Origin of the sequence: Lampropedia hyalina DSM 16112, from assembly GCF_900129055.1 — a bacterium.
Lineage (GTDB): Bacteria > Pseudomonadota > Gammaproteobacteria > Burkholderiales > Burkholderiaceae_C > Lampropedia > Lampropedia hyalina.
In genome coordinates, this window is sequence record NZ_FQUZ01000015.1 from 1 (window position 1) to 57,671 (window position 57,671).

Genomic DNA, 57,671 nt, shown 5'->3' on the forward strand with positions numbered 1-57,671 from the left:
TGTCGATACGGGCAAGGTGGGCAACGACGAGTGGCCTGCCGGGGCGCGCTGGCCCGAAGGGTTGGGCCCAAAAAAGCCGTGCGCGGCGTTGCAAAGCCTCGCAAGGCAATAAAGCCTTGCTGTGTTTTGCGCCTTGCTCACAGCCTTTTTGGACTCCAACGCGGGGGCGAATCTAATGAATGACACGCCCTAGGGGCATTTTTTGTTTCCGGCCTGTTTGTGCCTGCACCTTTCAACACACCACCATGACACACCCCTGCGGTGACGTATCCGCTCACCCTCACGCGCCCCGTTTCGCTTTCTATTCCCACGACACGATGGGGCTGGGGCATATCCGCCGCAATATGCTGCTGACGCAGGCGGTGTTTCAAGCGCGTCCGGATGCCGAGGTGCTGCTGATTTCCGGTGTGCGCGAGGCTGGCACGTTCGCCTTGCCCAGGGGGGCGGACAGCGTGACGCTGCCTACCTACTTCAAGACCTCCGATGGGCGTTATGTGCCGCGTTCGCTGGGGCAGGATGTGCAGCGGCTGGTGAATGTGCGCTCGCGCATCATCCATGCGTCACTGGAGGCGTTCGAGCCGGATGTGGTGGTGATCGACAATGTGCCACGCGGGGCCATGAACGAGCTGGACAGCATCCTGCCAGTGCTGGCGAAAAAGGGCATCCGCATCGTGCTGGGTCTGCGCGACATCATCGACGAGCCGGACGTGGTGCAGCGGCAGTGGGAGAAGCTGCGCAATTTCGAGGTGATCCGCGATTACTTCACGACCATCTGGGTGTATGGCGATCCACACCTGTACGACCTGACCGAGGAATATGGCTTTGATGCCGCCACGCGCGCCAAGACCTTTTTCATGGGCTATCTGGACCAGACTCAACGCCTGCGCCACAAGGGGCTGGACACTCTGCCGGATGTGAACCGGCCCTATGCCCTGTGTGTGGTGGGGGGCGGGCAGGATGGCTTTCGGCTGGCGCAGGCATTCGTCCATGCGCGTTTGCCTGAAGGGTACAGCGGTGTGCTGGTGACCGGGGCCATGATGCCGGTGGCCGAGCGCGAACGCCTGCGCCAGTGGGCGGCGCAGCGCAGCGACATGGTGGTGGTGGACTTCGTGGCCGAGCCGCTGGAGCTGATGCAGGGCGCGAGCTGCATTGTGTCGATGGGCGGCTACAACACGACCACCGAGATTCTGTCGTTCCACAAGAAGGCCCTGATCGTGCCGCGCGTCAGGCCCCGCCTGGAGCAGTGGATTCGTGCCAGCCGTCTCGACCAACTGGGGCTGGTGCGCTGCCTGCACCCCGATGCCCTCACGCCCCTGGCTCTGGAGGACTGGATGGCCGAGAGCCACGAGCCTCCCGATCCGCGCCAGCGGCTGCGCTTCGATGGACTGGACCGCGTGGCCGAACGGATTCGCACGGTGTTGAGCCTGAACCGGCAGATTCAGCCGGTGGCCAGCGCGCCGCCATATCCATGATGCCGCTGCGGTGGCTTTTTTTCCCCTTCACTGAAAATTTTCCGATGATTCCTCCCCTGGTCAGCCCAGCCCCGTCTGTGGCCTCTGCCTGCCCGTCTGCGCTGTATGTGGGCTATGTGCTCAAACGCTACCCGCGTTTTTCCGAGACTTTTGTGGTCAATGAGATTCTGGCGCACGAGCGCGAGGGCATGAAGATCGACATCTTCGCGCTGGGGCCGGTCAGCGAGGCGCATTTCCAGGATGGCATTTCGCAGGTGCGCGCGCCGGTGACGCGCTATTCCGACAAGCAGCGCAACCCGGAATCCTTCTGGCAGATCGTGCGCCAGGCCGAGCAGCAACTGCCGGGGCTGGCCCAGCATCTGCCTGAAGCCCTGCGGGGCAGCGTGCACGAATGTGCCCAGGCCCTGCTGCTGGCCATGGCGGTGCGCGAGCGCGGCATCCAGCATCTGCACGCACACTTTGGCACGCAGGCCACCACGGTGGCGCGGCTGGCGGCCTTGTTCAGCGGCGTGGGCTACACGTTCACGGCCCATGCCAAGGACATCTACTACCAGTACGAGGAATCCACCGCGCTGGACCAGAAAATGCGCGACGCGGCCAGCACCATCACGGTCTCCGACTACAACCTGGCCTATCTGCGCCAGCAGTACGGTGCGGATGCGGCGCGTGCCGTGCGCATCTACAACGGCATGGATTTGCGCAAGTTCCCTGCCAGTGATCCGGCGCAGGTGGCCCAACGCGCGCCGCATGTGCTGGCGGTGGGGCGGCTGGTTCCGAAGAAGGGCTTCGAGGTGCTGGTCGATGCCGTGCGGCTGCTCAAGGAGCGCGGCGTGGCCTTTCACTGCACGCTGGTGGGCGAGGGCGATCTGCGCGAGGCACTGGCTGCCCGCATGGCCGAGCAGGGCGTGCAGGACTGCATGACCCTCACCGGAGCCATGCCCCAGCCGGACATCATCCGGCTGCTGCGCCAGGCAGCGGTGATGGTGGCCCCCTGCGTCATCAGTGCCGATGGCGACCGCGACGGCCTGCCCACGGTGCTGCTGGAAGCCATGGCACTGGGCACGCCGGTGATTTCCACCCAGGTGGCGGGCATCCCGGAACTGGTGGTGGATGGCGAAACCGGGCTGTGCATTCCCCCGCAAGACCCGGCGTTGCTGGCGCAGGCCATCGAGAGCCTGCTGGCCGATGCCCAGCGGCGCAGTCGCTTCTCGCACCAGGCGCGTGCGTTGATCGAGCGCGATTACGACATCGACCGCAATGCCGCCGTGCAGCGGCAGGTGTTCCGCCGCGCCGTCGAATCCCACACGGCCCAGACTGCCGCAAGGAGCTGAACGATGCGCATGGCCTATGTCTGTGCCGACCCCGGCATTCCGGTATTTGGTTGCAAGGGTGCGTCCGTGCATGTGCAGGAGGTGCTGCGCGGCCTGCTGAAACAAGGGGTGGACGTGACGCTGATTGCGCAACGCTTCGATGGCGAGCCACCCGCCGGTCTGGAGGGGTTGAAGTGCCTCGCCTTGCCGCCCTTGCCACGCGGCAGCGCGTTGGAGCGGGCGCAGGGCGCATTGACGGCAGGCCATGCCGCGCTGCGCTCGGCCTTGCAAAGCCTTGCACCGCTGGACTGGGTGTACGAACGCTATTCACTCTGGAGCGACGCGGGCATGGCCTATGCGCGCGAACAGGGCATTCCCGGCCTGCTGGAGGTCAATGCCCCGCTGATCGAGGAGCAGCGCACCCACCGCGAACTGCCGCTGGAGCACGAGGCGCGGCGGGTGGCGCAGTCGGTCTTTGCCGATGCCACCGCCATGATCGCCGTCTCGCCCGGCGTGAAGCAGTACCTGCAAGCGCAGGGGGCCGAGCCGCAGCGCGTGCAGGTGGTGGCCAATGGCGTGGACCCGGCCCGCTTTGCCACTGCGGCCGCCGGTCGCGCTGGGCGCATGGCGCGTCGGGCGCATGATTCAGGGGCCGAACCTGCTGTGATCGGTTTTCTGGGCACGCTCAAGCCCTGGCACGGTCTGCCCACACTGGTGCAGGCATTCGAGCGGCTGCATCGCCAGTATCCGCACACGCGCCTGCTGGTGGTGGGCGACGGGCCGGAGCAGGCGGCCATTCGGGCCGATCTGGTGGCTCGCGGGCTGGAGGCGCACGTCCGGTTTGCCGGAGCGGTGGAGCCGGCACAGGTTCCCGGCTGGCTGGCGCAGATGGATGTGGCCGTCGCGCCTTATCCGCAACTGGCCGAATTTTATTTTTCGCCCCTGAAGATTTACGAATACATGGCGGCGGGCCTGCCGGTGGTGGCCACCCGCGTGGGGCATCTGGAATCGGTGGTGCTGCATGGCGAAACCGGCCTGCTGGTGCCACCACAGCAGCCCGAGCAGATGGCCGAGGCCATCGCCCAGTTGCTCAACGACCCCGCCCAGCAGGCACGCATGGGGCACAACGGGCGCAGACTGGCCGAGCAGGAGCGCAGTTGGGATGCCGTGGTGCAGCGGATTGTGCACACCATGCGCACCACGCCCTTGCAGCCACCGAGGCCGCTGGCATGAGCCGCAGCCCGCGTGCGAATGCGCAGCCCAGCCCCTGGCGGCTGATGGCGCGGCGGTTCGCGCCCTATATGCGCCCGCAGCGTGCCCTCATCGGTGGCTCGCTGCTGGCACTGGTGCTGTCCACCGCCATGCGCCTGCTGGAGCCGTGGCCGCTGGCCTTCGTCATCGATCATGTGCTCTCGGGCAGCGGACAGGCCAGCGGGCTGCTGGGCGATCTGGCCGCAGGGCGCGATACCGTGCACCTGCTCTGGCTCTGCGCCGGGGCGGTGGTGGCGATTGCCGCCCTCAAGGCGGTGATGAACTTCAGCAGCACCGTGGGGCTGGCCCTGGCGGGCAGCCGCGTGCTCAGTGCCGTGCGCCTGGACTTGTTCGCACACCTGCAACGGCTGTCACTGGCGTTTCATGGCCGCTCCCGCACGGGCGATCTGACCATGCGCCTCATCAACGACATCGGCATGTTGCGCGAGGCCACCGTGACGGCACTGATGCCGATGCTGGCGAACATCTTCATTCTGGGCGGCATGTTCGCCATCATGCTGGTGCTGAACTGGAAGCTCACGCTGGTGGCCCTGTTGCCCATGCCGCTGCTGCTGTGGAGCACCCGCCGCGCCAGCCGCCAGATTCACGAAGTCAGCCGCGCCCAGCGCAAGCGCGAAGGCTCGCTGGCGGCCAAGGCGGCGGAATTCATGGCCGCGATCCGCACCGTGCAATCGCTCTCGCTGGAGCGCGCCACCATGCGCAGTTTCGGCGGCGACGATGCGCAAAGCAGCCAGCAGAACGTCAAGTCCAAACGCCTCTCCGCCGGGTTGGAGCGCAAGGTCGATCTGATCGTCGCCCTGGCCACCGCACTGGTGCTGTTGCAGGGAGCCTATGCCGTCATTGGCGGCAGCATGTCGCCGGGCGATCTGCTCATCTTCATCTCCTACCTGAAAAGCGCGTTCCGGCCCGTGCGCGAGTACGCCAAGTACACCGGGCGGCTCTCCAAGGCACTGGCTGCGGGCGAGCGCGTGGTGGACTTGCTCGACGAGCAGCCGGACATTCAGGATCGCCCCGATGCCCAGCCCTTGCAGGTGCTGCGCGGTGACGTGCGCTTTGCCGATGTCGGCTTTGGCTATCGCAGTGACGATGGCAGCGTGCGCCCGCTGTTCGAGCATCTGGCCTTCACGATTGCCGCCGGGCAGGCGGTGGCCATCACCGGGCCGTCGGGTGCGGGCAAGTCCAGCATCACCAGCCTGTTGCTGCGCCTGTACGACCCCGATCAGGGGCAGGTGCTGATTGACGGACAGAACATCCGCGACTGCACCCTGCAAAGCCTGCGCCAGCAAATCAGCCTGGTGCCGCAGGAAAGCCTGCTGTTTGGCGTGAGCGTGCGCGAGAACATTGCACTGGCCGCGCTGGGCGATGTCACCGAGGCGCAGATCGTCGCCGCTGCACAACTGGCGAATGCGCACGAATTCATCCAGCAACTGCCACAGGGCTACGACACGGTGCTGGGCGAGCGCGGCAGCTCGCTCTCGGGCGGGCAACGCCAGCGCATGGCCATTGCCCGCGCCGCCATCCGCAACAGCCCGCTGCTGATTCTGGACGAACCCACCGTGGGGCTGGACAGCGAGAACGAACACCAGGTTACCCAGGCCCTGCTGCGCCTGATGCGCGGGCGCACCAGCATCCTCGTCACCCACGATCTGGCTTTTGCCGCGCAGGCCGACCGGATTGTGTTCATCGAAAACGGCCAGATTCGGGAGCAGGGCAGCCATGCCGAACTGCTGGGCCAGCAAGGCCGCTACGCCGAACTCTGGCGGTTGCAACACCCGGCCACATGATGATTCTTGCAAGGAAACCCCGCCATGCTTTCCCCCGATGATGCCCGCCTCGCCGCCGGGGATGCCGCCCTGCCGGGGCTGCACCTGCTGCTGGACGAGGCGGCCCTGCTGCACCGCTTGCGGCAGACCGACCGCTTCGCGCAGGCTTGCGCCGTGCAGGTTCAGTATCTGCGCTACAAACCCGGCAACAGTGCCACGGCAGGGCTGCGGGTGCAATGGGACGATGGCCGGGTCTGGCACGGTTGCGCCAAGGTGCTGACGGCCACGCGCTTCGCCCAGTCGTGGACGCATCCCCAACGCCAGAAACTGGTGCAGGCCGGGCATCCGCGTGCCCCGCTGGGGCTGGCCGATGCGGGCATGATGGTGTTCGACATGGCGCACGACCGCGCCATCCGCCACTGGCTCTGGCTGGACGATGGCGCGGCTGGCCGCCAGCGCGAAGCCCTGCTGCGCCAGTGGCTTGCCTTTGTGCCAGCCGACCAGCCCTTGCAGATGCAGGTGCTGCGCTACAAGCCCGAACGCCGCGTGGTGGTGCGCGTGGATGCAGCCGGGCAGCCGGTGGCCGTGCTGCGCTGTGCCAATGCCAGCGAGTTTGGCGAAATGCTCAACGGCGTTTCGATGGGCGCGGCATTGGGGCAACTGGTGTGGCTGGGCGTGTCGGCCGAGCACCGCCTGCTGGCCACGCGCTGGCAGCCGGGGCACAGCCTCTGCCCGGAAGAAGGCCAGGGCTTGTCGCTCGAACTCATGCCCGCACTGGGGCAGGCACTGGCGCGGGTGCACCGCACGGACGTGGTACACCCGCTGCGCCGCACCGCCCACGACGAGGTGCGGGCACTCTGGAGCGTGCACGACACCTTGCAGGCGATAGCCACACCCCAGGCGCAGCAGTTTCACGCTCTGGCCACCCGCGTGGCACAGGCCCTGCTGGCCGAGCAGGGCGACAGCACGTTGATTCACGGCGATTTTTCTGCCGATCAGGTCATCCGCCCGCTGGCCGCAGAGGGCTTGCAGATCATCGACTGGGATCGCGCCGCGCAGGGCCATCCCCTCACCGATCTGGCCTCCTTGCAGGCGCGCTTCGAGTTGCAGGTCATTGAAGGCGTGATGGCCCCCGCCCAGTGCGAACAGGCCATGCAGCAGGTGCTGGCGGGCTACCAGCAGCCAGTGCCCCGGTCGCGCCAGCCCCTGCCGGACGTGCAGCCGCTGCGCTGGCATGTGGCCACCGCGCTGTTGCGGCTGGCCACCGAGCCGTTTCGCAAACGTTCCGCACAGTGGCTGCGCGATACCGATGCCGTGTTGCAACGGGTGCAGCAACTGCTGGATGCTCCCGCCGCCACCATTGCCCCGGCCACCGCCGAGGCCGACACGCTGGCCACCCTCACCGACGTGGCGCAAATGGCTGCACCATTGCGCCAGGCTCTGGACTGGCCGCAAGGCACGCGGCTGCACGCGGCCCGACTGCTGCGCCACAAGCCGGGTCGGCGTGCGGTGGTGGAATACCGCCTGCAACGCCCCGATGCCCCCGAGCCGGACGTGATACTGGGCAAATACCGCCACAAGGGCGCAGATCGCACCTCGTTTTCCGTGCAGCAGGCTCTGTGGAACCAGGGTTTCGATGAACAGGCCGATGTTTCCGTGCCCGAGCCGCTGGGGATATGGCCCGAACACCGCCTGTGGCTGCAACGGCGTGTGGCGGGAGCCGATGTCATGCACCTGTTGCGCCGCGATACGCCACAGGCACAACTGTTGCTGTACGGTCAGCGCGTGGCCCAGGCTCTGCTGGCCTTGCATGGCAGTGGTGTGGCCGATGTGTCCACCCCGCCCCGACACTGGACGCTGGCCGATGAAATGGCGGTGTTGCGTCGTCGCCTGACCGAAGCAGCGGCATTGCGCCCGCAGTGGGCCGATGCCATGACCCAGGTGCTGGCGCAGTGTGAGCAGTTGCAGGCCCTCGTCGATGCCCCACAGCGCAAGCAGCCGCGCGCCAGCCTGCACCGCGATTTCTATCCCGACCAGGTGCTGCTGCGCGAAGGCCAGCCCGAGCGCGTGGTGTTGCTTGATCTCGATCTGGTCTGCTGGGGGCATCCTGCACTGGATGCCGGCAACTACCTTGCCCATGTGCAGGAACTGGGACTGCGCCTGCACGGCACGCCCGAGCACTACCGGCAGCATGCCCGCGCATTCGCACACACCTTCGTGACCGGCAGCGAGGGCGTGACCGCGCAGGACGTGGCCGCTTTCACCGTGCTGTCGTTGGCACGGCACATTTACCTCAGCACCCAGTTTGCCGACCGCCAGCACACCACGCCTGCCTTGATTGACCTTTGCATCCAACAGCTTGCCCTATGCCTTTCCTGAATTCCTTGCTTCGCCCGTCGCTGGCCTGTTTCTGCCTGTGGAGTGCCACTGTCGCCGCCGAGCCGCTGGTGGAGTGGAGCGGTCGCGCCATTGCCGAAGCCGAAGCCTTGCGCAACACCGAGCTGCGGCGCGGCAGCAAGCGCATCAATGAACTGGCCATCGAGCCGACGTTGCGCCTGAACGCCCACATCCGCCGCGATGCGGCCCTCTCCGGTTTCGTCGAGACCGAACTCAGCCGCGAGATCGAGCGCGAAACCGGCGAAACACCCCAGAAAGCCAACAAACTCAGCCTGAACCAGGCGTATGTCACGCTCAAGCCAGACACCGCATGGGCACAGACCCGCGTTCGGCTGGGCCGCTGGCAACTGCGCGACGAGCGCGAATGGCTGTTCGACGAAAACATCGACGGACTGTTGCTGGAGGCCACGCGAGGCCGCTGGAGCGTGCAGGCACTGGGCGGGCGCGTCAATCACTGGCAGCGGGACTTGCTGGACAGCAGCACCAAGGGCAACCCGGTCAATACCACCGCCGTGCTGGCGCGTTACCGGCTGGACAAGGACTGGCAACTTGGAACCTACGCCGTGGCCCAGCGCGATCTGAGTACCGACCGCGACCGTCTGCTGCACCTGGGTCTGCGCTCCCACGCCGACCCCGACAAACGCCTGCGCCACTGGCTGGAAGTGGCCACCGTGCGTGGCCGCGAAGAGGGCGAATCGCTGCGCGGCCATGCACTGGATGCCGGGGGAACCTATGTATTCCACAAAGCGGCGTTGCGCCCGCGCCTGACGCTGGGCTATGCCTGGGGCAGCGGCGACGGCAATGCCAGCGATGGCCGACGCAGGCATTACCGCCAGAGCGGGCTGCAATCCAACGAAGCCGACTTCGGTGGCCTGACCAAATACCAGGTCTATGGCGTGGCACTCAACCCCGAACTGCGCAATCTGCACATTCTCACGGCAGGCGTGGGGCTGAATCTGGCCCCCCAACTGACGCTGGACATGGTGTACCACCGCTACACCCAGCACCACCTCGCCACCCTGACCCGGCGCAGCACCGAACTCAATCCCGATACCGACATCCTCAGCACCCGCCGTCTGGGGTCCGGGCTGGATGTGGTGCTGGGCTGGCGGCCCCGCCGCGACATCAAGCTGGAAGCTGCCGTGGGCTGGTTCGACCCGTCGGCACGCTTTCGCAACGGCAGCAGCGCGCAGGCACAGCAATCCTCCAGTGCCTATGCCGCCTGGGTGGAACTGGGGCTGGGGTTCTGAAGACCTATAGATATTTTTCTTATTAGCTGATGGAAAACAATTCGTTCTGGATTGAACGGATTTTTCCTACAGTGCCTGCTTTTCGGACGGATTCAACACAGGGAAGGGCAGCGTATGACGGTCAAATCAGGTGCGCGGGAATGGTTCTGGCAAACGGGCACGCGGCATTTGCGCCGTCGGGCCGTGGCATGGCTGGCGGCCAGCAGTCTGTTCAGTGCCGCCATGCTGGCTCCTGTGGTGGCACAGGCCGAGGGCAGCATCCGCATTGCCCAGCAGTTTGGCATTGTCTATTTGCTGCTGAACGTGGCGCAGGATCAACAACTGATCGAGAAACACGGCAAGGCCGAAGGGCTGGACATCGACGTGAAGTTCGTGCGCCTGTCGGGGGGCGCGGCCATCAATGATGCCTTGTTGTCCAACTCGATTGACGTGGCCGGGGCCGGTGTAGGGCCGCTGTTCACCATCTGGGATCGCACCAAGGGGCGGCAGAACGTCAAGGCCGTGGCCTCGCTGGGCAACTTTCCCTACTATCTGGTGAGCACCAATCCCAAGGTCAAGACCATTGCCGATTTCGGCGATGCCGACCGCATTGCCCTGCCTGCCGTGACGGTGTCGGTGCAGTCGCGCATTCTGCAACTGGCTTCGGCCAAGGAGTGGGGCGATGCACAGTTCAACAAGCTGGATCGCTTGCAGGTGCAACTGCCGCACCCCGATGCCACGGCCGCGCTCATCAGCGGCGGCACAGAAGTGAATGCGCATTTTGGCAATCCGCCGTTTTCCGAGCAGATTCTGGCCAGCAACCCGAATGCGCACATTGTGCTCAATTCCTACGACGTACTGGGCGGCCCGGCTTCGGCCACCGTGCTGTATGCCACCGAGAAGTTCCGCCAGGACAATCCCAAGACCTATCGCGCCTTCGTGAACGCGCTCAACGAGGCCGCATCCTTCATCACCGACCACCCGGAGCAGGCCGCCGATATTTTTCTGCGCGTGACGCAGTCCAATACCAGCCGCGATCTGGTCTTGCAGGTGCTGCGCAACCCGCAAGTGCGCTTCACCACCACGCTGCACAATACCCTGCCGCTGGGGCAGTTCCTGCACCGCGTGGGAGCCATTCGCAACAAGCCCGAGTCGGTGCGCGATTATGTATTTGAGCAGCCCGGCATTGCCGACGGAAGCTGATGGCGATGGTGCCTGAACAGACGGCCACAGTGGCCCACCCGGCATCGGCATGGCCAGACGCGCTGTTGCGTGTGCAGGGCGTGACGCTGGAGTACCAGACCCCGCAGCATGTGGTGCGGGCCACGCACCAGGTCAGCTTCAGCGTCTGCGAGGCCGACCGCTATGTGGTGCTGGGGCCGTCGGGCTGTGGCAAATCCACGCTGCTCAAGGCGATTGCGGGTTTCATTGCACCCACCGAGGGCGAGATTCTGCTCGATGGCCAGTTGGTGCGCCAGCCGGGGGCCGACCGCATCGTGGTGTTTCAGGAATTCGACCAGCTCGCGCCGTGGAAAACCGTGTTGCAGAACGTGATGTTCTCGCTGCTGGCTTCGCGCACCCTGCCCAGGGCCGAGGCCACGGAGCGCGCCCTGTACTGTCTGGAGCGGGTGGGGTTGAGCCAGTTTGCCCATGCCTACCCGCACACTCTGTCGGGCGGCATGAAGCAGCGCGTGGCCATTGCCCGCGCGCTGGCCATGCAGCCGCGCATTCTGCTGATGGACGAGCCATTCGCGGCATTGGACGCATTGACGCGCCGCCGCATGCAGGAGGAGTTGCTGGCTCTGTGGCAGGAGGTGCGCTTCACGCTGGTGTTCATCACCCATTCGATTGAAGAAGCCCTGGTGCTGGGCAGCCGCATTCTGCTGCTCTCGCCCCATCCGGGCCGGGTGCGTGCCGAGATCAACAGCCACCAGTTCGACCTGCACAGCGCGGGCAGTGTGGCATTCCAGCGCACCGCCCGGCGCATCCACCGCCTGCTGTTCGAGGATGCCAGCAACCCCGACCTGGAAGCCGAAGGCCGCCAGGACGACAACATCTTCTGGCTGCGCCCCAACGAGGCGGGCTACTTCAATATTTCCGTATGAGTGCTGATTTTCGCTCCCATGCCACACTGACAGTCGCACCGGTGCGACCCGAGTACGAATGCACGCTGGAGCCATTCACCGCCGCACCTGTGGCACGCCAGCGCGGGCTGCGCAGTCGCCTGTGGCAGCAGGCATGGCTGCGCAAGGCGGTGATTCTGCTGTGGCTGATGCTGCTGTGGGAAGTCACCGGGCGGCTGGTGGACAACGATCTGCTCGTGCCCACTTTCACGCAGACTGCGGTGGCATTTTGGCAGGGGCTGGCCAGCGGCGAGTTGCTGCTGCGAGCTGCCGTCTCGGTCAAGGTGCTGTTGCAGGGCTACGCGCTGGGCGTGGTGGCCGCTTTTGGTTTGACTTCGCTGGCCGTCTCCACCCAGTTCGGGCGTGATCTGCTCTCCACGCTCACTTCCATGCTCAACCCCCTGCCTGCCATTGCATTGCTGCCGCTGGCACTGCTGTGGTTCGGGCTGGGAGACAACAGCCTGATTTTCGTGCTGGTGCATTCGGTGCTCTGGCCACTGGCATTGAGCACCTACAGCGGCTTTCTGGCCGTGCCCGAAACCCTGCGCATGGCCGGGCGCAACTACGGATTGCGGGGCGTGCGCTATATCTTCCAGATTCTGGTTCCGGCGGCACTGCCTTCCATCCTGTCGGGCCTGCGCCTGAGCTGGGCGTTTGCATGGCGCACCCTGATTGCCGCCGAACTGGTGTTCGGCACGACCTCCGGCCAGGGCGGGCTGGGCTGGTACATCTTCCAGAACCGCAACGAACTGTACACCGACCGGGTGTTCGCCGGGCTGGCCCTGGTCATCCTCCTGGGGCTGCTGGTGGAGAACCTGCTGTTCAACACACTGGAGCGCGTGACGGTGCGACGCTGGGGCATGCAGAAGTAGTGCCGTGGGCCATCCGGGCCTGCGATTCTGCCGGTTTTCGCCGACCATGCCTGCCGCATCGGCACCGATTTGGTGATAGTATGGCCTCCCTGCACCGGCAGGGGCGGCCATCGTCGGGAAGCTGAACTGCCATCCACCAGTCGCATCCGTTGGGGCGGCGTGACTGCATTTTCATTCGTTGATTTTTCTCCTTTCATCATGACCAAGACATCCCTGGACAAAAACAAGATCAAGATCCTGCTGCTGGAAGGCATTCACCCTTCCGCAGTCGAGGTGCTGAAGCAGGCGGGCTATACCAACGTCGAAACCGTCGCTGGCGCGTTGCCCGCAGAGGAACTGAAGGCGCGTGTCGCCGACGTGCACTTTCTGGGCATCCGCTCGCGCACCCAATTGACCGAAGAAGTTTTCGAGGCCGCCCACAAGCTGGTGGCCGTGGGCGCATTCTGCATCGGCACCAACCAGATCGACCTGAATGCGGCCCGCGCCCGTGCCGTGGCCGTGTTCAATGCACCGTACTCCAACACCCGCTCCGTGGCCGAACTGGTGCTGGCCGAAGCTATCCTGCTGCTGCGTGGCATTCCTGAAAAGAACATCGTGGCCCACCGGGGCGGCTGGCTCAAGTCGGCCAGCAACTCCTACGAGATTCGCGGCAAGACCCTGGGCATCGTTGGCTACGGCTCGATTGGCTCGCAGCTGTCGGTGCTGGCCGAGTCGTTGGGCATGCACGTCATTTTTTACGATGTCATCACCAAGCTGCCGCTGGGCAACGCCCACCAGGTGCACAGCCTGAACGAATTGCTGGCGCAAAGCGACATCGTCAGCCTGCATGTACCGGAACTCGCTTCCACCAAGTGGATGATCGGCGCGAAGGAAATCGCAGCCATGAAGGAAGGCTCCATCCTCATCAATGCCTCGCGTGGCACAGTGGTGGAGATTGAGCCGCTGGCCGAAGCCATCAAGTCCAAGAAGCTGCTGGGGGCTGCCATCGACGTGTTCCCCGTCGAGCCACGCACCAACAAGGATGAATTCATCTCGCCTTTGCGAGGCCTGGACAACGTCATCCTGACCCCGCACATTGGTGGCTCCACGATGGAGGCACAGGCCAACATTGGGCTGGAAGTGGCCGAAAAACTCGCCAAGTACAGCGACAACGGCACGACCACCACATCGGTAAACTTCCCCGAAGCGGCTCTGCCCGCCCACCCTGGCCGGGATCGCATCCTGCACATTCACCGCAATGTGCCGGGGGTCATGACCGCCATCAACCAGATTTTCTCCGAAGCGAAAATCAACATTGCCGCCCAGTACCTGCAAACCGACGACAGCATTGGCTATGTGGTGATAGACGTGGAAGCCGGCACGGCCGACAAGGTCAAGGACGCACTCAAGGAAGTGCCCGGTACCGTGCGCACCCGCGTATTGTTCTGAGAACGTGTTTACGATCCCGGCACGAAGCTGTATGGCTACGCCATACCCTGTGGGTTGCACCCCAAGAACTGCATCTGCGGCGTTGAAAATCCTCGCCGGGCCACCAGCCCGTCTGCGGTTTTCGCCTTGCAGCTACGGTTCTTGAGGCACAACAGCACTCGCGCCGAGATCGTAAACACGTTCTGACCGGAACGGGCCGCAATTGCCATTCGCCATTCGGTGTGTGGCAGCCTGAAGCGGTCTTCAGCGCAAGGAAAAGCCGCATTCCTTTCGTGGAGTGCGGCTTTTTCGTGGAGGCGGTGGGCTAAGTTGCTGGATCAGTCGATGTCCAGTGTCAGTTTCAGGTTCTGCACGGCCGCGCCACTGGCACCCTTGCCAAGGTTGTCCAGACGTGCCACCAGCACGGCATGGCGGTGGGCTTCGTTGCCAAAGACGCGCAGTTCCAGTTGATTGGTGTTGTTCAGGGCCAGTGCGTCCAGCTTGCCGCTGGCATCGGCGGGCAGCACCTGCACAAATTGCTCTGGTGTGTTGGTCAGGGCATAGTGGCTGTGCAGGGCATCGTGCAGGTCGGTGGCGGTGGGCTGGCCGGGCAGCAGATCCAAATGTAGCGGCAGTTGCACCAGCATCCCCTGTGCAAAATTGCCCACCGAAGGGGTGAACAACGGGCAGCGTTGCAGGCCCGTGTAGGCCATGATTTCGGGAATGTGCTTGTGCTGCAAGCCCAGCGCGTACAACTCGAACGCCGGGGCCTGTCCGGCCTCATAGGCTTCGATCATGGTGCGACCGCCCCCTGAGTAGCCGCTCACCGAGGGCAGGGCCACGGCAAAATCAGCCGGCAGCAGCCCGGCATCGATCAGCGGACGCAGCAGCGCAATCGCTCCGGTGGCATAGCAGCCCGGATTGGCGATGCGGCTGGCCTGGCGGATGGCATCGGCCTGACCCTGGGCCAGTTCCGGGAAGCCATAGACCCAACCGGGAGCGACGCGGTGTGCCGTGGACGCATCGATGATCTTGATGTCGCGCCCGATCTCTGCCTCGACCTCCTCCACCAGAGCCACCGTTTCGCGGGCGGCATCGTCGTGCAGGCACAGCACCACCAGATCGACATCGGCGATCAGGGCGCGCTTGGCGGCTGAGTCCTTGCGTTGCTCGGGGGCGATGCTGACGATTTCCACGGCATCGAGCAATTCCAGGCGATCGCGAATCTGCAAGCCAGTCGTGCCTGCTTCGCCGTCAATGAAAACTTTGGACATAGGGGTTGAGGCTGAAGAAAAGAAGAAAGAAACGCATGAAAGCGCGACCTGCCAGCGTGTGCCAGCATCTTGCCAAGCGCAACATCATGCCCGAAATGGGGCTGGGGAAAACCCTGGAATGGGCGGTTTCATAGGGAAAAGTTTTCGTGAAAAGCACCAATTCGATGCGAAATCACCCCATACCAAGACTGTGCCCATGATACATTACCTCGCTGTAATTACGGTGCTGTGGCCGTGGAGCGACCGGGCACGATTACAACGTCCTTTTAATTCCTCCTGAGAGACTCCTCATGAAGATTCACGAATACCAAGGCAAGGAAATCTTGCGCAAGTTCGGGGTGCCCGTGCCCCGTGGAATCCCCGCATTCACCGTTCAGGAAGCCGTGGAAGCCGCCCAGAAGCTCGGTGGTCCGGTCTGGGTGGTCAAGGCGCAAATCCATGCAGGTGGCCGCGGCAAGGGCGGTGGCGTGAAAGTGGCCAAGAGCATCGACGATGTCAAGGCACTGGCCGAACAGATTCTGGGCATGCAGCTCGTCACGCACCAGACCGGCCCGGAAGGACAGAAAGTGCGTCGCCTCTACATCGAGGACGGAGCCGACATCCAGAAGGAATACTATGTGTCCGTGGTGACCGACCGCGCCAGCCAGAAGGTGGCGTTCATCGCTTCCAGCGAAGGCGGCATGGACATCGAGGAAGTGGCGCACAGCCACCCCGAGAAAATCATCAAGGTGTTTGCCGATCCGCTGGTCGGTCTGACCGATGAGCAGGCCGGCGAACTGGCCGATGGCATCGGCATCCCTGCCGACTCCAAGGCACAGGCCGTGGACGTGTTCAAGAAGCTCTACGAGACCTATCAGGAAACCGATGCGTCGCTGGTGGAAATCAACCCGCTGAACCGCGACGGCAAGGGCAACATCATTGCACTGGACGCGAAGTTCAACTTCGACTCCAACGCCTTGTACCGTCACCCCGAAATCGTGGCACTGCGCGATCTGGACGAGGAAGACCCAGCCGAAGTGGAAGCCTCCAAGTTCGATCTGGCCTACATCAGCCTCGATGGCAACATCGGCTGTCTGGTCAATGGAGCTGGCCTGGCCATGTCCACGATGGACACCATCAAGCTGTTCGGCGGGGAGCCGGCCAACTTCCTGGACGTGGGCGGCGGTGCGACCCCCGAGAAGGTCACCGAAGCCTTCAAGATCATGCTGCAAAACCCCAAGGTCGAAGCCATTCTGGTGAACATCTTCGGCGGCATCATGAAGTGCGACACCATTGCCACTGGTGTGATTACCGCCAGCCGCGCCGTGAACCTGAAAGTGCCGCTGGTCGTGCGCATGAAGGGCACCAACGAGGAACTGGGCAAGAAGCTGCTGGCAGAATCCGGCCTGCCCATCATCAGTGCCGACACCATGGCCGAAGCCGCTGAAAAAGTGGTGGCTGCCGTCAAGAAGTAAGGAATTGCCATGTCTATCTACATCAACAAAGACACCAAAGTCATCACCCAGGGCATCACCGGCAAGACCGGCCAGTTCCACACCGAAAAGTGTCAGGAATACGCCAACGGCAAAGCAGCATTCGTGGCCGGTGTGAACCCGAAAAAAGCGGGTGAATCCATCTTCAACATCCCGATTTACGCATCGGTGAAAGAAGCTGCCACTCAAACCGGCGCGACTGTTTCCGTGATCTACGTTCCGCCTGCTGGCGCAGCCGCTGCCATCTGGGAGGCCGTCGAGGCCGATCTGGATCTGGCCATCTGCATCACTGAAGGCATTCCAGTCAAGGACATGCTGGAAGTGCGCAACAGGATGAAAGCCAAGGAAGCGGCTGGTGGCAAGCGCACCCTGCTGCTGGGCCCCAACTGCCCTGGTTTGATTACGCCCGATGAAATCAAGATCGGCATCATGCCCGGCCACATCCACAAGAAGGGCCGCGTCGGTGTCGTATCCCGTTCCGGTACGCTGACCTATGAAGCTGTGGCACAACTGACCGAACTGGGCATTGGCCAGTCGTCCGCCGTGGGCATTGGTGGCGACCCCATCAACGGTCTCAAGCACATCGATGTGATGAAGGCGTTCAATGACGACCCCGATACCGATGCCGTCATCATGATTGGTGAAATCGGTGGCCCGGACGAAGCCGAAGCCGCTCGCTGGTGCAAGGACAATTTCAAGAAGCCCGTGGTGGGCTTCATTGCGGGCGTGACTGCACCTGCTGGCAAGCGCATGGGCCATGCCGGCGCGTTGATCTCCGGTGGCGAAGACACTGCCGATGCCAAGCTGGCCATCCTGGAAGAGTGCGGTTTCACCGTGACACGCAACCCATCTGAAATGGGTCGCTTGCTCAAGGGTCTGCTGTAATATTGACTTGCTACAGTAGCATGCTTGGAAAAAACCCACATTCTGGCAATGTGGGTTTTTTCATGTCTGTGCCGAAACTGAGCGGCGCGGAATGATCGGCCTTGATGGGACCTTTTCTATTTTCCGGCAGACATGGGATAATTTCCAGGTCATGGGCAGGATGGTGGCGTACCCACCAATGGAGCAATCATGGGATACAAACTCACTGTCATCAAAGACGGGAATGTTCTGAAGGAGTATGTGCTGGACAGGCCGGAGACTCGCATTGGTCGGCGACTTTCCAATGATCTGGTGCTGGAAGATCTGACGGTGAGCGGGCATCATGCGCTGGTGCATTGGCATGAGGGTGTGGTGGAGATCGAGGATCTGGACAGTACCAATGGTACTTTTCTCGATGGCAAGCGCATTGTTCGTCATGCGTGGCTGCCCACACAACAGGTGATGCTGGGCTCTTGTGTGATTGCCTTGAGTCGTCCGGTCTCTCCCAAGCCACGATCCTCTTTTGCCACCGCTTTTGCGGATACCAATATTGCGCTCCCCGAGCAGATGGGCTCCAGCCGCCAAGCCTATCTGGAAGTGCGCACAGGGCCTGCTGCAGGTCGGCAATTGGTGTTGGACAAACCCGTGGTAACGCTCGGGACACCGGGGGTGGCGGTGGTTTCCGTGAATTGCCAGCGTACATTGAACCGTTATACCCTTCAACGACAGCCTGGTGGCACGGGCACTGTGCTCTGGAATGGGATTGCGCTGGGGAACGATCCAGTCCGCTTGACAGAGAATGATCGTATTCAGTTGGCCGATGTACAGATGGTTTTCGGTCTGAAGAATTGACGCATAGCCATGTTTGCTGAAAAAACCACTCAGGGGGAGGGTGTTTCCTGCGGTTTGGCAGAGATGGTCGCATCTTCCGGTGTCTCCGCAGGGCGGTCACTCAATGGCGCGGCGTCGGTGCCGTGACTGGAGTCTTGTACCGATTTCTGTGGGGCCACGATTTTCAGCATATTGACACTGGCAGGGACATCCTCGCCCCGCTGGCGTGAGCGGAACAGGGCTGCACGCATCAGGAAAATGGTGGTGACGGGGGTGGTGACGGAGATGAACAGCCCGATCAACAGGGTATTGATCGGCACTTTGCCATAGTAGGCGGTGAAAAAAATCAGCGTCGCCAGCAGAATGCACCAGATGCCCACGGTGGTGACCAGGGCTGGAGCATGAACGCGGGCGAAGAAGGAGTTCAGGCGCAATACGCCGCTGGCTGCCAGCAGGGCCACGAATGCCCCCGCCAGCACGAAGAAGGCCGTGATGGCTTCCACCCACAGGGGGATATTGGGATCAGTCATTATTCAATCACCTCCCCACGCAGCAGGAATTTGGCCATGGCGGTGGTGCTGGCAAAACCCAGCAGGGAAATCAGCAATGCCGCTTCAAAATAGGCATCGCTCTCATAGTAGATCGACAGCGTGAGCATGATGAACATGGCAATCGCATAGATGTTGTCCAGGGCCATGATGCGGTCTTGGGCCGAGGGGCCGACCAGCAGGCGCAGGGCGGCCATCAGCACGGCAAGGGCCAGCATGGCCAGGGCGACGGGCAGGGCGATGGCGAGGATTTGTCCGTTCATCATTGTTCAAAGATCTCCATGAGAGGACGCTCGTAGCGTTCCTTGACGGTCTCGATGACTTTTTCGGGAATGACCTTGCCATCGAGCACATGCAGCAGCAGGATGCTGCGGTCCATGGAGAGTTCCGCCCAGGCATTGCCTGGGGTGATGCAGGTGATGATGGCCAGTACGGCCAGGCCGTTGGGGTCGCGCATTTCCAGCGGTACGCGCACGAACTCCGAGGTGTCCTCATTGCCCACGGGGCGCAGCAGAATCTTGATGACCGCCCACGCCGACAGCCAGGCATCCATGGTCACGACAAAGAACAGCTTGAACACGATCCAGGGGCGGCGTACCTTGACATGCCGGGGTCGCAGGGTGGCACTGAAGATGGGAATGAAGAAGCCCAGCAGGGTGGCAAATACCAGCGTGCCGACAGCCACGCTCTGGGTCAGCATGACCCAGGTGCCGATCAGCATCAACGAGATCAGCGGGGCAGGGAAGATGCGGCGCAACCATTTCTTCATGGTGTTTCCTCTTCACTGGTTGCGGAAGGTGTGGAGGGCAGCAGGTCTTGCGCTTTCTGGCTGGGGTAGGGCTTGGAACGCGCGCCCAGAACGGTTTGAATGTAGTCGTCCGGGGCGTAAAGGGTGTTGGCCGTGCTTTGCATGTAGCGCATGACGTTGTCGGCTTTCACGGTCATCAGCACGCAACTGCCCAGCAGGATGGCCAGCGGAATGCCTTCCACCACGCGCAGCAGTGGAGCCTTGCGGCCATGTGAGGCCCAGAAATGGCGGATGCCTGCGCGGGAGAATGCCACCAGCGCGAACAAACCCGAGACGATCAGGATGCCGAGCAGTATCCAGCCGTCGGTTCCCAGGGTCTGCCCCGCCGAAGCCCCCATGCCCAGCGGATTGAGCAAGGCTGTGAGCATGGCGAATTTGCCGATGAAGCCTGACAAGGGGGGCAATCCTGCAATCAGCAATGTACAGGCCATGAAGGCCAGGCCCATCAGGGCCGCTGCGGCGGGCATGGCGCGCCCCACGATGGCCTCCTCGCGTTCGTCCAGGTTGAGTTCCTTCAGGTTGCTGCTCAGGTCGGGAGAGAGGAAAGGGGCGAGGTCTTCTTCTTCATAGGGGGCGTAGTCGGCACCATCGTTGCGCCAGCGATCCATCAGGTCGGCCAGCAGAAAGCAGGCGGCGACGGCCAGCGTGGAACTGACCATGTAGTACAGCAGCCCGGCGGTCAGCAGGTTCTGGCCGAAGCCCATGGTGGCCAGCAGCGTGCCGGACGAGACGATGGCACTGTAACCGGCCAGATTGCCGAGCTTCTGGCTGCTCATGACCCCCACGGTGCCGACGGCAATGGTGGCCATGCCCGCGTAGGTGATCCACTGACCGCCATACTGGCTGGACAGGCCCGCATCGTAGCCGAATACCAGTGTCCAGATGCGCAGGATGATGTAGATGCCGACCTTGGTCATGATGGCGAAAATCATCCCCACTGGCGCGGTGGCTGCACTGTATGCGGGCACGAGCCAGAAATTCAGTGGCCATACCGCAGCCTTGATGAGGATGGCCACACCCAGCACGCCTGCGGCCACATGCAGCAGGGCACGGTCGTCATCGGCCACATTGGGCACCAGTTGTGCCAGATCGGCTAGATTGAGGGTGCCGGTGATGCCATAGAACATCGAGATGCCGATGAGCAGCAGCGACGATGCCGCCAGATTGATGGCAATGTAGTGCAGGCCCGCCTGTACCCGGTGGCGGCCCGAGCCGTGCAGCAGCAGGCCGTAGGAAGCGGCCAGCAGAATCTCGATGAATACGAACAGGTTGAACAGGTCGCCAGTCAGGAATACGCCGTTGAGTCCCATGAGCTGCAACTGGAACAGGGCGTGGAAATTCACGCCTGCACGGTGCCAGTGCGCCGAGGAGTACAGGGCGGCCGCCACTCCCAGAATGGCGGTGAGTGTCAGCATCAGCCCGGAGAGTCGGTCCAGGGCCAGCACGATACCAAAAGGGGCGGGCCAGTTGCTGGTCAGGTACACGGTCATGGCCGTGGGCGAACTCTGCTGGTGCGACCATTGCATCAGGAATACCGCCACCACCAGTGCGATCACGGTGGCGCAGATGTTGATGAGCAGCTTGGCTCGCTGCTTTTCTTCCTTGAGCAGCAGCATGAGTGCGGCCGACACCATCGGCACCAGAATCGGTGCCAGAATCAGGTGGGGCATCCAGGATGACAGCAATTCCCTCATGAGGCCTCATTCTTTTCTGCGGCGAGACTGCCATCGACGTGGTCGGTTCCTGCCATGCCACGCAAGGCCAGCAATACCACGAGGAACAGTGCCGTGGTGGCAAAGCCAATGACGATGGCCGTGAGCACCAGTGCCTGTGGCAGGGGGTCGGCGTAGTTCAACAGATCCTGCGGAACGCCGGGGCGCAGCACGGGTTCCTTATCGATGGCCAGCCCGAGCCGTCCCATGGAAAAGATGAACAGATTGACGGCGTAGCCCAGCAGTGACAGGCCGATGATGACCTGAAAGGTGCGCGGCCGCAGCAGCAGCCAGACACCTGCGCCAGTCAGTACGCCAATCGCAACGGCCATGACTATTTCCATGGGTGTGCTCCCGGGCGGTGGTGGGGGTTGGTGTTGTACTGGGCCACCGCAGCAAAGGCGGCGCGTGCCCTAGCGTAGTGTGCCGCAGCGGCTTCCTTGGCTTCGGCTTCTTCTTCCAGCTTGCGGGCATGGTAGCGATGGCCGCGCACCGACTGGTGGGCGATGGCCGTAAGAATCAGCATGGTCGCACCGACCACCACGGTGAAGACCCCCAGATCGAAGAACAGCGCACTGGCGACATGAATGTCACCAATGTAGGGCAGGGTCAGATGCGCGGTGTGCGTGGTCATGAACGGGTAGCCCCAGTGCAGCGAACCCAGTCCAGTGGCTATGGCGCACAGCATGCCGAAGGCAATCCAGCGGCGTGGGTAGATGGACAGGTGCGACTCCACCCACTGGGTTCCCGAGACGATGAATTGCAGCAGCAGGCCCAACGAGAACACCAGGCCCGCCACAAAACCGCCACCGGGCTGGTTGTGGCCACGCATGAACAGGTACACGGCAATCAGCGTGGTAAAGGGCAGCAGCCAGCGCACCAGCACGGCGGGCACGGTCAGGTAGCCAATGGCGGTGTCCTTGGCCATGCGCGGGTTGAACAGGTCGGTAATCAGGTCGCCGGGCAGCACCCGTTGCTGCATGGGCAGATCCATGGTTTCCCCGGCAGGGCGGAAGCGTCGCAGCAGGGCATAAACGGTCAGTGCGACAATGCCCAGCACGACGATTTCGCCAAAGGTATCGAAGGCACGGAAGTCCACCAGCATCACGTTCACCACGTTGGTGCCGCCCCCCTCGGTATAGGCGCGCTCCAGGAAGAAGGTGGAGGTGCTTTCAGGAAATGGGCGCGTGAGCATGGCCAGCGTCAGCAATGCAATGCCACTGCCTGCAACCAGTGCGATGATGATGTCGCGTGCGCGCCGTGCCTGCGCCATGCCCTGATCGAGCGACCAGGAAGGCTGGCGCAGGTTCTTGTCGCGCTGGGGCAGCCAGCGCAGGCCCAGCAGCAGCAGGATGGTGGTGACGACTTCCACGGCCAGTTGCGTCAGGCCCAGATCGGGTGCGGAGAACCACAGGAAGGTGATGCAGACGCACAGCCCGGTGGCTCCCAGCATGACCATGGCGGCCAGCCGGTGGTACTTGGCTTGCCAGGCAGCGGCAATCGCGCAGATGCAGCCCATGACCCACAGGCCGACGAAGGCAGGGGAGGCCGGTTGTGTGGCACGACTGCCGATGTTCAGTCCGCCCAGCCACAGCGGCAGGGCCACGGCAGTGAATGTGACGGTGACGAGCCAGAACATTTGCCATTGCAGCCGCCGCGTGGTGAACGCCAGACGCAGAAAGCGGGATTGGCGACTGAAGAAGGTTAGCGTCCATTCAAAGATGCGCTGTCCGTTCAGCCCCCATACAAAGCTGTAGTCTTCCAGGTAGCCCTTGGTGCGCAGCGTTCGCGATACGACATACAACAGTGAACCCACTCCCAGTGCCACCATGCTCATGATGAGCGGTTCATTGATGCCATGCCAGATCGCCAGGCTGTATTGCGGCAGTACGCCCCCTACCACGGGCGTGGCGGCCAGAGCCAATGTAGGGCCGATGACCAGAGCGGGCAGAATGCCCACCGCAATGCAGACGATGACGAGCAGCCCCACTGGCACGATCATCCAGATGGGCGGATCGTGCGGGTTTTTCTTGGGTAGATCGATGGCCTTGGGGCCGAAGAACACGTCTGCGGTGAAGCGCAGCGAATACACCGCGCTGAACACCCCGAACACCGTGGCAAGAATCGGCAGACCGGCCTGAACGTAGCTGGGGGCGTGCACCAGCACGGTTTCCGAGAAGAACATCTCCTTGGAAAGGAAACCGTTCAGGAAGGGCACACCCGCCATGGCCGCTGCGGCCACCAGTGCCAAGGTGCCGGTAATCGGCATGAGCTTGAGCAGGCCGGAAAGGCGGCGGATGTCGCGCGTGCCGGTTTCATGATCGACAATGCCCACGGCCATGAACAGCGAAGCCTTGAACGTGGCATGGTTGATGATGTGGAACACGGCAGCCACGGCGGCCAGTTCGCGGTTCAGCCCCAGCAGCAGGGTAATCAGCCCCAGGTGCGAGATGGTGGAGTAGGCCAGCAGCCCCTTGAGATCCTTCTGGAACATGGCCGTGTAGGCCGCGAAAATCAGCGTGGTTGCTCCCACGGTGCTGACGATCCAGAACCACTCCTGTGTGCCGCTGAGTACCGGCCAAAAGCGTGCCAGCAGGAATACCCCGGCTTTCACCATCGTGGCTGAGTGCAGATAGGCGGATACCGGAGTGGGTGCCGCCATCGCATTCGGCAGCCAGAAGTGGAAGGGAAATTGTGCGCTCTTGGTGAATGCCCCCAGCAGAATCAGTACCAGTGCGGGCAGATACAGCGTGTGGTTGCGAATCTGTGAGCCTGCGGCCAGCACATTGTCGAGTTCATAACTGCCGACGATGTTGCCCAGAATCAGCACACCGGCCAGCAGGCACAGCCCGCCCGTGCCGGTGATGGTCAGGGCCATGCGCGCGCCCCGGCGTGCATCCTTGCGGTGGTGCCAGTAGCCGATCAGCAGGAAGGAGAATACGCTGGTCAGCTCCCAGAAAAACACCATCTGGATGATGTTGCCCGACAGCACGACACCCGCCATCGAACCCATGAAAGCCAGCAGAAAGGCGAAAAAGCGCGGTACCGGGTCTTGCGGGGACATGTAGTAGCGTGCGTACAACACCACCAGCGCACCGATGCCGAATACCAGCAGGGCAAACATCCAGGCAAAACCGTCCATGCGCAAGGACAGGTTCAGGCCATAGCTTTGCAGCCATACGAAACGCTCGTCGATCACATCGCCCGCCTGGATCTGCGGGAAGTACAGCACCACCTGAACCAGACAGAACAGGGCAATCAGACCGGCCAGCAAGGACTCCAGGTTGCGGGCATTCGACGGCAGGATGGCCGCAATGGCACTGCCGATGAATGGCAGCAGAATGATGAGACTGATTGCGGCAGGTTCCATAGGCCGGATATTCTACGGCACAAATCCGATTGATGATGTAAATCAACGCTTTAAGGGGGATTTTTTGCGTGTATTGCCGTTAATTGCTGCTAAGTTGCAGTCATGCTGCGGTCTGGTTTGTTGCATGATCGGCGCAATTTGCCAGCGTCTTGCCGGTTTCTGGGCGAAGATGAATGCAATATGCCGTAGCGTTTTCGTTGCCATTCGCCGGGGGAAATGCGTTCACAATGCCTGCATATGCTGTGCAAGAAGGAGTGCCTGATGGAATTGCTCACCCCCACCCAAATGTCCCGGGCCGATGCGCTGGCCGCTGTGGCAGGCGTGCCCGGTACGGTGCTGATGGAGCGTGCGGGTGCGGCGGTGGCATGGGCCATTCTGCGACGCTGGCAACCGTGCCGGGTGCTGGTGGTGTGCGGTGCGGGCAACAACGGCGGAGATGGTCTGGTGGCGGCAAGGCTGCTGCGCGAGCGTGGCTGGACGGTGCAGGTCGCCGCCTCGGTGGCCCCTGGTGCGTGGCGTGGTGATGCCGCACTGGCCTGTGATGCCTGGCTGCGCAGTGGTGGCACGGTGGTACAGGAGTGGGAGACGGTGGATTGGTCTGCCTGTGATCTGGTGGTCGATGCCTTGCTGGGTGCAGGGCTGGATCGCCCGCTGCAAGGTCGGCTGTTGGAGTGGGTGGAGACGATCCATCGCAAGGGTTTGCCTGTCTGTGCGGTGGACGTTCCCAGTGGAGTGGATGGCGTGACAGGGGCTGTGCGTGGTGCGGCGGTGCAGGCCGATCTGACCGTGACTTTTTTTCGCAAGAAGCCGGGGCATCTGCTCTATCCGGGGCGGGGGCTGTGCGGCACCTTGGAGTTGGTGGACATTGGCATTCCCGTGCATTGCCTCTCCGAGTTGGGCATCGATACCTGGGAGAACCTCCCCCAGGCGTGGGCGTTGCCGCACACAAACCAGCCTGCCGATGCGCAGGCGCACAAATACCACAAGGGGTTTGTGCTGGTCTGGGGCGGTGCGACCTTGCCGGGTGCGGCCATGCTGGCTGCGCAGGCAGCGCAGAAAGTGGGGGCGGGTCTGGTGACGATTGCCAGCCCGGTGCAGGCGCACACCATCTATGCCCATGCCATGCAGAGCATCATGGTGCGGCCGGTTGCCAGCGCGCAGGACTTTGCCTGCTTGCTGGGCGATGCAAAACGCCGTGTCTGTGTGATCGGGCCGGGTGCAGGGCTGGAGACTGCGACCCGCGAAGCGGTGCTGCTGGCATTGCAGGCGGCCCAATCGCTGGTGCTGGATGCCGATGCGCTGACGGTGTTTCAAGACGACCCGAACCTGCTTTTCAGTCACATCCACGCACACCAGGCGGCAGGTGCTGCGCCAGGAGTTGTTTTAACGCCACATGAAGGGGAGTTTGCACGGCTGTTCCCCCATCTGGATGGGGACAGGCTCAGTCGTGCCCGTGCCGCCGCCCGGCTGTCTGGTGCCGTGGTGTTGCTCAAAGGGGCCGACACGGTGGTGGTGGCTCCCGATGGCCGGGCCTTTGTCAATGCCTGTGCCCCTGCCAGCCTGGCCAGTGCCGGTACGGGGGATGTGCTCGCAGGGTTGGTGGCGGGTTTGCTGGCCCAGGGCATCGCTGCACTGGACGCGGCTGCCATGGCGGTGTGGTTGCACTCACAGGCGGCTCAGGTCGTGGGGGTGGGCCTGATTGCAGAAGACTTATTGCATGGTCTGCCTGTTGTTTTACAGCGGCTTGCTGCGGGCGGCGGCGGGTCTGGTCGGCAGTAAATAGGTTGCCATCAGGCACAAATACAGTACAATCCGCCTTCGATTTTCGTCCAGACCCCAGTGCATTTTTGTCCAAAGTGCGTGGTGCGGCTCTGGTAACCGTCGCAAGTGCCTTGGTTCATCATCAGGGACATGCGACGGCAGGCTTGAGAAGATGGCAGTGTCGTTTTCTCGCCGACCGGTTTGGTTTTGACAGGGTCTGGTGCCCTGAAACTTTCAACCCGAGGTGATCCGAAGCCTGCGGGTTTTTGTATTTTTGGTGTTGAATAATTTTTGAGACAGGCGAGTACACAGCGTGGCATTGCAGCAACTGATTGAGCAGACCGTACATGGACTTGGTTACGACCTGGTGGAGATTGAACGCTCTGGCGGTGGTCTGTTGCGCGTCACCATTGATGTGCCCTGGCAGCCGCAGGCGGTTGCGTCGGCCTCTGGCGACGGTGCCAGTGAACTGCCTTCGGAGATTTCGCCCGCTTTGGTGTCTGCCACGCCACAGAACATCACGGTGGAAGATTGCGAGAAGGTGACGCGCCAGCTTCAGTTCACGCTGGAAGTCGAGGGCGTGGATTACTCCCGTCTGGAGGTGTCCTCTCCCGGCATCGACCGGCTGCTGCGCAATGCCACGGATATGCAGCGTTTCACCGGTGAGCTGGTCGATGTGCTGCTGCTGGCCCCCATTGGCGCGGCAGCACAGGGGCAGGTCAGTGCCAACCGCAAACGGTTCCGGGGCATTCTGCATCCTGGTGAGGGGGAGGGCTGGCAGGTGGTGTGGCGCGACGAGCCAGAGCGCAAGCCGGGCCAGAAGGTGAGCAAGAAGCGTGCAGAGGCTCCCTTGCAGTCCCTGGGGTTCACCCTCGATGAAGTCAAGGAAGTGCGTCTGGCACCGGTCGTCAATTTCAAGGGGCGTTCCGTCTGAACGTGAGCGGTGTCTCGGGTCTGCGCTGCAAGGCGAAGTCAAGGGGTAGAAAACCGATTGTGATAGCTGATAGCAAATGAATTGCAGGAGTATCGTTGCATGAATCGCGAATTGTTGATGCTGGTGGATGCGATTTCGCTGGAAAAGAGTGTGGACCGCGACGTGGTGTTTGGTGCCATCGAATCGGCACTGGCGCAGGCCACCAAGAAGCTGTACGAAGAAGATGTGGATATTCGCGTCATCATTGATCGGGACAGTGGCGACTACGAAACCGTGCGCCGCTGGCTGGTCGTGCCCGACGATGCCGGATTGCAGAATCCCGATGCCGAAGAGTTGCTGATGGATGCGCAGGATCGTGTGACCGGAATTGAAGTGGGCGACTACATCGAGGAGCCGGTCGAGTCCATCCCGATTGGCCGCATCGGGGCCATGGCGGCCAAACAGGTGATCTTGCAGAAGATCCGCGAAGCCGAGCGCGAGATGCTGCTCAATGACTTCCTGTCGCGCGGCGACAAGATTTTCATGGGAACCATCAAGCGCATCGACAAGGGCGGTGATGCCATCGTCGAGAGTGGCCGGGTCGAAGGCCGTCTGCGCCGTTCCGAGATGATCCCCAAGGAAAACCTGCGCAATGGCGACCGCGTGCGTGCCGTCATCACCGAAGTCGATGCGACCCTGCGCGGCGCACCCATCCTGCTCTCGCGCACCGCGCCGGAATTCATGATCGAGCTGTTCCGCAACGAAGTGCCCGAGATCGAGCAGGGGCTGCTGGAGATCAAGTCCTGTGCCCGTTCGCCTGGCTCCCGCGCCAAGATTGCCGTCGTCTCGCACGACAAGCGCATCGACCCGATTGGAACCTGTGTCGGCGTGCGTGGCACGCGCGTCAATGCCGTCACCAATGAACTGGCCGGTGAGCGCGTGGACATCGTGCTGTGGTCGGAAGACCCGGCACAGTTCGTCATCGGCGCGCTGGCTCCTGCCAACGTCGAGTCCATCTTCGTCGATGAAGAAAAACATGCCATGGACGTGGTCGTGGACGAGGAAAACCTTGCCAAGGCGATTGGGGCAGGCGGGCAGAACGTGCGTCTGGCTTCCGATCTGACCGGCTGGCGCATTAACATCATGGATGCCAATGAGTCGGCCCAGAAGCAGGCCAGCGAAGACCAGCTCATCCGCACCCTGTTCGTGCAGCGGCTGGATGTGGACGAGGAAATTGCCGACATCCTGATTGCCGAAGGGTTCACCAGCCTCGAAGAGATCGCCTATGTGCCCTTGCAGGAAATGCTGGAAATCGAGAATCTGGACGAGGAAACCGTCAATGAATTGCGTGTGCGTGCCAAGGATGCCCTGCTGACCCAGGAAATCGCCCGCGAACAAACCGTCGGGCAGGTGGCCGATGACCTCAAGGATCTCGATGGCGTGACCCCGGAAATGCTGGTGCAATTGGCCGCCGGCTCCATCTTCACCCGCGACGATCTGGCGGATCTGTCCACCGACGAATTGGTGGGCATTACCGGCCAGACTGAGGAAGAGGCCAATGCCCTCATCCTCAAGGCTCGTGAACACTGGTTCGACAACCAGGCAGACAGTCAGGGAGAGCAGTAAACCGTTATGTCCAATAACACCGTTGCCGAGTTCGCCGCAGAACTCAAACAATCACCCCAAGCCGTTCTTCAGCAGCTCAAGTCTGCCGGGGTCGCCAAGAGTGCCGTGTCCGACACGCTGACCGAAGCCGACAAACAGCAGTTTCTGGTGCATTTGCAGAACGTGCATGGCAAGGCCGATGCGCAGGGTGAGCGGCGCAAGATCACCCTGACCAAGCGTTCGACCAGCGAAATCAAGCAGGCCGATGCCACCGGCAAGGCGCGCACCATCAATGTGGTCACGCGCAAGACCCGTACCTTCGTCAAGCGCGAAGACCCTGCCGAAAACGCGGCGGCACAGGCCAATCTGGCCGCTGCGGCCCAGCAGGAGCAGGAACTGGCACGGCGCGAGCAAGAAGCCCTGCGCCACGCACAGTCCATCCGCGAGCAGGAAGAAGTCTTGGCGCGGGAACGCCTTCAGCACGCCGAGCAGGAGCAGGAACGCCTGGAGCGCGAACGCAAGGAGCGCGAGGCCGAAGAGCGCGCGGCAGCCTATGCGGCCCAGGAGGCGGCCAAGGCCGCACGGGCACAGCAGCAGAAGAAGCAGGCCGTGGAAGAAATGAAGGCCGAAGCCGAGCAGCGTGCCAAGGCCCAGGATGAAGCCCGTCGCCGCCAGGAAGAAGTGGCCCAGGCACAGGCTCAGGAAGAAGCCCGTCGCGCATCCGATCTGGAAGAGCGTCGGCGCAAGGCCGAGGCCGAAGCTGCGGCCATTCGTTCCATGATGTCGGCCCCGCGCAAGGTACTGGTGGCCAAGAAGCCGGAAGTGGCCGAAAAGGCACCGGAAAAAATCGCTGAAGCAGCCAAGACCACGGCCGCCAAGACCGCCGCCGACAAGAAGAAGCCAGCCACTCCCGCCGCAGGTGCGGCCGCTGGTGCAGGGGCACGCAAATCCAAGGAACTGCGTTCCGCCGATCTGTCGTCCAGCTGGACGCCCGACGATGGCAAGCGCAAGGAAATCAAGACCCGTGGGGCCGATGCCGGTGCTGCGGCTGGTCGTGGCAACGGTTGGAAGTCTGCTGGAAAGAGCGGTGGCAAGCGTGGTCAGGACAAACGCCAGCAGCGTGGCGGCTTCGCACACGAAGCTGCGCCTGCCGAAGCCCGCGTGCTGGACGTGCATGTGCCTGAAACCATCACCGTGGCCGAGTTGGCGCACAAGATGGCCATCAAGGCATCCGAGGTCATCAAGGCACTGATGAAGATGGGCCAGATGGTCACCATCAACCAGCCGCTGGATCAGGACACCGCGATGATCATCGTGGAAGAAATGGGCCACAAGGCCATCCAGGCCACCCTGGACGACCCGGAAGCCTTCAGCGAAGAAGAGGCCACCAAGTACCAGGCCGAATTGCTGCCACGGGCACCGGTGGTCACGGTCATGGGTCACGTCGATCACGGCAAGACCTCGCTGCTGGACTACATTCGTCGCTCCAAGGTGGCGGTGGGAGAAGCCGGTGGCATCACCCAGCACATTGGTGCCTACCATGTGCAAACACCGCGCGGCATTGTCTCCTTCCTCGATACCCCCGGTCACGAAGCCTTCACGGCCATGCGCGCCCGTGGTGCGCAGGCCACCGACATCGTGATTCTGGTCGTCGCTGCCGATGATGGCGTGATGCCACAGACCCGCGAGGCCATCAAGCACGCCAAAGCGGCCAAGGTGCCCATCGTCGTGGCCATCACCAAGGCCGACAAGCCCGATGCCAACCCGGATCGCGTCAAGCAGGAACTGGTGGGCGAGGAAGTCGTGCCGGAAGAATACGGCGGAGATTCGCCTTTCATTGCCGTCTCTTCCAAGACCGGCATGGGCATCGATGAACTGCTGGAGAACGTGCTGCTGCAAGCCGAAGTGCTGGAACTGAAAGCACCGGTGGATGCCATGGCCAAGGGTTTGGTCATCGAGGCCCAGCTCGACAAGGGGCGCGGCCCGGTGGCTACCGTGCTGGTGCAATCCGGCACGCTCAAGGTGGGCGATGTCGTGCTGGCTGGCCAGACCTATGGCCGCGTGCGCGCCATGACCGACGAAAATGGCCAGCGCACCGATGCTGCCGGGCCATCCATTCCGGTGGAAATCCAGGGTCTGACCGAAGTGCCGCAGGCGGGCGATGAATTCATGGTCATGAGCGACGAACGCCGTGCCCGCGAAATCGCCACCTACCGCGCAGGCAAATTCCGTAACACCAAGCTGGCCAAGCAGCAGGCAGCCAAGCTGGAAAATATGTTCGCCGACATGACGGCGGGCGAGGTCAAGACCCTGCCCATCCTCATCAAGGCCGATGTGCAAGGTTCGCAGGAAGCCCTGGCGCAGTCGCTGCTCAAGCTCTCGACCGACGAGGTCAAGGTGCAGGTGGTGTACTCCGGCGTGGGCGGCATCAGCGAATCCGATGTGAACCTGGCCATTGCCTCCCACGGCATCATCATCGGCTTCAACGTCCGTGCCGATGCCGGGGCGCGCAAGCTGGCCGAGGCCAACGATGTGGATCTCCGCTACTACAGCATCATCTACGATGCCGTGGATGAGCTGAAAACCGCCATGTCCGGCATGCTGGCTCCCGAGCAGCGCGAGGAAATCACCGGCACGGCCGAAATCCGCACCGTGTTCGTGGCTTCCAAGATCGGTACAGTGGCTGGTTCTTACATCACGTCCGGTTTTGTCACCCGCAGTTCGCATTTCCGCCTGCTGCGCGACAACGTCGTCATCTACACGGGCGACGTGGAATCGCTGCGCCGCATGAAGGACGATGTCAAGGAAGTGCGCGAAGGCTACGAGTGCGGTATCAAGCTGCGCAACTACAGCGACATCCGGGAAGGCGATCAGCTCGAATTCTTCGACATCAAGGAAATCGCCCGTACCCTGTAAACGCTGCATCCAGAAGGCACGACAACGCACATGGCAACCCGACGCAAGAACCCCACCATCAACCGAGGCTACCGTGTGGCCGACCAGATCCAGCGCGATCTGAGCGAACTGATCGCACGGGAGCTGAAGGACCCACGCATTGGCATGGTCACCATCCAGAGCGTGGAAGTCACGCCCGACTACGCCCATGCCAAAGTCTGGTTCAGCGTGCTGGTGGGGGATGTGCAGGAAACCACCGACGCGCTCAACCAGGCCGCTGGCTTTCTGCGCAACGGCCTGTTCAAACGCCTGCACATTCATACCGTGCCGACCCTGCATTTCCTGTTCGACCGCACACCGGAACGTGCCGCCGACATGAACGCCCTGATCGCCAAGGCGGTGGATTCGCGCGGCAAGGAAGAACAGGAGTAAGCCCATGACTGCACCAACCCGTGCCAGGGTGCAGCGTCGCCCCGTGCATGGGGTGTTGCTGCTCGACAAACCGCTGGGCCTTTCCAGCAACCAGGCCTTGCAGAAAGCCAAATGGCTGCTGCGCGCCGAAAAGGCCGGACACACCGGAACCCTCGACCCCCTTGCCAGCGGCATCCTGCCGCTGTGCTTTGGTGCGGCCACCAAATTCAGCCAGTTGCAACTGGAAGCCGACAAAACCTATGAGACCATCGTGCGTCTGGGTGTACAGACCAGCACCGCCGATGCCGAAGGCGACGTGCTGCGCGAGCGGCCCGTGTGCTGCACACCAGGGCAGGTGGTGCAGGTGCTGGACAACTTCACCGGAGTCATCCAGCAGATTCCTCCCATGCACAGTGCCCTCAAGAAAGACGGCAAGGCACTGTATGAATACGCCCGTGAAGGCCACACCGTGGTGCGCGAGCCGCGCCAGGTCTGCATCCGCGACCTCGAACTGCTGGACATGCAACTGGATGGCGATGCCCCCTTCCTGCATCTGCGGGTGCAGTGCAGCAAGGGAACCTACATCCGCACTCTGGGCGAAGACATTGGTGAGGCCCTGGGCTGTGGCGGGCATCTGGTGCTGTTGCGCCGCGTGGAAACCGGCGGTTTGCAGCTTGGCCAGGCCATCACGCTGGAGCAACTGGAAGCCCTGGAGGACAATGCCCGGCTGGCGGCACTTCATCCGGTTGAAACCTTGTTGCCCCATCATCGATCCCTTGTGCTTTCACCCGAAGAGTCCGGAAAATTCCTCAGCGGCATGCGCAGGCGCGGCGATTGGCCCAATGCCGATGCAGTTGCTGTCTTCGGCAGCCAGCCCCATGCCTTGCTGGGCGTGGCACAGGTGCGCAGTGGCGAATTGATCCCGGAACGCCTGCTCAGCCCGGTGGAAATTCAGCAGATTCTGCTTCAGTCTGCCGCGTTGCCTGCTTTGGTACCTCTCTCCGACAATCCGATTTCCCCATCTTGAAACCCCTCCAGCGTTTTCAATCACATGACCAAACAAATCCGCAACATTGCCATCATCGCCCACGTGGACCACGGCAAGACCACCATGGTGGACCAGCTTCTGCGCCAGTCCGGCACCTTCGCCGAGCATGAAAAAGTCGTCGATACCGTCATGGACAACCATGCCATCGAACGCGAGCGCGGCATCACCATCCTGGCGAAGAACTGTGCCGTGAGCTGGAAGGGCACCCACATCAACATCCTCGACACCCCCGGCCACGCGGACTTTGGTGGTGAAGTGGAACGCGCGCTCTCGATGGTCGATGGCGTGGTGTTGTTGATCGACGCGCAGGAAGGCCCCATGCCCCAAACGCGCTTCGTCACCAAGAAAGCCCTGGCACTGGGCCTCAAGCCCATCGTCGTCGTGAACAAGGTGGACAAGCCCGGCGCGCGCCCTGACTACGTCATCAACGCAGCCTTTGACCTGTTCGACAAGCTGGGAGCCACCGACGAGCAACTGGACTTCCCCGTTGTCTATGCCTCTGGTATCAATGGCTGGTCGTCGCTGGAAGAAGGCGTGCCCGGCGAACAATGGGGAACCGACATGGCCCCGCTGTTCGACACCGTTCTCAGCCATGTGCCTTCCGTGCAAGGCGATGCTTCTGCCCCGCTGCAACTGCAAGTCTCCGCACTCGATTATTCGACCTTTGTGGGCCGTATTGGCGTGGGCCGCATCACATCAGGCACCCTCAAGCCTTCCACCGATGTGTTGGTGATGGCTGGCCCGGATGGAAAATCCTACAAGGGTCGCATCAACCAGGTGCTGACCTTCCAGGGACTGGAGCGCGTGCAGGTGGAAGAAGCTGGCCCCAGCGACATCGTGCTCATCAACGGCATCGAAAACATCAGCATTGGCGAAACCGTTACCGACCCGAGCAATCCGCTGCCGCTGCCCATGCTCAAGATCGATGAGCCGACACTGACCATGAACTTCTGCGTGAATACTTCGCCACTGGCCGGACGCGAGGGCAAGTTCGTCACCAGCCGCCAGATTTGGGATCGCCTGCAAAAGGAACTGCGCAGCAACGTGGCACTGCGCGTCAAGGAAACCGACGAAGACGGTATTTTTGAAGTCGCCGGACGTGGCGAACTGCACCTGACCATCCTGCTGGAAGAAATGCGCCGCGAAGGCTACGAGCTGGCTGTTTCCAAGCCACGCGTGGTGTTCCGCGAAATCGACGGCGAAACCTGCGAACCCATCGAACTGGTCACGGCAGACATCGAGGAAGGCCACCAGGGTGGTGTGATGCAGGCACTGGGTGAGCGCAAGGGCGAGCTGGTGAACATGGAGTCCGACGGTCGTGGCCGTGTCCGGCTGGAATACCGCATTCCCGCACGCGGACTCATTGGCTTCACCAATGAATTCCTGAACCTGACGCGCGGCACGGGCCTGATTTCCAATATCTTTGATGGCTACGAGCCACACAAGGGCGAAATCGGTGGCCGCAAGAACGGCGTGCTCATCAGCATGGACGATGGCGAAATCTTCACCTACGCGCTGGGCAAGCTGGACGACCGGGGACGCATGTTCGTCAAGGCGGGTGATCCGGTTTATGAAGGCATGCTCGTTGGTATCCACAGCCGCGACAACGATCTGGTTGTCAATGCCACCCGCACCAAGCAGCTCACCAACTTCCGCGTCAGCGGCAAGGAAGATGCCATCAAGATCACCCCCCCGATTGACCTGACACTGGAATATGCGGTGGAATTCATCGATGACGACGAACTGGTGGAAATCACCCCCACGTCCATCCGCTTGCGCAAGCGTTACCTGAAAGAGCACGAACGCAAACGCGCCAAGAACGCAGCCTTGGCTTAAGCGATTCCCCGATACACGGGGTTGTGGCGAGAAAGGGCAGCCTTGCTGGGGCTGCCCTTTTTCATATGTGTTGTGTGTGTGCTGGGCTTTCCTTCCACCAGATGATGGAGGATTAACACAGAAATTCCGTGGGACTTTTTCGGTGATGATTTATTGAGTTTACATCAAGGTAAAGGCCGCCGGAAAGGCGTGTATGGAGCCACCGAAATGTTGTGTTTAGGCCACATAAGAACATAGAGTGGGAAGCATTGAGAGATTCTTGACTTTCCATCAAGAAGCAAAAATTATTTTTAATCAATGGCTTGTGTGATATTGGTGGTGGCTGTTCCAATGGGGTTGCAAGCCCCCTGCAGAACAGTACAGAAGAATTGTTGCCAGTTGTCAGAAGCAATGGTGTCGTCTGGATTTATTGCAATAGAATTACTGCACATGCAGCGAGTGGCGGATGTCGGTGTTCGGTTTGCTTGCGCGCTGTTGTATTGGTATTTCTTACAAACGGGTGGACATATATGAACAAAGTTTATCGCATCATCTGGAGCCAGGCGCAGCAGACCTGGGTTGCAGTTTCTGAAATGACCCGCAGCCATACCGGTGGCCGCAAATCCAGCCGAACCGCTGCTGCTGCCTTGTTGGCGACCAGTTTGCTGGGCGCTGGCTCCGTGGTGGCACAGACATTGCCTGCTGCTGTAGACAATCGGAATATCACCCAGGCTTCTCAAGTTGTGACACTGCCCGGCGGTGAGCAACAGGTACAGATCGTTACAGCCATCAAGGACGATGTCACTTTCAATACCGTAGGCTTCACTGCCGATGGCGACCCTCTGGGTGATCTGATTACGACTGTTTCCAAATCTGGCTTGGTCATCAAGAATGATGATCCAAGCAAGCCCGATGTCAGCGTGAGTGGCGGTGGCATCAGTGCCGGCGACAACAAGGTTGTGAATGTGGCCGATGGCGAGATCAGCGATACCAGCACTGACGCCATCAATGGTTCGCAGCTCAATGCTACCAATGACAATATCGAAAATGTCGATAACCGCGTCACCAATGTCGATAACCGTGTGACCAATATTGCCGAAGGTCAGGATGGCATGTTCCAGGTCAGTGCTGACCGCAAGGATGACAAGCCTGAAGTGACCGGTGCCAATTCTGCTGCCGGTGGCGCAGGTGCCAAGGCAGGTGGCGACAACAGCCTGGCCGTGGGCAACGATGCAGATGCCGCAGCCGACAACAGCGTTGCCCTGGGCAATGGTTCTGTGGCCGATCGTGACAACACTGTTTCTGTGGGTGCAGATGGTGCAGAGCGTCAGATCACCAATGTGGCTGCCGGTACCGAAAATACCGACGCTGTCAATCTGGGTCAGTTGAAGGATGTGGAAACCATCGCGCAGAAGGGCTGGAACATCCAGGCCAACGGCGATGCTGCCTCCGCTGAAAATGTGGCTCCTGGCTCGAATGTGGACTTCTCCAGTGCGGACGACAACCTGACTGTGGCTGTGGAAAATGGCGGCCTGAAGCTGGAAGTCAATCAGAACCAGAATCTGACCAGCGTGACCACTGGCGACACCGTGCTGAATGACAATGGCCTGACCATCAACAATGGACCCAGCATCACCAAGGGTGGTATTGATGCCGGCGACAAGAAGATTGTCAATGTGGCCGATGGCACGATTGGTGCAGGCAGCAAGGATGCTGTGAACGGCTCCCAGTTGTTCGAGACCAATCAAAAGGTCGAGAACATTGATAACCGCGTCACCAAAGTTGAAGGTGATGTGCAGAATCTCGATAATCGCGTGACCAATGTGGAAGGCGATGTCACCAGCATCATCGAAGGTCAGAAAGGTATGTTCCAGGTTGGTGCGGATCGCAAGGACGACCAGCCTACTGTGGCCAATGGTGTGAACGCTGCTGCCGGTGGCGCAGGTGCACAGGCATCGGGCCAGAACAGCCTGGCACTGGGCAATGATGCTGCTGCGACTCATGAAGGCTCTGTGGCTCTGGGCCAAGGTGCTACTTCCAAGGCTGGCGAGCAGGTGAGCGATGGTGTCATCAAGCTGGCCGATGGTTCGGAGTTCAAGTATGAAGGCTTCGCTGGTGGTGACAAGGTCGCTGGTGCTGTGAGCGTGGGCAACGATAACCAGACTCGCCAGATCGTCAATGTGGCTGCAGGTGCCCTGACTGAGGACAGCACCGATGCCATCAATGGCAGCCAGCTCTACTCTGTGGCCAAGGGTATCAACGAGCGTATCGACGACAGTGGTTGGACTCTGACCACAGTGGATGCCAATGATCCTACGGGTGCCTCCAAGGACTTTGCCGTCAAGAACGGTGGCAAGGTGGCCATTGAGGCTGGCAAGAACGTGGACATCAAGAGTTCGTTGGATGCCAACGGCAACGTCGTGACCACCATCGCCACCAAGGATGATGTGAACTTCAACTCTGTGACCACCAATTCTGTCGTCACGAATGAGTTGAAGGCAGGCGACAAGGTTACCATCAACGACAATGGCGTGGATGTGGGTGGCACTCAGATCACCAATGTGGCTGCTGGTACCGAAAACCACCACGCAGTGAACCTTGAGCAGCTGAACAATGCGATCACCAATGTAGAGCCAGGCATGTTCCAGGTCAGCAATGACGTCAAGAATGCAGCCAAGCCCAAGGCAACAGGCACAAACTCTGTGGCAGGTGGTGCCAACTCGGTGGCCAGCGGCAACAACAGTCTGGCTGTGGGCAATGACTCCCAGGCTACCGCTGGCAACAGCGTGGCATTGGGTAATGGCTCCGTGGCTGACCGTGAAAACAGTGTGTCGGTGGGCTCTGCGGGCAATGAACGTCAGATCACCAATGTGGCCGCAGGTGTAGCAGATACCGATGCAGTCAATGTGAGCCAGTTGAAGGGTGTCAATAACAAGATTGACAATGTGGATGACAATTCTCGTGCCGGTATTGCCGGTGCGTTGGCTACCGCAGCCCTGCCGCAGTCCACCAACCCTGGCAAGAACCTGATTGCTGCCGGTGCTTCCAGCTACCGTGGTGAGTCTGCCATTGCGATTGGTCTGTCCCGTATGTCCGACAACGGCAAGACGGTGATCAAGCTCAATGGTACTGCGGACACCCAAGGCAATGGTGGTGTGGCAATCGGTGCTGGCTGGCACTGCTAATCAGCAGACCTCCTGACGTTTTTTGAAGATGTACTGGCAAAACCGATGGTTCTGCCAGTGCGGACACAAACCTTATGCGAAAGAATCAAATGAAACGTTTTTCCTTGACCGCCGTGGCCTTGAGTGCCGCTATTTTGAGTGCCTGCGCCACGCAGCCTACTGCCGCTACTGGCGAGCAGAGTGTCTCTTTCCCTGAGTTGAGCCGTACTTACCTGAAGACCGGTCACTTTGTCGAACCATCGGCACTGAAACAAATCAGCACAGGTCTGAACCGCGATCAGGTTCGCCTGCTGTTGGGTAACCCCCACTTCAATGAAGGCCTGGTTCCCAAGAGCGAGTGGAACTATGTGTTCAACCTGTACACAGGCAATGCCCGTGAATACATCACTTGCCAGTACCAGGTTCACTATGGTGTGCCTGAACAGTATCCCCAGCCTGTTTCCCACTCCGAAGCCGTTGCAACCGACAAGAGCGTAGTGCTGGCTACTTACTGGGATCGGCAAGAGTGCAAGGACTTGCTCAATCCGCCTCCCAAGGCTGAGCCGGTTCCTGTTCCTCCTCCCCCCCCACCTCCTCCCATCGTGATCCGTGACATCACATTGGATGCCGATGCCTTGTTCCCGTTTGCGCGCCATGGCCGCAACGACCTGTTCCCTGAAGGTCGCAGCAAGCTGGATGCCTTGGCCCAATCGCTGTTGAGCGAAGTCAAGGACATTCACAGTATCGAGGTGATCGGTCACACCGATCGCATCGGTTCCGATTCTGCCAACCAATTGCTGTCGGAGCGTCGTGCTCGCACAGTGGCTGACTATCTGGTGGACCGTGGTCTCAGCAGTAGCCTGATTACAGCATCTGGCCGTGGCGAGAAAGAGCCAGTCAGCCAATGCGGTACCAGCGAGCGTCAAACGCCTGCACTGATTAGCTGCTTGCAGCCTGACCGCCGTGTGGTTGTGACCGTGCGCGCGCAAGTGACAGAGTAAGTCCTGCGGCTGTTTGCTGGATGGTTTTCCGTCCAGTATCAGAGTAATGCCCGTCTTTTGACGGGCATTTTCTTTGTCCAGTGGCAGAATCTGCCCATGAATTCGACGCAATCTTCCCCGTCGTCCCAGACGACAGCCATTGGAAAGCATCCCTGTCCTGAATGCGGTGGCAATCTGGAGTGGAGTGCTGCCAAACAGGCATTGGTGTGTCCTTACTGTGGAACGATTGCCGATTGGAAGCCTTCGGATGGGGCCGGGGGAATGGGCGGGGATGCGGCCATCATCGAGCACGATCTGGAGCAGGCCCTGCGCGATCCTGCTGTGTCACGCCATTGGGGAGGGCAGCGCAAGGAGGTGAAGTGCCAGAATTGCCATGCCATCTCGGTGTTCGTGGATGGCCGTGTGGCGCAGCGGTGTGACTTCTGTGGTTCCCCGGCGATTGTGGCTCACGAGGAAATGCAGGATGCCATCACGCCGCAGAGTATCTTGCCATTCAATGTCAGTGATGGGCAGGTGCGTGATCGCATCCGCCAATGGTATGGGTCACGCTGGTTTGCACCCAATCGACTCAAGACGGCTGCCCTGACGGATACGATTCATGGCGTGTATCTGCCATATTGGACGTTCGATGCCCACGCCCATGCGCAGTGGTCTGCCGATGCCGGGCATTATTACTACACCACCGAGACGTACCGGGACAGCAATGGACAGACGAAGTCCCGGCAGGTGCGGCATGTGCGCTGGACTCCGGCTTCAGGCTCTCTGTCCCATTTCTTTGACGATACGCTGGTGCCCGGAACCAAGGGCGTGCATCCGAAGCTGTTGCGGCAGGTGGAGCCGTTCCCGACCCAGACCAGTCTGAAGCCGTATGCGCCAGAGTATGTGCGTGGCTGGACGGTGGAGCGTTACCAGGTCGATTTGCGGCGTGCGGCGCAGTTGGGGCAGAAGCAGATGAGCGAACAGCTGCACCAGATGTGCGCCCAGCAGGTTCCGGGGGATACCCATCGCAATCTACAAGTGGATGCCCGATACCAAGGGCGAACCTTCAAGCATGTGTTGGTTCCGGTGTGGCTGGTGCACTATACCTATGGCCGCACAACCTACCAGATCATTGCGAATGGCTATACGGGGCAATTGGCGGGAGAGCGGCCTTACAGTGTCGTGAAGATTGCCTTGGCTGTTTTGTTGGGTCTGGTGCTGCTGGCTTTGGTGCTGTATTACGGTCAATTGCAGTGAGTCGGGCAGGAGCATAAAAAATCGCCCGATTCCTGTACGGAATGGGCGAAAGGCTGGGGTGGAATAGGGATTTGTCCAGAGATGTTCTGGATGATTCAGGCGGTGGCCATTTCAGCCATCATGGTTTTTTTCATTTTCTTCATGGCGGCGGCTTCGATCTGGCGAATGCGTTCGGCACTCACGCCGTACTCGGCAGCCAGCTCGTGCAGGGTCATGCCGCCGCTGCCATCGTCGTTCACATTGAGCCAACGTTCCTGCACGACACGGCGGCTGCGTTCATCCAGCGCAGCCAGTGCGTTCTGGATGCCGTTGCTGGCAAGGGTGTCGCGCTCCCGGGCCTCGATGATGGCGGTGGGTTCCTGGCTGCTGTCGGCCAGATAGGCGATGGGGGCGAGGTGTGCCTTGTCGTCATCGTCGTTGGGGGATGGGTCCAGCAGTACGTCGCCACCGGCCAGCCGCGTCTCCATTTCCATGACTTCTTCGCGCTTGACATTGAGCTGGCGCGCCACCTGGTCGATCTCGTCGTCGGTCAGGGTGCTGCGGTGGGTGTCTCCGTCCAGCAGGGCAGAGTCGGCCTTGAGTTCGTTTTTCAGCGAGCGCAGATTGAAGAAGAGCTTGCGCTGTGCCTTGGTGGTGGCCACTTTGACCATGCGCCAGTTCTTGAGGATGTATTCGTGGATTTCGGCCTTGATCCAGTGCAGTGCGTAGCTGACAAGGCGCACGCCCTGATCGGGGTCGAAGCGGCGCACGGCCTTCATCAGGCCGATATTGCCTTCCTGGATCAGGTCGCCCTGGGGCAGGCCATAGCCGAGGTACTGGCGCGAGACGGCCACGACGACGCGCAGGTGAGACATTACCAGCCGACCGGCTGCTTCAACATCGTTGTGTTCACGCAGTCTTCGGGCATAACTCTGCTCTTCCTCCGGGGTGAGCATGGGCATGCGATTGACGGCAGAGATGTAGGCATCGAGATTGCCCAGCGCGGGCAGAACCGACCACGACGCTGCGTGGGCAGGCAGTGTGGTGGGGGCAGAGCGTGTGGCAATGGTCATGGGCTTGGTTCCTTTGGCAGGCACAGTGCGGATGAACAGGTGTTTTCAGTATGTCTGGTTATGTTAGCACTGCATTGGAGGGTGTGCAGGGCAATTGGTTCCGAACCCAGGGCGATCGCGCTATGTCAAAAGCATCCGGTACGCACCCATTTTTGCCAAACACAAACCCCACTTACCCCGTCATGCCGGGCTTGACCCGGCATCCAGTGGCAACGTCTGCCTTGAAAGTCCCGGTAGCCTGGGTCGCGCAATGCTTCTGGATGCCGGGTCAAGCCCGGCATGACGCCGTGAGTGAGTTTCACCATCAAGCAAATTGTGTAGGAGAAATACTATGTCACCATAGCGCGATCGCCCTGGTTCCGAACCCGGTATGGACGGTGTTTGCCAGAAAAACGAATGCCCCTCTCAACAGGGGCATTCGTTTGCGGTGAAGGATGGTTTGTAGCGTATCGGTTTATGAGATTTGTTTCTGCTGTCTGCGTTTGAGATCGTCTTCCGTCATTTCAAACCACATGGCGTTGAGGACGGCGAAAAAGGCTGCGACGGGCAGGCCGAGTAACCAGGCGAAGTACCACATGTCTGAATTCCTTTCGGGGTGTTGGGTTGGGTGTGGGGTTTGCCTGCCACCCAGGGCAAGGTGGCAGGGCGTGAACATGTTCTATACGTTCCAATAGGATGGTTGCCGATCAATAGGCGTGGCCGCGTTCGGCCTCGATTTCCTCGGGGCGTACCTTGCCGCGCATCACCGAATACACCCAGCTGGTGTAGGCCAGGATGATGGGGATGAAGATGAGGGAACCCACCAGCATGATGAACAGGATCAGGTGGCTGGACGAGGAATCCCAGACGGTCAGGCTGGCATTGGGCTGCACCGAGGACGGCAGGATGAACGGGAACATGGAAACGCCTACGCTCAGAATGATGCCGGCAATGCCCACGCCATTGGACAGCAGCGTCAGCAACTCACGCCGTTGGGTGAATCCCCAGGCGGCGACCAGCGATGCCAGCACGCCCACGGTGGGCACCAGCCACAGCACCGGGGCTGCCTGGTAGTTGGCGAACCAGAGCTGTTCCACTCCACCGGTGGCGGTTTTCATCAGCGGGTTGGAAGGGCCGGTGGTGACGACTTCACTGGTGATGCGGTAGCCATCGACGAACAGCCACATCAGGATGCCCGCCAGGATGTACAGGGCTGGGGTGAGCAGTGCCGCCACGGTGCCTGCACTGCGGCTGCGGGCCTGTACGGCACCGGTGGTTTTCAGTTGCAGCCAGGCGGCTCCGTGGGCCACCAGCATGGAGACCGACACCAGCCCGCACAGCACGGCAAAGGGATTGAGCAGGCCGAAGAAGGTGCCGTCGTAGTAGATTTGCATGTCGGGTTCGAGCCGGAAGGGCACGCCCTGCAAGACGTTGCCGATGGCCACGCCGAAGATCAGCGAGGGCACGAAGCCGCCGATGAACAGGCACCAATCCCAGGTGCTGCGCCAGGTGGGGTTGTCGATCTTGCTGCGGTACTTGAAGCCTACGGGACGCAGGATCAGCGCGAACAGGATGGCGAACATGGCCAGGTAGAAGCCCGAGAACGAGACGGCATAGAGCTGGGGCCAGGCGGCGAAAATGGCACCGCCGCCCAGAATGAGCCAGACCTGGTTGCCTTCCCAGATGGGGCCGGTGGTGTTGAGCACCACGCGGCGTTCCACATCGGTGCGGGCGACGAAGGGGCCCAGCGTGCCCACGCCCAGGTCAAAGCCGTCGGTGACGGCAAAGCCCACCAGCAGGATGCCCAGCAGCAGCCACCAGATGACGCGCAGTACGTCGTAGTTGAGAAGTTCGTGAAGAATCATGGTGTTTTTCTCCGTAATGCCAGAACGTGCCTGACTTCAGGATGCCGTGGCGGGGTTTTGGGAGGGCAGGGCATGCAGCGAGGTTTTCATTTCCTCGATGTCCTGTGCGTCCAGTTGCGGGCCTTTGCGAATGGCCTTGACCATCAGCTTCATCTCCACCACCAGCAGCACCGAGTAGATGGCAATGAACAGCAGCAGCGTGGTCAGCACCGTGCTGGCACTGAGGTTGGAGACGGCCACGGCCACTGGCAGCACGCCATCGATGGCCCAGGGCTGGCGACCGAATTCGGCCACGAACCAGCCGCATTCGGCGGCAATCCACGGCAGCGGAATGCTGAAGACGGCCACGCGCAGCAACCAGGGGTGGGCATCGAGGCGGTGCCTGGCCGAGAGCCAGAAGAACACAGCGGTCAGCAGAATGAAGAAGAAGCCCAGTCCCACCATGAGGCGGAAAGCCCAGAACAGCGGCGCGACTTGCGGCACGGTATCCCAGGCGGCTTTTTCGATCATCTCTGGTGTGGCCTGACGGGGGTCGTCCACATAGCGTTTGAGCAGCAGGGCGTGGCCCAGATCGCGGCCGTGTTCCTCGAAGCGGGCCTTAAGGTCTTCGGGCAGCGGGCTGTGGTAGCCGTGGGCGCGAATGGCTTCCAGCGCGTCATAGGCCAGCAGGCCGTTGCGGATGCGACCTTCAGCCTGCTCCACCAGATCGTGGATGCCCGGAATCACGGTGGTGAGCGAGCGCGTGCCGATCAGGCCCATGGCCCATGGGATATGGACGGCGTAGTGGGTTTCGCGCGCTTCCTGGTCGGGAAAGCCAATGGCGGTGAAGGCGGCGGGAGCCGGTTCGGTTTCCCACATGGCTTCGATGGCGGCCAGTTTCATGCTCTGGTGTTCGCCGGAGAGATAGCCGCTTTCGTCGCCCAGTACCACGGTGGAGAGCGAGGCAGCCAGCCCGAAGGAGGCCGCTACGGTCATGGAACGCTTGGCCAGATCGGTGTGCCGTCCCTTGAGCAGATACCAGGCCGAGACTCCCAGCACGAAGACGGCGGCCACCGTGTAGCCCGCCGAGACGGTGTGCACGAACTTGGCCTGCGCCACCGGGTTGAACAGCACATCGTAGAAGCTGGTGACTTCCATGCGCATGGTCTGCGGGTTGAAGGCCGAGCCGATCGGGTTCTGCATCCAGCCGTTGGCAATCAGAATCCACAGTGCCGAGAAGTTCGTGCCAATCGCCATGAACCAGGTCACCAGCAGGTGCTTGATCTTGGAGAGGCGTTCCCAGCCGAAGAAGAACAGGCCCACCAGCGTGGCTTCCATGAAGAAGGCCATCAGCCCTTCAAAGGCCAGTGGCGCGCCGAAGATGTCGCCCACATAGTGGCTGTAGTAACTCCAGTTCATGCCGAACTGGAATTCCATCACGATGCCGGTGGCCACACCCACGGCAAAGTTGATGCCGAACAGCGTGCCCCAGAACTTGGTCATCTGTCGCCAGATGGGACGCTTGGTCATCACATACACAGTCTCCATGATGGCCACCAGGATGGACAGTCCCAGCGTCAGTGGCACGAAGATGAAGTGGTACATCGCCGTCGCGGCGAATTGCAGTCGGGATATTCCGACGATATCGAGTTCCATGGCAGGAGCCTCCTTTAGGGTCAAGTGGTGATTTGAGACAAATATTTACAAAAGATTCTTTGCGGTACATCAGCAAAAATCAACAGGTATCAATCTATACCTGTCGCCATCATTTCGGGGGTTACCCTGAGCGCAATAGTCTGGTAAGTCGCTCGAAGTCGGGCTGGCCCCGTGCGGCGGATTCCGTCAGCCTTCCGTGCCGCAGGTGCAGCACGCGCTGCGCCAGTGCGGCTTCGCGTTGCAGGTGGGTGGCGATCACCAGCGTGCGGCCACTGGCGGTGGCCTGCTGGTGCAGCCGGGCGAGTACTTCCGTGGCCGTGGCGGTGTCCAGCCCTTCCGTGGGTTCGTCCAGCAGCCACAATGGCTGGGGCGAGAGGAACAGCCGTGCCAGTGCCAGACGGCGCGATTGCCCGCCCGACAGCCCCAGCCCGCCTTCGCCCAGCCAGGTGTCCAGCCCGTCGCGGCTCTGGTGGATGTCCTGGGCCAGTCCGGCCGCTTCCAGTGCCTGCCACAGGGCTGCGTCGTCCAGCGTGAGTTGGGCGAGGTTGAGGTTGCCGCGCACGCTGTCCTGAAACAGTTCGGTGCGCTGGGTCAGCCATGCGGCGGGCAGGGCTGCCAGCATGCCGTGGTGGCTTGGCAATTCACCGGCGAGCAAGGCCAGCAGCGTGGATTTGCCACAGCCACTGGGGCCAACGATGGCCAGGTGTTCGCCACGGCGAATCTCCAGGTTCAGCGGGTGCAGCGCGGGTGGCAAGGGCGTGGATTGTGGCCAGTAGCAGTATTGCAACTGCCGCGCCTGCACGGCCAGTTCGGCTGGTGGTGGTGGCAAGGCCACGGCTTCGGTGGCGGGCTGGCCGCCTGCATGGCCCAGCGGTTCGGCCAGGCGGCGTGCGGCCAGCCAGGTTTTTCCCAGCTCCAGCATACCCCGGCGCAATCCGGCAAATGGCTCCGAGGCCGCCAGGGCCAGCAGCACCAGCAGTGCGGCCACGGGCGCGCCTGCTTGGCCTGTCTGCACCAGCCAGCCTCCGGCCAGCAGGGCGGCGGCCAGCCCCACGCTTTGCGCCAGACTGAATGCCCAGATGCCGCGCACTTCGATGCGGTTGAGGGTCTGGTCGATGGTACTGACGCGCGCATCGGCCTGCAACACACGCTGGCGTTGTGCCTGCCACTGCTGCGCCATCAGCAAATCGGTCTGTCCGGCCACCAGATCGATGGTGCGGCTGCGCAGTCTCTCCAGTGCCTGCGCATGGCGGGCCGAGGGCAGGATGGACTGGCGGCCCATCCACCAAGCAATGCCCAGCCCCATGCCCGCGAGCCACAGCAGGCTGCCAATGCCCAGCAGCGGGTGCAGAAACCCGGTGAAAATGGCCAGCGCAACGGCTGTGCCCAGCGCGGCCACGGCAGGCACGAGCAGGCGCAGGTAGAGGTTTTCGAGGGTGTCCAGATCGCGGGTGAGGCGAAACAGCAGCCGTGCCGGACGCAGTTGCAGGGAACCGGCGGCTTCGGGGCGTGCCCAGCCGTGGAACAGTTTTTCGCGCAGGGCCACCAGCACGGCAAGCGTGGCATCGTGCGTCACCAGCCGTTCGGCGTAGCGCGAGGCGGTGCGCCCCAGGGCCAGCAGGCGGATGCTGGCCGATGGCGTGAAGACATCGAACATCAGGGCCGTGGCGGTGCTCAGTCCGGCAATGGCGGTGGAGGTGATGAACCAGCCCGACAGTCCCAGCAGCATGCAGCCCATCAGCGTGGTACACCAGGCCAGCAATAGGCCCAGCAGCAGTGGTTTGCGTTGCTGGGCGAAGAACTGCCGCAGCATGGCCCACCAAGGGAAGGTCTGCAAAACCCGTTGCGCCGCCCGCATCCCGCCACTGGGCGCATCGCCGCGTTGGCTTTTGCGGTCAATAGCCTCGCTATTGACCGCAAAATCCGCCTTGCGCTGCATCCCATTGGCGGGCGCGGGCTTACCGCAAGAGTTTTGCAAATCTTCCCAAGCACGGCGGCGGGCAGTGCGGTGTGACCGAACGGGAGCCGATGCGGGCTTCATGGTGTTTCTCCGGTTGAGTCTGTGGTGGTTGTGCTGGCCAATTCCAGCCGCACATGGCGCGGCAGACGTGCCATCAGCAGTGGATCATGGGTGGCCACCAGCAGGGTCTTGCCGCGTGCCAGATGCAGCAGGGTGTCGATGACCTGTGCGGCGGTTTCGCTGTCTAGGTGGGCGGTGGGTTCGTCCACCAGCAGCAGGCGTGCCTGCGGGTTGGCCGCCAGCCGTGCCAGGGCCAGCCGCGCAATCTCGCCACCAGACAGCCCGGTGCCGCCTTCGCCCAGAATCTGGCCGGGCAGGCGTTCCACCAGAGCCTGAATGCCGCTGTGTGCCAGCGTTTGGGCCACCCGTTGCGCATCCACGCGGTCGCGCTCCAGTGTCGTATTGGTGCGCATGGAGCCGGTGAAAATGTGCGGCTTTTGCCCCATCCAGGCCATTTGCTGGCGCAGCGTGCCGATGGTGCCGGCATCCAGCGGCTGGCCATCGAGGCGGATGTGGCCCTGCCGGGCTTGCAGCAACCCGGCCAGCAGGGCCAGCAATACGGTCTTGCCGCTGCCGCTGACTCCCACGATGGCAAGGTGCTCGCCAGGCTCCACGGAAAGATCAAAACCGTGCAGCACCGGCGGTTCGTCGCCATGCGCGAAATCCACCTGCTGCATCTCGATGCCCATGCCTGCCGGGGCAGAGGGAATGACTGGCTGCACGCTGTCGCCGGATGCGGTCACCACCGCCACGCCCGGTTGTTGCAGCAGGGCCAGATTGGCCAGCGCGGCCTGACCGCTGGCGCGGTCGTGCCAGGCGGCCGACAGCTCGCGCAGTGGCTCGAAGAAGGCCGGGGCCAGCATCAGCACGAACAGCCCTTGCCCCAGCGTCAGCGGCTGGCCCCAGGTGCCGAATGGCACTTCGCCCAGCAGGTGAAAGCCGATGTACACGGCCACCAGGGCCACGCCCAGCGCGGAGAACAGCTCCAGCACCGCCGACGACAGAAAGGCAATGCGCAGCACTTTCATGGTGCGCTCTTTCAGCGATTCGCCGGAGCGGCGCAATTGCGTGGCAGTGGCCTGCACCGCACCCAGTGCCCGCAGCGTGGCCAGCCCGCGCAGACGGTCCAGCAAAAAGGCATGCAGGCCGCCCAGTTCCACCATCTGCTCCTCGCTGGCAGCCTTGGCACGCCAGCCCACTATCGCCATGAACAGTGGAATCAGCGGGGCGGAACACAGCAGAATCAGGGCGGCCAGCCACGAATGCACTGCCACGGCCAGCAGGATGGCAGGCGGCACCAGCAGGGTGCGCCACTGGGCGGGCTGGTAGCGCGAATGCCAGGGCACGATGGCTTCGGCCTGCTCGGCCACCATGCTGGCGGCCAGGCCGGAAGCGGGGCGTTGCTTGTCCAGTGGCGAGCGGTTGCCGAGTGCGGCCGTGGCGTGCTCGCGCAGTTGCGTCAGGTGCTGGCGGGCCTGCATGAACACCCGTCGCTGTCCCCAGGCTTCCAGGCTGGCTTTCAGCAGCCCCAGCAGCAGCACACCCACGGCAGTGCGCACGGATACCGCCATGCCGGTGGCGGCATCGCGGGCGAGGGAGTCAATGGCCCATGCCAGCAGCGCGGCTTGCGGCAACCAGAGCAGGGTGCTTGCAGCCAGCAGGGCATGACCAAGCCACGGGGTGTGTTTCATGGGGCATGGGGACAAAGAGGGAGATGGCGGCACGGTGCATCCCCCACCCGCTAAGGGGCAAAGGAGCTGCCGTGCCCGTCCGTTCCTGGCCTTGTGGCTCTTGTGAACGGACACCCGGTGCCGGAGTCAGACCTGCCCGGCGTTCAGGCACTTATGCCTGCGGGGGTGCGCGGGGCGGGAGTGGGGGGTGGCCCCAGAGTGTGGGGCGTGCGGGAGCTTCGGATGCGATGGGGGCATCCGCAGTGCGGGCCGGTGCGTCCGGCTGGAACAGAACGGCCAGCAGGCCCCAGGCGACTTGTAGATCGATTCCGTTGTCGTCATCGTTCACCAGGCAGTACAGGCATTGCACTCCCAGGGGCATGCCATGCGGCAGCATCGGGGGCTGTTCTGCGGCAGGTGTGGCATTGGGCGCATCGGCATCCAGCCTGACGCGCTCGACCCCGCTGCTGGTGCAGACTTCCACCCATTGCGCCGCAGAGGCACGGCTCTGGGCGGATGCCGAAGCATATCGGGCCATGCCCGCATGGCCCAGCAATGGCAGTGTCACACCCAGCAGCAATACCCACAGGGCGAACCATGTGGTGAGTGGCTGGTGGGTGCGAAAGTGCTTCATGATGGATGCGAGGGCCACGAATCGTGAACAGGTTCTAAGGTGAATACCTGATGGCCAGTCTAGCAAAGTTGTGCGAATTGCCTGCGGATTATCCCAGCGGTTTTCTGCAAAACCCTTGACGACCGCAGTCGCCCGGCATAGGCATTTGCGGGAGCCGGGGCCAGTGGCTGCGCAGGATTCAGGCATGGCGGGGCTGGCGGCGTTTCTGCCAGGCCAGCCAGCCCAGCATCAGCAGTACCACTGTGACCAGCGGCAGCATCAGCGTATTGATGCGATCCCAGCCGGAAGAAGTGAGCAGACTGCCGGAACTGAACGAGGCCACGGCCACGGTGCCGAACACCAGAAAATCGTTGAGCGACTGCACTTTGGCGCGTTCGGCCGGTTCGTAGCAATCGGTCAGCATGGCGGTTGCGCCGATGAAGCCGAAGTTCCAGCCAATGCCCAGCAAAATCAGCGAACCCCAGAAATGCGACAGCTCCAGGCCCTGCAAGGCGATGAGGCCCGACAGGCCCGTCAGCACCAGCCCCAGCGCGGTGATGACGATCTTGCCGAAACGCGCAATCAGGTGGCCGGTGATGAAGCTCGGCCCGAACATGGCCAGAATGTGCCACTGAATGCCCAGGGCCGCCTGCCCCGGCGTGAAGCCACAGGAGACCATGGCCATCGGCGCGGCCGTCATGATGAAGGCCATCAACCCGTAGGACACCACCGCCGCGCTGGCCGTGACGATGAAGGCCGGGCTGCGGGCAATCTGCGCCAGTGGTCTGCCGGTGGCGGTGTTCTGGTGGTGCGACACGGCAGGAATCTTCAGCAGCAGGATCAGCGGCATCACCAGCACTGCCAGTGCAGCTTGCCCGAGGAAGCTGCCTGCGAATGGGGCGGTGACGAAGGTGTCGCGCGTCCAGATCACGATCTGTGGGCCGATGATGGCCGCCACCAGCCCACCAAGCATGATGCGCGAGATGGCTTTGGAGCGCAGCGCGGGGGGCGCGGCATCGGCGGCAGCGAACCGGTAGCTCTGCACACAGGCGGCATAAAAGCCCGCCACGCTTGTGCCCACGCAGAACGTCAGGAAACTGCCCTGGTAAATGCCCCAGGCGGCCACCAGCCCGGCCAGACAGCCCATCAGTGCGCCCAGCAGATAGGCGTAACGATGGCCCAGGCGGCGAATCAGCAGCCCGGCGGGAATGGTCGAGAGGGCCAGCCCCAGATTGAACAGGCTCACCGGCAGCGTTGCCAGTGCGGGGTTGCTGCTGAGCATTTGCCCCACCAGCCCGCCCAGCGAGATGATGATGGGCGGCGAAGCCGCTCCCAGCGACTGCGTGGCCGTGAGAACGGCCACATTCCGGCCCAGCCGATTCTCGCTTTCGGGATAATAGGCCGGTGTTGTGGTGGGATTACCGTCGCTTGTGCGGGTCATAAGGCAAAAATCATGAAAATAGCACCTTCGCTGGTGCGGATGCCGGTGTCTGGAAAAGCCACACGGTTAGGGTGAACAGGTTCTAAGACAGGCTGTGCGCCCAGAGCCATGGCAATCGTTGCTGTGGCCCTCCAACCCGATGACCCAGGCCACCCGAGTGCCCCATCTGCTCCATATTATAACCTTCTAATTTAATACATTATAATGTCTCCCAATGTATGGCTTGGAAGGTACAGCCCGCCACCCCAGTCCCATCGAGAACATGCAAGCAACCCCGGAAACCCCCACGAAACCTACCCTGCAATTCATGCAGACCGGCGCAGCCGCAGCGGCTGAGCTACTGCGTATGTTGAGCAACGAGCACCGCCTGCTAGTGCTGTGCCTGTTGCTGGAGCATGGCGAGCTGTCGGTCACCGCCATGCTGGAGGAGGTGGAACTGGGGCAATCCGCGCTGTCGCAGCATCTGGCGAAACTGCGTGCATCCGGGCTGGTGACCTACCGGCGCGATGCCCAGACCCTGTACTACCGCATCCAGAACCCGGATGTGGCGCGGCTGATCGCGGTGCTCAAGGACATCTACTGTCCCTGACGGCAGGGGTGGTCGGCGGTCATTCCTTTTCAGGCGATACCCGCTCCTGCGCGAAGTCCGTGCGGGTGCAATGGTTTTTCACACTGTCGCAATGACGAACGAAAGGAAACTTGCCATGAAATCGAATATTGGTGGAATCGACCGCATTCTGCGCATCGTGGTCGGGATTGTGCTGATCGCGCTGGCTGCCACCGGGGTGGTGGGCTGGTGGGGCTGGCTTGGGGTTGTGCCGCTGCTGACCGCGCTGGTGCGCTTCTGCCCGCTGTACCCACTGCTGGGCATCAATACCTGCCAGAAAAAAGACTGATAGCCACACGCTTCGTGCACTTACCGCGCTGCGTCATTCCGGCGAAGGCCGGAATCCAGTGACGACGTTGAAAAAACACTGATGATCGTTCCTGCGCTCCCGCGTAGGGATGCCTCCCTGCCGCTCCAGCGGCAAGCTGTGGACGCTGGGGTGTCCTGATGCTGTTCCTGCGCAGGAACGATCAAAATAGCGCAATCGCCCGGAGGTTGCGTTCAGTCTGCCGGGCGGGCGGCTTTCTCGGCCAGTCCGCTCAATCCCTCGCGCCGTGCCAGCTCATGGAGCACGGCACTGGCATCCAGATCAAAGTGTGCCAGCAGCACTAGGCTGTGGAACCACAGATCGGCCACTTCGTACACCAGTGCATCGGCTTCGCCGCGTCCGGCTTGCAGGTCTTTGGCGGCCATGACGGTTTCGGTGGCTTCCTCGCCCACTTTTTTCAGAATGGCATCGGGGGCCTTGCTGAGCAGTTTGGCCACATAGCTGGTGGCCGGGTCGCCGCCGTTGATGGGTTTGCGGCTTTCCAGCACGCGGCCCAGATGTTCCAGAATTTCTTGGTGGGACAATGACATGGTGTTCTCTCGGGAGCAAATGACTGCGTTCAGACCCCGCGTGCGCGGTCGGTGGCGAACTGCTGGCGCAAAGCGGTGAAGGTTCCGGCATCCAGCGCGTGGCGGATTTCCTGCATCAGGTTCAGGTAGTAGTGCAGGTTGTGGATGGTGGTCAGCATGGGGCCGAGCATTTCGCCGCAGCGGTCCAGGTGGTGCAGGTAGGCACGGCTGAAGCCGCCGCGTCCGCCGTTTTCCCAGCTCACGCCACTCGTGCCCGCGCAGGCATGGCAGGTGCAGGTGACATCCAGCGGCTGGTGGTCGTCACGGTGGCGGGCGTTGCGGATTTTCAGGTCGCCGTAGCGGGTGAAGATCGTGCCGTTGCGGGCATTGCGCGTGGGCATGACGCAGTCGAACATGTCCACGCCCTGGGTCACGCCTTCCACCAGGTCTTCGGGTGTGCCCACGCCCATCAGGTAGCGTGGCTTGTGGGCGGGCAGGCGGTGCGGGGTGTGCGCCATGATGCGGCGCATCTCATCCTTGGGTTCGCCCACGCTGACCCCGCCGACGGCATAGCCGGGAAAGTCCAGCTCCACCAGTTGCTCCAGCGATTCCTGCCGCAGGTGCTCGAACATGCCGCCCTGCACGATGCCGAACAGCGCGTTCGGGTTCTCCAGCCGCGCAAACTCGGCCTGGCTGCGCCTGGCCCAGCGGATGCTCATTTCCATGCTCTGGCGTGCTTCGGCCTCGGTGGTGAGGTGGCCCTTGGTTTCGTAGGGGGTGCATTCGTCGAGCTGCATGACGATGTCGGAATTGAGCACCGTCTGAATCTGCATGCTGACTTCGGGCGACATGAACAGCTTGTCGCCATTGACCGGGCTGGCGAAATGCACGCCTTCCTCGGTGATCTTGCGCATGTCGCCCAGGCTCCAGACCTGAAAGCCGCCGCTGTCGGTGAGGATGGGCTTGTGCCATTGCTCGAAGCCGTGCAGGCCGCCGAACGACTGCATCACGTCCAGACCGGGGCGCATCCACAGGTGGAAGGTATTGCCCAGGATGATCTGCGCGCCCATTTCCTCCAGGCTGCGCGGCATTACCCCCTTGACCGTGCCGTAGGTGCCCACTGGCATGAAGATGGGGGTTTGCACCACGCCGTGGTTGAGCGTGAGCTGGCCACGGCGGGCGTGGCTGGAAGGGTCGGTCTGGAGCAGGTCGAACTGAAGCATGGTGTGGGAATCAAGGCAAGGCCGCAAAGGCGGGATTATCCCGCATCCAGTTGCTGCACCACGACATCGGCGATTGCCAGACTGCTGGTGAGGCCGGGGGATTCGATGCCGAACAGGTTCACCAGCCCGGCCACGCCGTGGGTGGCAGGCCCCTGAATACCGAAGTCGGGGTCGGTATGACCGGGGCCACCGATGTTGGGCCGTACTCCGGCGTAGCCCGGTTGCAGCCGGTCTGCGGGAATGCCGGGCCAGTAGCGGCGTATTGCGGCATGGAAGCGGTTGGCATCGGCCGGGTTCACCTGCCAGTCGTCGGGGTGATCCGTCCACTGTACATCGGGGCCGAATTTGGCCTGTCCGGCCAGGTCCAGCGTCAGGTGAATGCCCCAGCCCGCCACCTGGGGTACGGGGTAGATGAGATGGCGAAACGGCACACGGCCGCTGAACGTGAAGTACTGCCCCTTGACGAACCAGGCCGTGGGTATGTGGCATGCGTCCAGTCCGTGGGTCTGCTGCGCCAGCGGGATGGCCCCGTGCCCGGCGGCATTGACCACGGTGCGTGCGGTGATTTCCGTGCCGTCCTGCGTATGAATACGGTGCGGCTGGCCGATCTGGTGTGCCAGCTCCATGGCGGTGACGGGTGTGCGCAGTACCACTGCACCACCGGCCTGCTCCAGATCGCCTTGCAGGGCCAGCATCAGGGCGTGGCTGTCCACGATGCCGGTGCTGGGCGAGTACAGCGCGGCCTCGCAGTGCAGTTCCGGCTCCAGTGCGCGGGCCTGCGCGGCATCCAGCCATTGCAGATCGTCCACGCCATTGGCCAGGGCGCGTTGCCCGATGGCGTGCAGTGCATGAATTTCGGCGGTTTCGCTGGCGACGATCAGCTTGCCCACGCGCTGGTGGGCGATGCCGTGTGCAGCGCAGTAGGCGTAGAGCCGGTCGCGGCCCTGTCGGCACAGCCGGGCCTTGTGCGAGCCGGGCGCGTAGCCAATGCCTGCGTGGATGACCTCGCTGTTGCGCGAGCTGGTCTGCGTGCCGATGGCATTGGCGGCTTCCAGCACCAGTACGTCATGGCCTTGCTGCGCGAGGGCGCGCGCCACGGCCAGCCCGATCACGCCTGCACCGATGACGATGGCGTTACGGCCACTCATTCCTGTCCATCGTCGGGGGCAGCGGGTGTGGCAGGCGGGGCGGGGCTGGCCGGTGCCGCCAGCAGTTGCCGCAGTCCTTCTTCATCCAGAATGGTCAGGCCCAGTGCCTGGGCCTTGTCGAGCTTGCTGCCTGCTTCGTTGCCTGCCACCACATAGTCGGTTTTCTTGCTGACCGAGCCGCTGACTTTCGCGCCCTGCGCTTCCAGCAGGGTCTTGGCTTCGTCGCGGCTGAGGCTGGGCAGGGTGCCGGTGAGCACGAAGGTCTTGCCGTGCAGCGGCGGCAGGGCATCGCCCTCCTGGGGCTGGCTGGCCTGGCCTGTGTGTTCTTTCCATTGCAACTTTTGGTCGTTTTTCAGTGCGGCAATCACTTCGCGGTTGTGGGGCTGCTGGAAGAAGGTGTGGATGCTCTCGGCCACAATCGGGCCGATGTCGGCAATCGCCAGCAATCGCTCGGCGGTGGCGGCGGCCTGCGGGGTGTCGCCCATCAGCGCGCCCAGGTTGTTGAAATGCTCGGCGAGTGCCTTGGCGGTGGCTTCGCCCACATGGCGGATGCCCAGCGCGTACAGAAAACGTGCCAGCGTGGTTTGTTTGGAGGCTTGCAGCGCATCGACCAGGTTCTGCGCCGATTTCTGCCCCATGCGCTCCAGCCCGGCGAGGGTTTCGACCGGGAGGCTGTACAGATCGGCCACCGTCTGGATGTACTGGCCGTCCACCAGTTGCTCCACGAGCCTGTCGCCCAGCCCTTTGATGTCCATGGCGCGGCGTTGCGCAAAGTGCAGGATGGCCTGCTTGCGCTGTGCGGCGCAATACAGGCCGCCGGTGCAGCGGTGGTCGGCTTCGCCTTCCTCGCGCACCACGTCGCTGGCGCAGATGGGGCAGTGCGTGGGCATGGTGAAGGGCGGCGGATCGCCCACGCGCCGCTCTGTCAGGCTGGAGACGACTTCGGGAATCACGTCCCCGGCGCGGCGCACCACCACGGTGTCGCCCACGCGCACGTCCTTGCGCCGGGCTTCCAGCTCATTGTGCAGTGTGGCGTTGGTGACGGTGACCCCGCCGACGAATACGGGCTGGAGCTTGGCCACTGGCGTGAGCTTGCCGGTGCGCCCCACCTGCACGTCGATGGCCTGCACGATGGTGAGTTGCTCCTGCGCCGGGTATTTGTGCGCCACGGCCCAGCGCGGTTCGCGCGAGACGAAGCCCAGGTCGCGTTGCAGGGCCAGTGCATTGACCTTGTACACCACGCCGTCGATGTCGAAGGGCAACTGGTCGCGCAGTGCGCCGATGCGGGCGTGGAAGGCGATCAGTTCCTCGGCTCCGCGTACCACACGGCGTTCGCCATTGATCGGAAACCCCCATTGGGCAAAAGCGTCCAGCATCGCGCTCTGGGTCTCGGGTAGGCCATCCCAGCCCTGAATGTCGCCCCAGCCGTAGGCGAAGAAGCTCAGGGGGCGGTCGGCGGCAATATTGGAGTTGAGCTGGCGCACGGCCCCGGCGGCGGCGTTGCGTGGGTTCACGAAGGTTTTTTCGTGGCGCAGACCGTCGGCAATGCGCTGTCGCTGGCGTTCGTTGAGGGCCTCGAAGTCGTCGCGCCGCATATAGACTTCGCCGCGCACGTCCAGCACGGCGGGTGCTTGCGCGGTGTGCAGCCGCATCGGAATCTGGCGGATGGTGCGGATGTTGTGGCTCACGTCCTCGCCGGTCTGCCCGTCGCCCCGGGTGCTGGCCTGCACCAGCAGGCCGTTTTCGTAGCGCAGGTTGATGGCCAGGCCGTCGAACTTCAGTTCGGCAAGATATTCGACCGGGCCATCGTCCGGCTCCAGCCCCAGTTCCTTGCGCACCCGGGTATCGAAGGCGCGCGCGCCTTCGGGAGAAATATCGGTTTCGGTACGGATGCTGAGCATGGGCACGCGGTGTGCCACGGTGGCAAACCCGGCCAGCACCGTGCCGCCCACCCGCTGTGTGGGCGAATCGGCCGTCACCCATTCGGGGTGCTGCGCTTCCAGCTCCTGCAAGGCGCGGTAGGCGCGGTCGAATTCGGCATCGGGCACTTCGGGTGCGTCCAGCACATAGTAAGCGTGCTCCCAGCGGCGCAGTTGCTCGCGCAACTGTTCGATGGTGGCGGCGGTGTCCGGGGGCGTGTCGTCCAGCAGGCTGGCCTGCACGGGAGGGTGGGGGGTGGTCATGGGGAGCTGGGGTTTAGCGGAACAGCACCCGCGCACTCATGCTGCCTGCCGAGAGGCCACGGGCATCGAGTGCATCCTGGATGCGGGTGATGTCGGCTTCCATCTGTTCGAGTGCCATGGGCGGAACGGCGCGGCCATCGGGGTCGGTGAGGATGCCTTCCATGTCGCGTGTCATGCCGTCGATGGCGGCACGCAGGCGGCCAAAGGGGTTTTCTTCGCGGCTGACGCTGTTCACATCGAGTGTCAGGATGAAGTTGCGGATGGGAACCTGATCGAGTTCATCGGCCAGCGCGGCATTCGGGTCGTATTCCAGCACCAGCACCGGCGGACTGCCTGCGGTGCTGGGCTGGATTTCCATCCGGCCCGGTGTGGTGGTGTTGTCGAAGCCGTAGCGGGCGGCGGTCTGGCGGATGTAGCCGGGTGTCCAGGTGGCGTGCCGGGCCAGCACCATGAAGCTGAGGGTGGCATCGTGCTGGGCGGCGAACTGGTCGAGTTCGCGCGCGCGGGCCACTTCATGCACCATGTCGGGGAAGTACGCTGCGCCACCGATGGCATCGGCAAAGCCCTGGGTCAGGATGACGTAGCGGGAGAATTCGATTTCATGGAGCGCGCCCTGCCGGTCGGCCAGTTGAATGCCGGCCTGGAACTCGCCGTACTGTGCCTGCGGCTGGGGGATTTCCCAGACGCGGGTCTGGGTGTTCAAGCCCTCGATGCGGAAATACTTGCTGCCCACGCGCTGGGTGCGCGGGTGTGCGGCCAGGGCCGCCTTGCCACTGACCGGGGCATCGAGTTGGATGGAGCCGAGGCTGAAGATCAGTGCGTCCA

General features: G+C 62.3%; 45 protein-coding genes (1 of these 45 running past the window's edge). 25 read left to right on the plus strand and 20 right to left on the minus strand.

Annotated elements, in window-relative coordinates; all coding sequences use genetic code 11:
* Window positions 1-245: 245 nt before the first annotated feature.
* From BUE21_RS07415 to serA, 10 genes are all read left to right on the plus strand, one after another.
* A complete protein-coding gene (locus tag BUE21_RS07415; RefSeq protein WP_200796712.1) occupies window positions 246-1,472 on the plus strand; it encodes a glycosyltransferase family protein in 1,227 nt (408 codons plus the stop codon).
* A gap of 44 nt (window positions 1,473-1,516) precedes the next feature.
* On the plus strand, window positions 1,517-2,803 hold the full coding sequence (locus BUE21_RS07420; RefSeq protein WP_073356060.1) for a glycosyltransferase family 4 protein: 1,287 nt from the start codon (window positions 1,517-1,519) through the stop codon (window positions 2,801-2,803).
* 3 nt (window positions 2,804-2,806) lie between these two features.
* Window positions 2,807-4,015 (plus strand): glycosyltransferase family 4 protein, encoded by a 1,209-nt coding sequence (locus tag BUE21_RS07425; protein WP_073356061.1) that lies wholly within the window; start codon window positions 2,807-2,809, stop codon window positions 4,013-4,015.
* The gene (locus BUE21_RS07430) at window positions 4,012-5,838 is read left to right on the plus strand and encodes an ABC transporter ATP-binding protein (protein WP_073356062.1); all 1,827 of its coding nucleotides are present in this window, start codon (window positions 4,012-4,014) and stop codon (window positions 5,836-5,838) included. The genes BUE21_RS07425 and BUE21_RS07430 overlap by 4 nt, the downstream gene beginning before the upstream one ends.
* 24 nt (window positions 5,839-5,862) lie before the next feature.
* Window positions 5,863-8,196 (plus strand): aminoglycoside phosphotransferase family protein, encoded by a 2,334-nt coding sequence (locus BUE21_RS07435; RefSeq protein ID WP_073356063.1) that lies wholly within the window; start codon window positions 5,863-5,865, stop codon window positions 8,194-8,196.
* Window positions 8,184-9,464, plus strand: a complete 1,281-nt coding sequence (locus tag BUE21_RS07440; protein WP_073356064.1) for an alginate export family protein — start codon at window positions 8,184-8,186, stop codon at window positions 9,462-9,464. Before BUE21_RS07435 ends, BUE21_RS07440 begins: the two co-directional genes overlap by 13 nt.
* A gap of 114 nt (window positions 9,465-9,578) precedes the next feature.
* Window positions 9,579-10,646, plus strand: a complete 1,068-nt coding sequence (locus tag BUE21_RS07445; protein WP_084523027.1) for an ABC transporter substrate-binding protein — start codon at window positions 9,579-9,581, stop codon at window positions 10,644-10,646.
* Between the two features lie 5 nt (window positions 10,647-10,651).
* Entirely contained in the window at window positions 10,652-11,548 is an 897-nt protein-coding gene (locus BUE21_RS07450; RefSeq protein ID WP_143164459.1) for an ABC transporter ATP-binding protein, read from the plus strand.
* Window positions 11,545-12,438, plus strand: coding sequence for an ABC transporter permease (locus BUE21_RS07455; RefSeq protein ID WP_073356066.1), 894 nt, complete (start codon window positions 11,545-11,547; stop codon window positions 12,436-12,438). Before BUE21_RS07450 ends, BUE21_RS07455 begins: the two co-directional genes overlap by 4 nt.
* Before the next feature lie 198 nt (window positions 12,439-12,636).
* Entirely contained in the window at window positions 12,637-13,866 is a 1,230-nt protein-coding gene (serA, locus tag BUE21_RS07460; protein ID WP_073356067.1) for a phosphoglycerate dehydrogenase, read from the plus strand.
* A 317-nt stretch (window positions 13,867-14,183) separates the two neighbouring features.
* On the opposite strand, the gene argC is transcribed toward serA, so the two are convergent.
* Entirely contained in the window at window positions 14,184-15,119 is a 936-nt protein-coding gene (gene argC, locus BUE21_RS07465; protein ID WP_073356068.1) for an N-acetyl-gamma-glutamyl-phosphate reductase, read from the minus strand.
* A gap of 290 nt (window positions 15,120-15,409) precedes the next feature.
* Between argC and sucC the strand changes: the two genes are divergently transcribed.
* The 3 genes from sucC (at window position 15,410) to BUE21_RS07480 (ending at window position 18,307) form a co-directional block, all read left to right on the plus strand.
* Window positions 15,410-16,573: an ADP-forming succinate--CoA ligase subunit beta gene (gene sucC, locus BUE21_RS07470; protein ID WP_073356069.1), complete on the plus strand. Its 1,164-nt coding sequence runs from the start codon at window positions 15,410-15,412 to the stop codon at window positions 16,571-16,573.
* A gap of 9 nt (window positions 16,574-16,582) precedes the next feature.
* Window positions 16,583-17,476: a succinate--CoA ligase subunit alpha gene (sucD, locus tag BUE21_RS07475; RefSeq protein WP_073356070.1), complete on the plus strand. Its 894-nt coding sequence runs from the start codon at window positions 16,583-16,585 to the stop codon at window positions 17,474-17,476.
* 189 nt (window positions 17,477-17,665) lie between these two features.
* Window positions 17,666-18,307 carry an FHA domain-containing protein gene (locus BUE21_RS07480; protein ID WP_073356071.1) on the plus strand — a complete coding sequence of 214 codons (642 nt, stop codon included), beginning with the start codon at window positions 17,666-17,668 and terminating at the stop codon, window positions 18,305-18,307.
* Between the two features lie 29 nt (window positions 18,308-18,336).
* Here the strand turns inward: BUE21_RS07480 and mnhG are convergent, their stop codons facing one another.
* The 6 genes from mnhG to BUE21_RS07510 are packed head-to-tail and all read right to left on the minus strand — an operon-like array spanning window position 18,337 to window position 24,724.
* Window positions 18,337-18,816, minus strand: coding sequence for a monovalent cation/H(+) antiporter subunit G (mnhG, locus tag BUE21_RS07485; protein WP_073356072.1), 480 nt, complete (start codon window positions 18,814-18,816; stop codon window positions 18,337-18,339).
* On the minus strand, window positions 18,816-19,097 hold the full coding sequence (locus BUE21_RS07490; protein ID WP_073356104.1) for a K+/H+ antiporter subunit F: 282 nt from the start codon (window positions 19,095-19,097) through the stop codon (window positions 18,816-18,818). The genes mnhG and BUE21_RS07490 overlap by 1 nt, the downstream gene beginning before the upstream one ends.
* Complete coding sequence (locus tag BUE21_RS07495) at window positions 19,097-19,603, minus strand: Na+/H+ antiporter subunit E (RefSeq protein WP_073356073.1); 507 nt, start codon at window positions 19,601-19,603, stop codon at window positions 19,097-19,099. Before BUE21_RS07495 ends, BUE21_RS07490 begins: the two co-directional genes overlap by 1 nt.
* Complete coding sequence (locus tag BUE21_RS07500; RefSeq protein WP_073356074.1) at window positions 19,600-21,336, minus strand: monovalent cation/H+ antiporter subunit D; 1,737 nt, start codon at window positions 21,334-21,336, stop codon at window positions 19,600-19,602. Before BUE21_RS07500 ends, BUE21_RS07495 begins: the two co-directional genes overlap by 4 nt.
* Complete coding sequence (locus tag BUE21_RS07505) at window positions 21,333-21,698, minus strand: Na+/H+ antiporter subunit C (RefSeq protein WP_073356075.1); 366 nt, start codon at window positions 21,696-21,698, stop codon at window positions 21,333-21,335. Before BUE21_RS07505 ends, BUE21_RS07500 begins: the two co-directional genes overlap by 4 nt.
* Window positions 21,689-24,724 carry a monovalent cation/H+ antiporter subunit A gene (locus BUE21_RS07510; protein ID WP_073356076.1) on the minus strand — a complete coding sequence of 1,012 codons (3,036 nt, stop codon included), beginning with the start codon at window positions 24,722-24,724 and terminating at the stop codon, window positions 21,689-21,691. Before BUE21_RS07510 ends, BUE21_RS07505 begins: the two co-directional genes overlap by 10 nt.
* A 261-nt stretch (window positions 24,725-24,985) precedes the next feature.
* Between BUE21_RS07510 and BUE21_RS07515 the strand changes: the two genes are divergently transcribed.
* From BUE21_RS07515 to BUE21_RS07560, 10 genes are all read left to right on the plus strand, one after another.
* Window positions 24,986-26,503 carry a bifunctional ADP-dependent NAD(P)H-hydrate dehydratase/NAD(P)H-hydrate epimerase gene (locus tag BUE21_RS07515; RefSeq protein WP_073356105.1) on the plus strand — a complete coding sequence of 506 codons (1,518 nt, stop codon included), beginning with the start codon at window positions 24,986-24,988 and terminating at the stop codon, window positions 26,501-26,503.
* Between the two features lie 349 nt (window positions 26,504-26,852).
* The gene (locus BUE21_RS07520) at window positions 26,853-27,419 is read left to right on the plus strand and encodes an LSm family protein (RefSeq protein ID WP_407656058.1); all 567 of its coding nucleotides are present in this window, start codon (window positions 26,853-26,855) and stop codon (window positions 27,417-27,419) included.
* A gap of 99 nt (window positions 27,420-27,518) precedes the next feature.
* Window positions 27,519-29,024 carry a transcription termination factor NusA gene (nusA, locus tag BUE21_RS07525; RefSeq protein ID WP_073356078.1) on the plus strand — a complete coding sequence of 502 codons (1,506 nt, stop codon included), beginning with the start codon at window positions 27,519-27,521 and terminating at the stop codon, window positions 29,022-29,024.
* Between the two features lie 6 nt (window positions 29,025-29,030).
* Window positions 29,031-31,919: a translation initiation factor IF-2 gene (gene infB, locus BUE21_RS07530; protein ID WP_073356079.1), complete on the plus strand. Its 2,889-nt coding sequence runs from the start codon at window positions 29,031-29,033 to the stop codon at window positions 31,917-31,919.
* Window positions 31,920-31,949: 30 nt separating this feature from the next.
* Window positions 31,950-32,330 (plus strand): 30S ribosome-binding factor RbfA, encoded by a 381-nt coding sequence (gene rbfA, locus BUE21_RS07535; RefSeq protein WP_073356080.1) that lies wholly within the window; start codon window positions 31,950-31,952, stop codon window positions 32,328-32,330.
* Window positions 32,331-32,334: 4 nt separating this feature from the next.
* Window positions 32,335-33,336: a tRNA pseudouridine(55) synthase TruB gene (gene truB / locus BUE21_RS07540; RefSeq protein ID WP_073356081.1), complete on the plus strand. Its 1,002-nt coding sequence runs from the start codon at window positions 32,335-32,337 to the stop codon at window positions 33,334-33,336.
* Between the two features lie 24 nt (window positions 33,337-33,360).
* Window positions 33,361-35,193 carry a translational GTPase TypA gene (gene typA / locus BUE21_RS07545; RefSeq protein WP_073356082.1) on the plus strand — a complete coding sequence of 611 codons (1,833 nt, stop codon included), beginning with the start codon at window positions 33,361-33,363 and terminating at the stop codon, window positions 35,191-35,193.
* A 302-nt stretch (window positions 35,194-35,495) separates the two neighbouring features.
* A complete protein-coding gene (locus tag BUE21_RS07550; protein ID WP_143164455.1) occupies window positions 35,496-38,357 on the plus strand; it encodes an ESPR-type extended signal peptide-containing protein in 2,862 nt (953 codons plus the stop codon).
* An 89-nt stretch (window positions 38,358-38,446) separates the two neighbouring features.
* Window positions 38,447-39,337, plus strand: coding sequence for an OmpA family protein (locus BUE21_RS07555; protein WP_159435825.1), 891 nt, complete (start codon window positions 38,447-38,449; stop codon window positions 39,335-39,337).
* A gap of 96 nt (window positions 39,338-39,433) precedes the next feature.
* Window positions 39,434-40,573, plus strand: a complete 1,140-nt coding sequence (locus BUE21_RS07560) for a zinc ribbon domain-containing protein (RefSeq protein ID WP_073356107.1) — start codon at window positions 39,434-39,436, stop codon at window positions 40,571-40,573.
* A 95-nt stretch (window positions 40,574-40,668) separates the two neighbouring features.
* On the opposite strand, the gene rpoH is transcribed toward BUE21_RS07560, so the two are convergent.
* The 8 genes from rpoH to BUE21_RS14190 form a co-directional block, all read right to left on the minus strand.
* Window positions 40,669-41,625 carry an RNA polymerase sigma factor RpoH gene (gene rpoH / locus BUE21_RS07565; RefSeq protein WP_073356084.1) on the minus strand — a complete coding sequence of 319 codons (957 nt, stop codon included), beginning with the start codon at window positions 41,623-41,625 and terminating at the stop codon, window positions 40,669-40,671.
* A gap of 454 nt (window positions 41,626-42,079) precedes the next feature.
* The gene (gene cydX, locus BUE21_RS07570; protein WP_073356085.1) at window positions 42,080-42,202 is read right to left on the minus strand and encodes a cytochrome bd-I oxidase subunit CydX; all 123 of its coding nucleotides are present in this window, start codon (window positions 42,200-42,202) and stop codon (window positions 42,080-42,082) included.
* A 109-nt stretch (window positions 42,203-42,311) separates the two neighbouring features.
* Entirely contained in the window at window positions 42,312-43,469 is a 1,158-nt protein-coding gene (gene cydB / locus BUE21_RS07575; protein WP_073356086.1) for a cytochrome d ubiquinol oxidase subunit II, read from the minus strand.
* A gap of 36 nt (window positions 43,470-43,505) precedes the next feature.
* Complete coding sequence (locus BUE21_RS07580) at window positions 43,506-45,104, minus strand: cytochrome ubiquinol oxidase subunit I (RefSeq protein WP_073356087.1); 1,599 nt, start codon at window positions 45,102-45,104, stop codon at window positions 43,506-43,508.
* A gap of 121 nt (window positions 45,105-45,225) precedes the next feature.
* Window positions 45,226-46,917, minus strand: a complete 1,692-nt coding sequence (locus tag BUE21_RS07585; protein ID WP_073356108.1) for an amino acid ABC transporter ATP-binding/permease protein — start codon at window positions 46,915-46,917, stop codon at window positions 45,226-45,228.
* Window positions 46,918-47,141: 224 nt separating this feature from the next.
* Complete coding sequence (gene cydD, locus BUE21_RS07590; RefSeq protein WP_073356088.1) at window positions 47,142-48,815, minus strand: thiol reductant ABC exporter subunit CydD; 1,674 nt, start codon at window positions 48,813-48,815, stop codon at window positions 47,142-47,144.
* A 151-nt stretch (window positions 48,816-48,966) separates the two neighbouring features.
* Complete coding sequence (locus BUE21_RS14475; RefSeq protein WP_073356089.1) at window positions 48,967-49,428, minus strand: DUF2946 family protein; 462 nt, start codon at window positions 49,426-49,428, stop codon at window positions 48,967-48,969.
* Window positions 49,429-49,606: 178 nt separating this feature from the next.
* Window positions 49,607-50,848 carry an MFS transporter gene (locus BUE21_RS14190; RefSeq protein WP_143164457.1) on the minus strand — a complete coding sequence of 414 codons (1,242 nt, stop codon included), beginning with the start codon at window positions 50,846-50,848 and terminating at the stop codon, window positions 49,607-49,609.
* Between the two features lie 262 nt (window positions 50,849-51,110).
* Here BUE21_RS14190 and BUE21_RS07605 point away from each other — a divergent pair, with 262 nt between their 5' ends.
* Entirely contained in the window at window positions 51,111-51,437 is a 327-nt protein-coding gene (locus BUE21_RS07605) for an ArsR/SmtB family transcription factor (protein ID WP_073356110.1), read from the plus strand.
* A gap of 115 nt (window positions 51,438-51,552) precedes the next feature.
* A complete protein-coding gene (locus BUE21_RS07610; RefSeq protein ID WP_073356111.1) occupies window positions 51,553-51,744 on the plus strand; it encodes a YgaP family membrane protein in 192 nt (63 codons plus the stop codon).
* A gap of 212 nt (window positions 51,745-51,956) precedes the next feature.
* Here BUE21_RS07610 and BUE21_RS07615 read toward each other — a convergent pair whose 3' ends face one another.
* The 5 genes in view from BUE21_RS07615 to BUE21_RS07635 are tightly spaced (at most 35 nt apart) and all read right to left on the minus strand, a layout consistent with a single transcriptional unit that may run on beyond the window.
* A complete protein-coding gene (locus tag BUE21_RS07615; RefSeq protein ID WP_073356090.1) occupies window positions 51,957-52,313 on the minus strand; it encodes a phosphoribosyl-ATP diphosphatase in 357 nt (118 codons plus the stop codon).
* Window positions 52,314-52,342: 29 nt separating this feature from the next.
* Entirely contained in the window at window positions 52,343-53,515 is a 1,173-nt protein-coding gene (gene tgt, locus BUE21_RS07620) for a tRNA guanosine(34) transglycosylase Tgt (RefSeq protein WP_073356091.1), read from the minus strand.
* A gap of 35 nt (window positions 53,516-53,550) precedes the next feature.
* The gene (locus BUE21_RS07625; RefSeq protein WP_073356092.1) at window positions 53,551-54,663 is read right to left on the minus strand and encodes an NAD(P)/FAD-dependent oxidoreductase; all 1,113 of its coding nucleotides are present in this window, start codon (window positions 54,661-54,663) and stop codon (window positions 53,551-53,553) included.
* Window positions 54,660-56,846 (minus strand): NAD-dependent DNA ligase LigA, encoded by a 2,187-nt coding sequence (ligA, locus tag BUE21_RS07630; RefSeq protein WP_073356093.1) that lies wholly within the window; start codon window positions 56,844-56,846, stop codon window positions 54,660-54,662. Before ligA ends, BUE21_RS07625 begins: the two co-directional genes overlap by 4 nt.
* A 13-nt stretch (window positions 56,847-56,859) precedes the next feature.
* On the minus strand, window positions 56,860-57,671 hold the 3' portion of the coding sequence (locus BUE21_RS07635; RefSeq protein ID WP_073356094.1) for a hypothetical protein. It continues 226 nt past the right edge of the window; 812 of the gene's 1,038 nt are visible here — the last part of the coding sequence; its start codon lies off the right edge, out of view — the gene reads right to left on this strand; the stop codon is at window positions 56,860-56,862.

Excerpts from the sequence above, each read along its gene's own strand:
- BUE21_RS07555 (WP_159435825.1), top strand. The coding sequence starts at position 38,447 with ATGAAACGTTTTTCCTTGACCGCCGTGGCCTTGAGTGCCGCTATTTTG.
- BUE21_RS07480 (WP_073356071.1), top strand. The coding sequence starts at position 17,666 with ATGGGATACAAACTCACTGTCATCAAAGACGGGAATGTTCTGAAGGAG.
- typA (WP_073356082.1), top strand. The coding sequence starts at position 33,361 with ATGACCAAACAAATCCGCAACATTGCCATCATCGCCCACGTGGACCAC.
- infB (WP_073356079.1), top strand. The coding sequence starts at position 29,031 with ATGTCCAATAACACCGTTGCCGAGTTCGCCGCAGAACTCAAACAATCA.
- BUE21_RS07440 (WP_073356064.1), top strand. The coding sequence starts at position 8,184 with ATGCCTTTCCTGAATTCCTTGCTTCGCCCGTCGCTGGCCTGTTTCTGC.
- BUE21_RS07505 (WP_073356075.1), bottom strand. The coding sequence starts at position 21,698 with ATGGAAATAGTCATGGCCGTTGCGATTGGCGTACTGACTGGCGCAGGT.
- sucD (WP_073356070.1), top strand. The coding sequence starts at position 16,583 with ATGTCTATCTACATCAACAAAGACACCAAAGTCATCACCCAGGGCATC.
- mnhG (WP_073356072.1), bottom strand. The coding sequence starts at position 18,816 with ATGACTGATCCCAATATCCCCCTGTGGGTGGAAGCCATCACGGCCTTC.
- BUE21_RS07605 (WP_073356110.1), top strand. The coding sequence starts at position 51,111 with ATGCAAGCAACCCCGGAAACCCCCACGAAACCTACCCTGCAATTCATG.
- sucC (WP_073356069.1), top strand. The coding sequence starts at position 15,410 with ATGAAGATTCACGAATACCAAGGCAAGGAAATCTTGCGCAAGTTCGGG.
- tgt (WP_073356091.1), bottom strand. The coding sequence starts at position 53,515 with ATGCTTCAGTTCGACCTGCTCCAGACCGACCCTTCCAGCCACGCCCGC.
- BUE21_RS07625 (WP_073356092.1), bottom strand. The coding sequence starts at position 54,663 with ATGAGTGGCCGTAACGCCATCGTCATCGGTGCAGGCGTGATCGGGCTG.
- BUE21_RS14475 (WP_073356089.1), bottom strand. The coding sequence starts at position 49,428 with ATGAAGCACTTTCGCACCCACCAGCCACTCACCACATGGTTCGCCCTG.
- BUE21_RS07490 (WP_073356104.1), bottom strand. The coding sequence starts at position 19,097 with ATGAACGGACAAATCCTCGCCATCGCCCTGCCCGTCGCCCTGGCCATG.
- BUE21_RS07415 (WP_200796712.1), top strand. The coding sequence starts at position 246 with ATGACACACCCCTGCGGTGACGTATCCGCTCACCCTCACGCGCCCCGT.
- BUE21_RS07495 (WP_073356073.1), bottom strand. The coding sequence starts at position 19,603 with ATGAAGAAATGGTTGCGCCGCATCTTCCCTGCCCCGCTGATCTCGTTG.
- BUE21_RS07610 (WP_073356111.1), top strand. The coding sequence starts at position 51,553 with ATGAAATCGAATATTGGTGGAATCGACCGCATTCTGCGCATCGTGGTC.
- BUE21_RS07500 (WP_073356074.1), bottom strand. The coding sequence starts at position 21,336 with ATGAGGGAATTGCTGTCATCCTGGATGCCCCACCTGATTCTGGCACCG.
- BUE21_RS07445 (WP_084523027.1), top strand. The coding sequence starts at position 9,579 with ATGACGGTCAAATCAGGTGCGCGGGAATGGTTCTGGCAAACGGGCACG.
- serA (WP_073356067.1), top strand. The coding sequence starts at position 12,637 with ATGACCAAGACATCCCTGGACAAAAACAAGATCAAGATCCTGCTGCTG.
- nusA (WP_073356078.1), top strand. The coding sequence starts at position 27,519 with ATGAATCGCGAATTGTTGATGCTGGTGGATGCGATTTCGCTGGAAAAG.
- BUE21_RS07615 (WP_073356090.1), bottom strand. The coding sequence starts at position 52,313 with ATGTCATTGTCCCACCAAGAAATTCTGGAACATCTGGGCCGCGTGCTG.
- BUE21_RS07425 (WP_073356061.1), top strand. The coding sequence starts at position 2,807 with ATGCGCATGGCCTATGTCTGTGCCGACCCCGGCATTCCGGTATTTGGT.
- argC (WP_073356068.1), bottom strand. The coding sequence starts at position 15,119 with ATGTCCAAAGTTTTCATTGACGGCGAAGCAGGCACGACTGGCTTGCAG.
- BUE21_RS14190 (WP_143164457.1), bottom strand. The coding sequence starts at position 50,848 with ATGACCCGCACAAGCGACGGTAATCCCACCACAACACCGGCCTATTAT.
- cydB (WP_073356086.1), bottom strand. The coding sequence starts at position 43,469 with ATGATTCTTCACGAACTTCTCAACTACGACGTACTGCGCGTCATCTGG.
- rbfA (WP_073356080.1), top strand. The coding sequence starts at position 31,950 with ATGGCAACCCGACGCAAGAACCCCACCATCAACCGAGGCTACCGTGTG.
- rpoH (WP_073356084.1), bottom strand. The coding sequence starts at position 41,625 with ATGACCATTGCCACACGCTCTGCCCCCACCACACTGCCTGCCCACGCA.
- BUE21_RS07585 (WP_073356108.1), bottom strand. The coding sequence starts at position 46,917 with ATGCTGCGGCAGTTCTTCGCCCAGCAACGCAAACCACTGCTGCTGGGC.
- BUE21_RS07560 (WP_073356107.1), top strand. The coding sequence starts at position 39,434 with ATGAATTCGACGCAATCTTCCCCGTCGTCCCAGACGACAGCCATTGGA.
- BUE21_RS07455 (WP_073356066.1), top strand. The coding sequence starts at position 11,545 with ATGAGTGCTGATTTTCGCTCCCATGCCACACTGACAGTCGCACCGGTG.
- BUE21_RS07430 (WP_073356062.1), top strand. The coding sequence starts at position 4,012 with ATGAGCCGCAGCCCGCGTGCGAATGCGCAGCCCAGCCCCTGGCGGCTG.
- BUE21_RS07450 (WP_143164459.1), top strand. The coding sequence starts at position 10,652 with ATGGTGCCTGAACAGACGGCCACAGTGGCCCACCCGGCATCGGCATGG.
- BUE21_RS07510 (WP_073356076.1), bottom strand. The coding sequence starts at position 24,724 with ATGGAACCTGCCGCAATCAGTCTCATCATTCTGCTGCCATTCATCGGC.
- cydD (WP_073356088.1), bottom strand. The coding sequence starts at position 48,815 with ATGAAACACACCCCGTGGCTTGGTCATGCCCTGCTGGCTGCAAGCACC.
- ligA (WP_073356093.1), bottom strand. The coding sequence starts at position 56,846 with ATGACCACCCCCCACCCTCCCGTGCAGGCCAGCCTGCTGGACGACACG.
- cydX (WP_073356085.1), bottom strand. The coding sequence starts at position 42,202 with ATGTGGTACTTCGCCTGGTTACTCGGCCTGCCCGTCGCAGCCTTTTTC.
- BUE21_RS07515 (WP_073356105.1), top strand. The coding sequence starts at position 24,986 with ATGGAATTGCTCACCCCCACCCAAATGTCCCGGGCCGATGCGCTGGCC.
- truB (WP_073356081.1), top strand. The coding sequence starts at position 32,335 with ATGACTGCACCAACCCGTGCCAGGGTGCAGCGTCGCCCCGTGCATGGG.
- BUE21_RS07435 (WP_073356063.1), top strand. The coding sequence starts at position 5,863 with ATGCTTTCCCCCGATGATGCCCGCCTCGCCGCCGGGGATGCCGCCCTG.
- BUE21_RS07420 (WP_073356060.1), top strand. The coding sequence starts at position 1,517 with ATGATTCCTCCCCTGGTCAGCCCAGCCCCGTCTGTGGCCTCTGCCTGC.
- BUE21_RS07580 (WP_073356087.1), bottom strand. The coding sequence starts at position 45,104 with ATGGAACTCGATATCGTCGGAATATCCCGACTGCAATTCGCCGCGACG.